Origin of the sequence: Streptomyces kurssanovii (assembly GCF_040677245.1) — a bacterium.
In the GTDB taxonomy this organism is placed as follows: domain Bacteria; phylum Actinomycetota; class Actinomycetes; order Streptomycetales; family Streptomycetaceae; genus Streptomyces; species Streptomyces kurssanovii.
Genome location: NZ_JBFAQK010000024.1, coordinates 1 through 54,279 on the forward strand (window position 1 = coordinate 1; position 54,279 = coordinate 54,279).

At 71.6% G+C, this 54,279-nt stretch carries 58 protein-coding genes and 1 pseudogene (1 of these 59 only partly in view); 26 read left to right on the plus strand and 33 right to left on the minus strand.

Annotated features, from left to right (window positions below):
* Positions 1-218 precede the first annotated feature (218 nt).
* Together AB0K36_RS18490 and AB0K36_RS18495 are read right to left on the minus strand one after the other, a co-directional pair.
* A complete protein-coding gene (locus tag AB0K36_RS18490) occupies positions 219-1,073 on the minus strand; it encodes an SDR family oxidoreductase (RefSeq protein ID WP_364595195.1) in 855 nt (284 codons plus the stop codon).
* 119 nt (positions 1,074-1,192) lie between these two features.
* On the minus strand, positions 1,193-1,693 hold the full coding sequence (locus AB0K36_RS18495) for a rhodanese-like domain-containing protein (RefSeq protein ID WP_364595443.1): 501 nt from the start codon (positions 1,691-1,693) through the stop codon (positions 1,193-1,195).
* A gap of 94 nt (positions 1,694-1,787) precedes the next feature.
* On the opposite strand from AB0K36_RS18495, the gene AB0K36_RS18500 reads away from it, so the two are divergent.
* Positions 1,788-2,234, plus strand: a complete 447-nt coding sequence (locus AB0K36_RS18500; RefSeq protein WP_189470039.1) for an Lrp/AsnC family transcriptional regulator — start codon at positions 1,788-1,790, stop codon at positions 2,232-2,234.
* Here AB0K36_RS18500 and AB0K36_RS18505 read toward each other — a convergent pair.
* From AB0K36_RS18505 to AB0K36_RS18515, 3 genes are read right to left on the minus strand one after another with little or no spacing between them, the layout of a single operon-like run.
* Positions 2,224-5,310: an AAA family ATPase gene (locus AB0K36_RS18505; protein ID WP_364595198.1), complete on the minus strand. Its 3,087-nt coding sequence runs from the start codon at positions 5,308-5,310 to the stop codon at positions 2,224-2,226. The two genes, AB0K36_RS18500 and AB0K36_RS18505, sit on opposite strands and share 11 nt — an antisense overlap.
* Positions 5,307-6,473: an exonuclease SbcCD subunit D gene (locus AB0K36_RS18510; RefSeq protein ID WP_364595201.1), complete on the minus strand. Its 1,167-nt coding sequence runs from the start codon at positions 6,471-6,473 to the stop codon at positions 5,307-5,309. Before AB0K36_RS18510 ends, AB0K36_RS18505 begins: the two co-directional genes overlap by 4 nt.
* A 42-nt stretch (positions 6,474-6,515) precedes the next feature.
* Complete coding sequence (locus AB0K36_RS18515; protein ID WP_364595204.1) at positions 6,516-7,142, minus strand: YigZ family protein; 627 nt, start codon at positions 7,140-7,142, stop codon at positions 6,516-6,518.
* Between the two features lie 76 nt (positions 7,143-7,218).
* Here AB0K36_RS18515 and AB0K36_RS18520 point away from each other — a divergent pair, with 76 nt between their 5' ends.
* Positions 7,219-7,626: a CoA-binding protein gene (locus AB0K36_RS18520; RefSeq protein WP_189470046.1), complete on the plus strand. Its 408-nt coding sequence runs from the start codon at positions 7,219-7,221 to the stop codon at positions 7,624-7,626.
* 46 nt (positions 7,627-7,672) lie between these two features.
* Here the strand turns inward: AB0K36_RS18520 and AB0K36_RS18525 are convergent, their stop codons facing one another.
* Positions 7,673-8,227: a YbaK/EbsC family protein gene (locus tag AB0K36_RS18525; protein ID WP_364595208.1), complete on the minus strand. Its 555-nt coding sequence runs from the start codon at positions 8,225-8,227 to the stop codon at positions 7,673-7,675.
* 44 nt (positions 8,228-8,271) lie between these two features.
* Positions 8,272-8,844, minus strand: coding sequence for a helix-turn-helix domain-containing protein (locus AB0K36_RS18530; protein WP_364595211.1), 573 nt, complete (start codon positions 8,842-8,844; stop codon positions 8,272-8,274).
* A 93-nt stretch (positions 8,845-8,937) separates the two neighbouring features.
* Between AB0K36_RS18530 and AB0K36_RS18535 the strand changes: the two genes are divergently transcribed.
* Positions 8,938-9,804 carry an EamA family transporter gene (locus tag AB0K36_RS18535; protein WP_364595214.1) on the plus strand — a complete coding sequence of 289 codons (867 nt, stop codon included), beginning with the start codon at positions 8,938-8,940 and terminating at the stop codon, positions 9,802-9,804.
* Here the strand turns inward: AB0K36_RS18535 and AB0K36_RS18540 are convergent, their stop codons facing one another.
* Positions 9,805-10,653 carry an acyltransferase gene (locus tag AB0K36_RS18540; protein WP_364595217.1) on the minus strand — a complete coding sequence of 283 codons (849 nt, stop codon included), beginning with the start codon at positions 10,651-10,653 and terminating at the stop codon, positions 9,805-9,807.
* 327 nt (positions 10,654-10,980) lie between these two features.
* Between AB0K36_RS18540 and AB0K36_RS18545 the strand changes: the two genes are divergently transcribed.
* From AB0K36_RS18545 to AB0K36_RS18565, 5 genes are all read left to right on the plus strand, one after another.
* Positions 10,981-13,308: an ATP-binding protein gene (locus AB0K36_RS18545; RefSeq protein WP_364595220.1), complete on the plus strand. Its 2,328-nt coding sequence runs from the start codon at positions 10,981-10,983 to the stop codon at positions 13,306-13,308.
* Positions 13,309-13,437: 129 nt separating this feature from the next.
* Positions 13,438-13,857 carry a roadblock/LC7 domain-containing protein gene (locus AB0K36_RS18550; protein ID WP_364595223.1) on the plus strand — a complete coding sequence of 140 codons (420 nt, stop codon included), beginning with the start codon at positions 13,438-13,440 and terminating at the stop codon, positions 13,855-13,857.
* A complete protein-coding gene (locus AB0K36_RS18555; RefSeq protein WP_364595226.1) occupies positions 13,854-14,213 on the plus strand; it encodes a DUF742 domain-containing protein in 360 nt (119 codons plus the stop codon). The genes AB0K36_RS18550 and AB0K36_RS18555 overlap by 4 nt, the downstream gene beginning before the upstream one ends.
* Positions 14,194-14,811, plus strand: coding sequence for a GTP-binding protein (locus AB0K36_RS18560; RefSeq protein WP_364595229.1), 618 nt, complete (start codon positions 14,194-14,196; stop codon positions 14,809-14,811). Before AB0K36_RS18555 ends, AB0K36_RS18560 begins: the two co-directional genes overlap by 20 nt.
* Positions 14,808-16,103, plus strand: coding sequence for a cytochrome P450 (locus tag AB0K36_RS18565; RefSeq protein ID WP_364595232.1), 1,296 nt, complete (start codon positions 14,808-14,810; stop codon positions 16,101-16,103). Before AB0K36_RS18560 ends, AB0K36_RS18565 begins: the two co-directional genes overlap by 4 nt.
* 80 nt (positions 16,104-16,183) lie before the next feature.
* Here AB0K36_RS18565 and AB0K36_RS18570 read toward each other — a convergent pair whose 3' ends face one another.
* The gene (locus tag AB0K36_RS18570) at positions 16,184-17,149 is read right to left on the minus strand and encodes an SMP-30/gluconolactonase/LRE family protein (RefSeq protein ID WP_364595236.1); all 966 of its coding nucleotides are present in this window, start codon (positions 17,147-17,149) and stop codon (positions 16,184-16,186) included.
* Positions 17,150-17,306: 157 nt separating this feature from the next.
* A complete protein-coding gene (locus AB0K36_RS18575; protein WP_364595239.1) occupies positions 17,307-18,533 on the minus strand; it encodes a cytochrome P450 in 1,227 nt (408 codons plus the stop codon).
* Positions 18,534-18,724: 191 nt separating this feature from the next.
* Here AB0K36_RS18575 and AB0K36_RS18580 point away from each other — a divergent pair, with 191 nt between their 5' ends.
* On the plus strand, positions 18,725-19,255 hold the full coding sequence (locus tag AB0K36_RS18580; protein WP_364595242.1) for a gamma carbonic anhydrase family protein: 531 nt from the start codon (positions 18,725-18,727) through the stop codon (positions 19,253-19,255).
* An 87-nt stretch (positions 19,256-19,342) separates the two neighbouring features.
* On the opposite strand, the gene AB0K36_RS18585 is transcribed toward AB0K36_RS18580, so the two are convergent.
* Together AB0K36_RS18585 and AB0K36_RS18590 are read right to left on the minus strand one after the other, a co-directional pair.
* Positions 19,343-20,002, minus strand: coding sequence for a DedA family protein (locus AB0K36_RS18585; RefSeq protein ID WP_364595245.1), 660 nt, complete (start codon positions 20,000-20,002; stop codon positions 19,343-19,345).
* Between the two features lie 157 nt (positions 20,003-20,159).
* Positions 20,160-20,612: a DUF4442 domain-containing protein gene (locus AB0K36_RS18590; RefSeq protein WP_189470077.1), complete on the minus strand. Its 453-nt coding sequence runs from the start codon at positions 20,610-20,612 to the stop codon at positions 20,160-20,162.
* Between the two features lie 93 nt (positions 20,613-20,705).
* Here AB0K36_RS18590 and AB0K36_RS18595 point away from each other — a divergent pair, with 93 nt between their 5' ends.
* Both AB0K36_RS18595 and AB0K36_RS18600 read left to right on the plus strand, forming a co-directional pair.
* Positions 20,706-21,734 (plus strand): DUF8017 domain-containing protein, encoded by a 1,029-nt coding sequence (locus tag AB0K36_RS18595; RefSeq protein ID WP_364595248.1) that lies wholly within the window; start codon positions 20,706-20,708, stop codon positions 21,732-21,734.
* A gap of 77 nt (positions 21,735-21,811) precedes the next feature.
* A complete protein-coding gene (locus tag AB0K36_RS18600) occupies positions 21,812-23,116 on the plus strand; it encodes an MFS transporter (protein ID WP_364595251.1) in 1,305 nt (434 codons plus the stop codon).
* Between the two features lie 254 nt (positions 23,117-23,370).
* Here AB0K36_RS18600 and AB0K36_RS18605 read toward each other — a convergent pair whose 3' ends face one another.
* The 3 genes from AB0K36_RS18605 to AB0K36_RS18615 all read right to left on the minus strand — a co-directional run bounded on the left by AB0K36_RS18605 (position 23,371) and on the right by AB0K36_RS18615 (position 26,461).
* Positions 23,371-24,216, minus strand: coding sequence for a spermidine synthase (locus tag AB0K36_RS18605; protein ID WP_364595254.1), 846 nt, complete (start codon positions 24,214-24,216; stop codon positions 23,371-23,373).
* 28 nt (positions 24,217-24,244) lie between these two features.
* Positions 24,245-25,414: an elongation factor Tu gene (gene tuf / locus AB0K36_RS18610; protein ID WP_364595257.1), complete on the minus strand. Its 1,170-nt coding sequence runs from the start codon at positions 25,412-25,414 to the stop codon at positions 24,245-24,247.
* Between the two features lie 348 nt (positions 25,415-25,762).
* Positions 25,763-26,461, minus strand: a complete 699-nt coding sequence (locus AB0K36_RS18615; protein ID WP_364595260.1) for a DNA alkylation repair protein — start codon at positions 26,459-26,461, stop codon at positions 25,763-25,765.
* 49 nt (positions 26,462-26,510) lie between these two features.
* Between AB0K36_RS18615 and AB0K36_RS18620 the strand changes: the two genes are divergently transcribed.
* The 4 genes from AB0K36_RS18620 (at position 26,511) to AB0K36_RS18635 (ending at position 29,957) form a co-directional block, all read left to right on the plus strand.
* Positions 26,511-27,338, plus strand: coding sequence for a TVP38/TMEM64 family protein (locus AB0K36_RS18620; protein WP_364595263.1), 828 nt, complete (start codon positions 26,511-26,513; stop codon positions 27,336-27,338).
* 246 nt (positions 27,339-27,584) lie between these two features.
* Entirely contained in the window at positions 27,585-28,460 is an 876-nt protein-coding gene (locus AB0K36_RS18625; RefSeq protein ID WP_364595266.1) for an undecaprenyl-diphosphate phosphatase, read from the plus strand.
* Between the two features lie 54 nt (positions 28,461-28,514).
* Positions 28,515-28,694, plus strand: a complete 180-nt coding sequence (locus AB0K36_RS18630) for a hypothetical protein (protein ID WP_005320253.1) — start codon at positions 28,515-28,517, stop codon at positions 28,692-28,694.
* A 99-nt stretch (positions 28,695-28,793) separates the two neighbouring features.
* The gene (locus AB0K36_RS18635) at positions 28,794-29,957 is read left to right on the plus strand and encodes a methyltransferase (protein ID WP_364595269.1); all 1,164 of its coding nucleotides are present in this window, start codon (positions 28,794-28,796) and stop codon (positions 29,955-29,957) included.
* Positions 29,958-29,960: 3 nt separating this feature from the next.
* Here the strand turns inward: AB0K36_RS18635 and AB0K36_RS18640 are convergent, their stop codons facing one another.
* Entirely contained in the window at positions 29,961-30,584 is a 624-nt protein-coding gene (locus tag AB0K36_RS18640) for a flavin reductase family protein (protein ID WP_364595272.1), read from the minus strand.
* A gap of 89 nt (positions 30,585-30,673) precedes the next feature.
* Between AB0K36_RS18640 and AB0K36_RS18645 the strand changes: the two genes are divergently transcribed.
* Complete coding sequence (locus AB0K36_RS18645) at positions 30,674-31,129, plus strand: nuclear transport factor 2 family protein (RefSeq protein ID WP_364595275.1); 456 nt, start codon at positions 30,674-30,676, stop codon at positions 31,127-31,129.
* Positions 31,130-31,348: 219 nt separating this feature from the next.
* On the plus strand, positions 31,349-32,983 hold the full coding sequence (gene lnt, locus AB0K36_RS18650; protein WP_364595278.1) for an apolipoprotein N-acyltransferase: 1,635 nt from the start codon (positions 31,349-31,351) through the stop codon (positions 32,981-32,983).
* Here the strand turns inward: lnt and AB0K36_RS18655 are convergent.
* Together AB0K36_RS18655 and AB0K36_RS18660 are read right to left on the minus strand one after the other, a co-directional pair.
* The gene (locus AB0K36_RS18655) at positions 32,907-33,812 is read right to left on the minus strand and encodes a Gfo/Idh/MocA family protein (protein WP_364595281.1); all 906 of its coding nucleotides are present in this window, start codon (positions 33,810-33,812) and stop codon (positions 32,907-32,909) included. The genes lnt and AB0K36_RS18655 overlap by 77 nt on opposite strands.
* 27 nt (positions 33,813-33,839) lie before the next feature.
* Positions 33,840-35,090: an FAD-dependent monooxygenase gene (locus tag AB0K36_RS18660; RefSeq protein WP_364595284.1), complete on the minus strand. Its 1,251-nt coding sequence runs from the start codon at positions 35,088-35,090 to the stop codon at positions 33,840-33,842.
* 83 nt (positions 35,091-35,173) lie between these two features.
* Here AB0K36_RS18660 and AB0K36_RS18665 point away from each other — a divergent pair, with 83 nt between their 5' ends.
* Positions 35,174-35,788 (plus strand): TetR/AcrR family transcriptional regulator, encoded by a 615-nt coding sequence (locus AB0K36_RS18665; RefSeq protein WP_364595286.1) that lies wholly within the window; start codon positions 35,174-35,176, stop codon positions 35,786-35,788.
* 40 nt (positions 35,789-35,828) lie between these two features.
* Entirely contained in the window at positions 35,829-36,341 is a 513-nt protein-coding gene (locus AB0K36_RS18670) for a DinB family protein (protein WP_364595289.1), read from the plus strand.
* 22 nt (positions 36,342-36,363) lie between these two features.
* On the opposite strand, the gene AB0K36_RS18675 is transcribed toward AB0K36_RS18670, so the two are convergent.
* The 8 genes from AB0K36_RS18675 to AB0K36_RS18710 all read right to left on the minus strand — a co-directional run bounded on the left by AB0K36_RS18675 (position 36,364) and on the right by AB0K36_RS18710 (position 42,974).
* Positions 36,364-36,834 carry a hypothetical protein gene (locus AB0K36_RS18675; RefSeq protein ID WP_364595292.1) on the minus strand — a complete coding sequence of 157 codons (471 nt, stop codon included), beginning with the start codon at positions 36,832-36,834 and terminating at the stop codon, positions 36,364-36,366.
* 118 nt (positions 36,835-36,952) lie between these two features.
* Positions 36,953-37,636, minus strand: a complete 684-nt coding sequence (locus AB0K36_RS18680) for a uracil-DNA glycosylase (RefSeq protein WP_189470115.1) — start codon at positions 37,634-37,636, stop codon at positions 36,953-36,955.
* A 79-nt stretch (positions 37,637-37,715) separates the two neighbouring features.
* Positions 37,716-39,290 carry an ABC transporter substrate-binding protein gene (locus tag AB0K36_RS18685; RefSeq protein ID WP_364595296.1) on the minus strand — a complete coding sequence of 525 codons (1,575 nt, stop codon included), beginning with the start codon at positions 39,288-39,290 and terminating at the stop codon, positions 37,716-37,718.
* 127 nt (positions 39,291-39,417) lie between these two features.
* Positions 39,418-40,197, minus strand: a complete 780-nt coding sequence (locus tag AB0K36_RS18690) for an SDR family oxidoreductase (protein WP_189470119.1) — start codon at positions 40,195-40,197, stop codon at positions 39,418-39,420.
* A gap of 17 nt (positions 40,198-40,214) precedes the next feature.
* Complete coding sequence (fabG, locus tag AB0K36_RS18695) at positions 40,215-40,976, minus strand: 3-oxoacyl-ACP reductase FabG (RefSeq protein WP_189470121.1); 762 nt, start codon at positions 40,974-40,976, stop codon at positions 40,215-40,217.
* A 168-nt stretch (positions 40,977-41,144) separates the two neighbouring features.
* Positions 41,145-41,528 carry a DUF3037 domain-containing protein gene (locus tag AB0K36_RS18700; RefSeq protein WP_364595300.1) on the minus strand — a complete coding sequence of 128 codons (384 nt, stop codon included), beginning with the start codon at positions 41,526-41,528 and terminating at the stop codon, positions 41,145-41,147.
* Positions 41,525-42,391 carry a HipA family kinase gene (locus AB0K36_RS18705; protein WP_364595303.1) on the minus strand — a complete coding sequence of 289 codons (867 nt, stop codon included), beginning with the start codon at positions 42,389-42,391 and terminating at the stop codon, positions 41,525-41,527. Before AB0K36_RS18705 ends, AB0K36_RS18700 begins: the two co-directional genes overlap by 4 nt.
* Before the next feature lie 91 nt (positions 42,392-42,482).
* Positions 42,483-42,974, minus strand: coding sequence for a hypothetical protein (locus AB0K36_RS18710; RefSeq protein ID WP_364595306.1), 492 nt, complete (start codon positions 42,972-42,974; stop codon positions 42,483-42,485).
* Positions 42,975-43,205: 231 nt separating this feature from the next.
* Between AB0K36_RS18710 and AB0K36_RS18715 the strand changes: the two genes are divergently transcribed.
* Both AB0K36_RS18715 and AB0K36_RS18720 read left to right on the plus strand, forming a co-directional pair.
* Complete coding sequence (locus AB0K36_RS18715) at positions 43,206-43,700, plus strand: lamin tail domain-containing protein (protein ID WP_364595308.1); 495 nt, start codon at positions 43,206-43,208, stop codon at positions 43,698-43,700.
* Between the two features lie 125 nt (positions 43,701-43,825).
* Entirely contained in the window at positions 43,826-44,011 is a 186-nt protein-coding gene (locus tag AB0K36_RS18720) for a hypothetical protein (RefSeq protein ID WP_364595311.1), read from the plus strand.
* A 210-nt stretch (positions 44,012-44,221) separates the two neighbouring features.
* On the opposite strand, the gene AB0K36_RS18725 is transcribed toward AB0K36_RS18720, so the two are convergent.
* On the minus strand, positions 44,222-44,425 hold the full coding sequence (locus AB0K36_RS18725) for a hypothetical protein (protein WP_364595314.1): 204 nt from the start codon (positions 44,423-44,425) through the stop codon (positions 44,222-44,224).
* Positions 44,426-44,850: 425 nt separating this feature from the next.
* Here AB0K36_RS18725 and AB0K36_RS18730 point away from each other — a divergent pair, with 425 nt between their 5' ends.
* A complete protein-coding gene (locus AB0K36_RS18730; RefSeq protein WP_364595317.1) occupies positions 44,851-46,530 on the plus strand; it encodes a tetratricopeptide repeat protein in 1,680 nt (559 codons plus the stop codon).
* A gap of 175 nt (positions 46,531-46,705) precedes the next feature.
* On the opposite strand, the gene AB0K36_RS18735 is transcribed toward AB0K36_RS18730, so the two are convergent.
* The 3 genes from AB0K36_RS18735 to AB0K36_RS18745 form a co-directional block, all read right to left on the minus strand.
* Positions 46,706-48,157: a TerD family protein gene (locus AB0K36_RS18735; RefSeq protein WP_364595320.1), complete on the minus strand. Its 1,452-nt coding sequence runs from the start codon at positions 48,155-48,157 to the stop codon at positions 46,706-46,708.
* Positions 48,158-48,321: 164 nt separating this feature from the next.
* Entirely contained in the window at positions 48,322-48,513 is a 192-nt protein-coding gene (locus AB0K36_RS18740; RefSeq protein ID WP_364595323.1) for a hypothetical protein, read from the minus strand.
* A 310-nt stretch (positions 48,514-48,823) separates the two neighbouring features.
* A complete protein-coding gene (locus tag AB0K36_RS18745) occupies positions 48,824-49,300 on the minus strand; it encodes a MarR family winged helix-turn-helix transcriptional regulator (RefSeq protein ID WP_364595326.1) in 477 nt (158 codons plus the stop codon).
* Positions 49,301-49,565: 265 nt separating this feature from the next.
* Between AB0K36_RS18745 and AB0K36_RS18750 the strand changes: the two genes are divergently transcribed.
* Positions 49,566-49,775 (plus strand): hypothetical protein, encoded by a 210-nt coding sequence (locus AB0K36_RS18750; protein WP_364595329.1) that lies wholly within the window; start codon positions 49,566-49,568, stop codon positions 49,773-49,775.
* Positions 49,772-50,248, plus strand: coding sequence for an SsgA family sporulation/cell division regulator (locus tag AB0K36_RS18755; protein ID WP_364595332.1), 477 nt, complete (start codon positions 49,772-49,774; stop codon positions 50,246-50,248). The genes AB0K36_RS18750 and AB0K36_RS18755 overlap by 4 nt, the downstream gene beginning before the upstream one ends.
* 296 nt (positions 50,249-50,544) lie before the next feature.
* Here the strand turns inward: AB0K36_RS18755 and AB0K36_RS18760 are convergent, their stop codons facing one another.
* Positions 50,545-51,009: an SRPBCC family protein gene (locus AB0K36_RS18760; protein ID WP_364595334.1), complete on the minus strand. Its 465-nt coding sequence runs from the start codon at positions 51,007-51,009 to the stop codon at positions 50,545-50,547.
* 46 nt (positions 51,010-51,055) lie between these two features.
* On the opposite strand from AB0K36_RS18760, the gene AB0K36_RS18765 reads away from it, so the two are divergent.
* Entirely contained in the window at positions 51,056-51,664 is a 609-nt protein-coding gene (locus AB0K36_RS18765; RefSeq protein ID WP_364595336.1) for a TetR/AcrR family transcriptional regulator, read from the plus strand.
* 69 nt (positions 51,665-51,733) lie between these two features.
* Here the strand turns inward: AB0K36_RS18765 and AB0K36_RS18770 are convergent.
* Positions 51,734-52,017, minus strand: a pseudogene (locus tag AB0K36_RS18770) (ABC transporter substrate-binding protein); the annotation flags it as partial.
* A 141-nt stretch (positions 52,018-52,158) separates the two neighbouring features.
* Positions 52,159-52,851 carry a cold-shock protein gene (locus tag AB0K36_RS18775; protein WP_364595338.1) on the minus strand — a complete coding sequence of 231 codons (693 nt, stop codon included), beginning with the start codon at positions 52,849-52,851 and terminating at the stop codon, positions 52,159-52,161.
* On the opposite strand from AB0K36_RS18775, the gene AB0K36_RS18780 reads away from it, so the two are divergent.
* Positions 52,850-54,279 carry the 5' portion of a SpoIIE family protein phosphatase gene (locus AB0K36_RS18780; RefSeq protein WP_364595341.1) on the plus strand. Its footprint extends 298 nt past the window's final position, so 1,430 of the gene's 1,728 nt are visible here — the first part of the coding sequence; its start codon is at positions 52,850-52,852; the stop codon falls past the right edge of the window. The genes AB0K36_RS18775 and AB0K36_RS18780 overlap by 2 nt on opposite strands.

The window sequence follows — 54,279 nt, forward strand, 5'->3', positions numbered from 1 at the left end:
CCGCGCCTCAGTCTCCCCCTACGGCCTGGCGGCCGTGGGAGGTGCCCCCAGCGGGGCTGATTTCGCGAAGCGAAATCCAGCCCGCCCGGAGTTTGAGGGCACCGCGCGGAGCGCGGTACGCCGCCCGCAGGGCGGTACGGGGTCCGGGGCCTGCCCCGGTTCGGGAAGGGGCGGGGTGGGGAACAGGTCCCGCGCAGCGGTCCCGTGCACGCGCAGCGTCAGCGGCGGAACCCGCCCTCCGAGTCGATGACCTGCCCCGTGATCCCCTCCGCCTCGTCCGTCGCCAGCCATGCGATCAGGCGGGCCGGATCGTCCGGCATGCCCCACCGGCCGGCCGGGAACATCGCCGCGATGGCCTCGTACGCGTCGCCGTCCAGGTAATCCGTGTCGACCGGCCCCGGGTTGACGCAGTTGACGGTCACGGCGAGGCCGGCGAGCGAGGTCGCCAAAGAGCGGGTCGCGGAGGCCAGCGCGCCCTTCGCGAGGGCGTAGGCGATCTCGCCGGGCATGCCGCCCGCGATGTCCTGGCCCGAGGTCATCATCAGGATCCGGCCGCCCGGCGTCCGCGTCGCCGGCAGCGTGGCGCGCAGCCGCGCGTACGCCTGGACCAGCAGGATCACGGAGCGCGCGTCGACCGCCCAGTGCGCGTCGAGCATGGCGGCGTCGATGCCGTCCAGTGCGCCGTCGAAGCCGCTCAGCGCGTGGTTGGCGACAAGGATGTCGAGACGACCGCCGAGCGCGTCGGCGGCCGTGGTCAGCAGCTCGGCCGGGGCGTCGGCGTCGGACAGGTCCGCGGGACCGTGGCACACGAGGGCATCGGGGTCACCGAGAGCTTCACGCACGCCCGCGGCGACCGCTTCCGCCCCGCCGGGCTCCGCGCCCCACGGCTGGACGGCGTCGTGCGGAACGTGGTGGTGGAGGTAGACGCTCGCGCCGTACGCGGCGAGGCGCCGGGCCACCGCGTAGCCGATCCCGCCCGTGCGGCTGGCCCCGGTGACCAGGGCGGTGCGGCCGCGCAGCGGGAGGGGGTCCCGGCGCAGCGAATCGGCGGAGGGAGAAGGCATCCTGGGCATGACCATGCATCATGATCGATACGCCGGGCGTTGTCATGCGGCTTCCGAGCCCGCCCCCGAGTCCGTCCGAGAGCCGAAGCGGCCTGTACGCGGCCACCGGCGCACGGCCCCCGGGTCGTTCAGCAGCCGCAGTCGTCCGCGCCGGCAGGCGCGGTCAGCGGGTCGGCGTCGCGGACGGTACGGCCCTGCCAGGTCTCGTACTCGAAGCCCTCCCTGGCCCAGTACTCGAAGCCGCCGAGCATCTCCTTGACCTGGAAGCCCAGTCGGGCGAGGGCGAGTGCCGCGCGGGTGGCTCCGTTGCAGCCGGGGCCCCAGCAGTAGGTGACGACCGGCACGGACCTGTCGAGGAGTTGCCCTGCCTGCTCGGGTACGAGAGCGGTCGGCAGGTGCACCGCGCCCGGAATGTGGCCCTGGTCCCAGGACTCGGTGGAGCGGGAGTCCAGAACGACGAATCCGGGGTCGCCGCCGGCCGAGAGCGCGGCCGCGACGTCGGAGACGTCGGCGTGGAAGGCCAGGCTCGCGCCGAAGTAGGCCGCGGCGCCGGCCGGGTCTGCGGGCGGCACCCGTAGGACGGGGTTGGCCTGCTGCGTCAACGGGGCGTTGCTCTGCGTTGTGGTCATGTCCAGAAATCTACGGTCGGTGATCGTCTCCAGGAAGTGGGATTCCCCGGCGCTCGTCTTGATCCGCCGGGCGATCCCCTGTTGTGTGTCGGCCATGACGGGATATTCACCGGACGCCACCGACTGGCGCATACTCGAGGCCCTCCAGACCCGGGGCAGGGCCAGCTTCGCGGACTTGGCGCGGGCCGTGTCCATGTCTCCGAGCGCCGTCACCGAGCGGGTGCGGAGGCTGGAGGAGGCGGGCGTCATCGAGGGGTACGCGGCGGTCGTGGACCAGGAGCGGATCGGGCTGCCGATCCTCGCCTTCGTGCGGCTGCGCTATCCGAACGGCAATTACAAGCCGTTCCACGACCTGCTGGACGCGACGCCCGAGATCCTCGAGGCCCACCATGTCACCGGCGACGACTGCTTCGTGCTGAAGGTCGCCGCCCGCTCGATGAGCCACCTCGAGCAGGTCTCCGGGAAGATCGGCGCACTGGGGTCCGTGACGACGAGCGTCGTCTACTCCTCGCCGCTGCGCCGCCGCCCGATCAGTCGCTGAGGGCGGCCTCCGTCCGCAGCCGCACGGCCGACCCGCCGCGGTCCTTGACGACCTCCAGTTGCGCGGGGATGCGCCGGCGCAGGTCGCCGACATGGCTGACGATGCCGACGCTGCGGTCCCGTTCGCGGAGCGAGTCGAGGACGTCGAGCACCTCGTCGAGGGTCTGGTCGTCGAGGCTGCCGAAGCCCTCGTCGATGAACAGGGTGTCGAGCCGCATGCCGCCGGCCTCGTCGGTGACGACGTCGGCGAGGCCGAGCGCGAGGGCGAGCGAGGCGAAGAACGTCTCGCCGCCGGACAGGGTCGCCGTGTCGCGTTCCCTGCCGGTCCAGGCGTCGACGACGCGCAGTCCGAGGCCGGCGCGCTTCCCGCCGGTGCGGGCGTCGGAGTGGATGAGGGTGTACCGGCCGGAGGACATCCGCTGGAGCCGTACGGTGGCGGCTGCCGCGACCTGTTCCAGGCGGGCGGCGAGCACATACGACTCGAGGCGCATCTTGCGTTCGTTGTCGGCGGAGGTTCCCGCGGTGAGGGAGGCGAGGCCGGCCACCAGGTCGTACTCCTCGCGCAGCGGGCGCAGCGCGAGGGTCTCCGAGGTTGCCTGCCGGGACAGCCGGTCGAGTTCGGCACACCTGTCACGGGCGGCGTCGAGCGCCGACGCGGCGTCGCGCAGTGCGTGTTCAGCCGCCTCGTGGACGGCGTGGGCCGTCTCCGGCGCCGCGGGCGGCCGGGCCGCCGCGGCACGGGCGTCGTCCTCCGCGAGCCGGTCGGCGACGGCGGCCGCCTCCGCCTGCCAGGCGTCGATACGGTGCTGGATGTCGCGCTGTTCGGCGTCGGTCAGCAGGCGCGCCGCCGCGTCCGCGGGGGTGTCGAAGCCGGCGCGGAAGGCGGCGTCGGCGAGCCGGTCGTCGGCCTCCTTCAGCCGCAGGGCGGTGCTGTCGACGGCGCGGACGGCGTCCGCCGCGGCGGTCAGCAGACCGGCCCGGCTCTCCAGCTGCGCCGCTCGTTCGGCGACGCTGCGGGCGCCGTCCCGCGCTCTGGCCAGGTCGTCCTCGAGCAGGGCCAGTTCCTGGTCGAGGGTCTCCCGCCGGGAGGTGCGGGCGGCGCTGCGCCGCTCCGCCTCCTGCCGGGCGGTGACCCGCTTCTCGTACTCCCGCTCCGCGCGTTCAAGTGCCTCGCGGGCGCCGTGTGTTCCGGCCGCGAGATCACGCGCGCCGGCGTACTCCCGCTCCAGTTCCTCGACCGCGCCGCGCAGGTCCGCCACCGCCGGGTCCTCGCCGGAGCGGGGCAGGGGCAGGGGCACGGTCGTCCCCAACCGGGAGTGCCCGGCGGACGCCTGCTCCGGGCCGCGGGCCCTGGCCGCCGCCGAGGCTCGGGACTCGCCGAGCACGGCCAGCTCCCGCTCCGTGTCCTCCTTGGCCTTCCGGGCGTGTACGTACCGGTCGTAGGCCGCGTCCTCCGCGGCACGGTCCACGTGTCCGGCGCCCGCGCGGGCCGGCGCCGGGTGCTCCACGGAGCCGCAGACGGCACAGGCCTCGCCCGGGACGAGCGCGGACGCCAGTTCCGTGGCGATGCCCTGGAGCCGGCGCTCCTTGAGGTCGAGCCAGGCCGCCTTGGCCTCGTTGGCGCGCTCGTGCAGGGTGCGCAGCCGTTCGGCGGCCTTGTCCGCGCGGGCGGCGAGGTCGTCGCGTTCCTGTGCGGCGCGCAGTCGTTCGCGGGCCGGCTCGAGCCGGCCCGCGAGGTGTTCGGCCCGGGTGGCGGCCTCCTGCGCGGCCGTGATCCGTTCCTGGTGGCCACGGCGGACGCCGTCCCATTCGGCGAGCCAGTCCGCCGCCTCGGCGAGGATGTCGTCGTCGGCCCGTGCCTGCCGGTCGAGGTCCGCGAGTTCCCGGGTGATGTCCGAGGCGCGGGTCTCGGCCCTGCGGGCGGCGTCCAGGCCGCCGAGTTCCTGGCGCAGCGCGCGTTCGGCGCCGGTGAGCAGGTCCACGCCCGCGTCGGTGAGTTCGGCGGGCAGTGCGGTCCTGGTCCGTTCGCGTTCGGCCTCCGCCGTGCGGTGTTCGCGCTCGGCGGCGTCACGCATCCGCAGCGCCGGCTCGACGAGCGCGGCCTTGCGGGCCCGTTCCAGGCGGGCGCAGCGGCTCTCGTGCTCCGCGCGCCGCGTCTCGAGGGCCTCGGAGCGCTCCAGCGCCTCCGCGTACCGGCGTTGGAGCCGGTCCAGGTCCTGTTCGGTCTCGAGGGCCCGGCGGGCGGCTGCGTGCCGGCTCTCGGCGGCGGCGAGGGCGTACTCGGCGATGTCGAGCCGCTCACGGGCGCCGGTGCGGGCCACGGCCGCCCATTGCAGGACGGCGTCCGCGAGGCCGGGGTCGCCGGGCTGCTGCTCGGGGCGGGTCCACTCCGCGGCCGCCGGGCCGGCGGCCTGCTCGATCCGGTGGGCGACGGCGAGCAGCCGTTCGTCGCCGGCCTTCACCTGGTGCTCGGCGGCGCGCCGCAGTTCGGCGAGGTGGTCCTCGACGGCTGCGAACCGGCGCGTGTCGAAGAGCCGTCCGAGGAGCTTGCCGCGGGCCTCCGCGTCGGCTCGGAGGAATCGGGCGAAATCTCCCTGCGGCAACAGGACGACCTGGCAGAACTGCTCGCGGCTCATCCCGAGGAGCTGGGTGATCTCCTCACCGATCTCCTGGTGGGACTTGCTGAGAGGCAGCCATTCGCCGTTCGCCGTGTCCCACTCGCGCAGGGTGCTGTGCGCCCGCTCGGTGACGAAACCCTTGCCGCGTGTCTTGGGGCGGGGCTGGGCCGGGCGGCGGGTGATCTCCAGCCGCCGTCCGGCGACGGTCAGTTCGAGGCTGATCTCGGTCGGCGTGCCGGCCGGGGCGTGGTCGCTGCGCAGCGACGTCCCGGGGCTCTGGCGCGCACCGGGGACCGCGCCGTACAGCGCGAAGCAGACGGCGTCGAGGACGGAGGTCTTGCCCGCTCCCGTCGGCCCGTGCAGCAGGAAGATCCCGGAGCTGGCGAGGGCGTCGAAATCGACCTCTTGGGTGGCACCGAAGGGCCCGAACGCGGTGACGGCGAGTCTGTGCAGTCTCACCCGGCCACCTCACGCACGCCGGCGTCGACCCGTACGTCCTCGAAGGCGGCGCGCAGCACGGTGCGCTCGCCGTCGTCGGGGCCGTTGCCGCCGCGCACATGGGCCACGAAGTCCTCCGCGATCTGCTGGTCGCTGCGCCCGCGCAGGCGCTGGGCGTAGGAGGCGGACGTGTCCTGCGGAGCGCGGTCCGGCTCGAAGACCAGGCTGAGGATGTGCGGGAAGCGCCGGGTCAGCCGCGCCATCGGATCCGCCGGGCGCACGGCGTCGGTGAGGGTCGCTTCCACGAACGACTCCTCGTACCGGTCCAGCTCCGGGTTCTCCAGGAGGTCCTCGATGGTGCCGCGCAGCCGGGCGAGAGGGCGTGGCACGGGGCAGTCGATCCGCTCGGCGGTGACGGCTCCCGAGGCGTCGAGGTCGACGAGCCACATCGTCTTGCGGTGGTCGGTCTCGGAGAAGGAGTAGGCGAGCGGGGAGCCCGAGTAGCGGATCCGCTCGGTGATGGTCTGGCAGCCGTGCAGGTGTCCGAGGGCCACGTAGTCCACACCGCGGAAGACGCCGGAGGGGACGGCGCAGACACCGCCGACGGTGATGTCCCGCTCGCTGTCGCTCTCCTCGCCGCCCATGACGAAGGCGTGCGCGAGGACGACGGACCGGGTGCCTTCCTCGCGGGCGGCGAGGTCGGCCCGTATCCGCTCCATCGCCGCGGCGAGCACCGTCTCGTGGGCGGCCTTCTCCGTCCCGAACTCGTTCCTGACCAGGGACGGTTCCAGATAGGGCAGCCCGTAGCAGGCCACCGGGCCGTGTTCGTCGGCGAGCAGGACGGGGGTGCCGCAGCCCGCCGGATCCGTGCGCAGATGTATGCCGGCCCGGTCGATCAGTCCCGCCCCGACGCCGAGGCGGCGCGCCGAGTCGTGGTTCCCGGAGATCATCACCGTCGGCACGCCGGCGTCCGCGAGCCGGTGCAGCGCCTGGTCGAACAGCGCCACGGCGGCGAGCGGCGGGACGGCCCGGTCGTACACGTCTCCCGCCACCAGCACCGCGTCGACCTCACGCTCGCGCACCGTCGCCACCAGGTGGTCCAGGAAGGCGGCTTGGGCGTCGAGCATGCTCACCCGGTGGAACGACCGGCCCAGGTGCCAGTCCGACGTGTGCAGGAGTCTCATGATCCGTGAGCGTATCTGTGGGGTCGGACAATGCGGGCGGCTTCACGCATCTCCGTACGCCTCGCCCCCGAGTTCCAGCCCGGCCGTGCCCGCCGTGACGTCCGCCAGCCACGCGCGGAAGGCGTCGACGTCGGCGTCGGGCAGCCCGATCCCGATGCTGACGGTGTCCGTGTATGTGACGTCGCGCACCTGACGGCCGGTCGCCCGGAGGTCGTTCTCCAGCTTTCCGGCACGCTGGTGGTCGACGGTGACGGTGGCGAGCCGGAACCGCTTGCGGGTGACGGTGCCGAGCGCGTCCAGGGCCTCGCCGACGACGCCGCCGTACGCCCTGATCAACCCGCCCGCGCCGAGCTTGACGCCTCCGTAGTACCGGGTGACGACGGCGGCGACGTAGCGGATCTCCCGGCGCATCAGCATCTGCAGCATGGGCACCCCGGCCGTGCCGCCGGGCTCGCCGTCGTCGCTCGCCTTCTGCACGGCCGCGTCGGCGCCGACGACATAGGCGAAGCAGTTGTGCGTGGCGGTCGGGTGCTCCCTGCGGATGCGCGCGACGAAGGCCTGGGCCTCCTCCTCCGTGGCGGCCGGGGCGAGCGCGCAGATGAAGCGCGATCGGTTGATCTCGGTCTCGTGGACACCCTCGCGGGCGACCGTCCGGTACTGCTCCTGCATCCGGCCACCCTATGCGCCGTTCGGGGCGGGTTCGGCCACCGGGGAATCGCGGGGACCTCCCGCCCGTTCTCGTGGCATGTACGCAGACGCAGAGACGATCCGCAGAATCCTGACGGCCACCGGTGACACCTGGGCGGTGGTCGGCCTGTCCAGCAACGAGGAGCGGGCGGCATACGGCGTGGCCGATGTGCTCCAGCGCTACGGCAAGCGCGTCGTGCCGGTGCACCCGAAGGCCGAGACGGTCCACGGCGAGAAGGGGTACGCGAGCCTTTCCGAGATCCCGTTCCCGGTCGACGTCGTCGACGTGTTCGTGAACTCGGGTCTGGCCGGCGCGGTGGCCGACGAGGCCGTCGGTATCGGTGCGAAGGCCGTGTGGTTCCAGCTCGGCGTGATCGACGAGGAGGCGTACGCGCGCACCAGGGCGGCCGGCGTGGACATGGTCATGGACCGGTGCCCCGCGATCGAGATCCCGCGTCTGGGCTGAGCCGCCGTGCGCTCCCGGCGGGGCGGGTCTTCCCGGCCGGCCCGCCTCAGATGCCGAGGCCGTCGACGACCACGGCGCCGGGCAGGTCGGCGAACGCCTTGCCCGGCAGGATCAGCTTGCCGCGTCGGCGGCCGCTGCCGACGAGGACCCATTCGGTGTCGACGACGGCCGGGTCCACGAGCAGCGGCCAGTCGGCGGGCAGCCCGACCGGGGTGATCCCGCCGTACTCCATGCCGCTCTCGCCGGTCGCGGTGTCCATCGGCGCGAACGAGGCCTTGCGGGCGCCCAGTTGTCTGCGCACGGCACCGTTGACGTCCACACGGGTGTGGGACAGGACCAGGCAGCCGGCGAGCGAGGTGGCGCCGCCCCGCTTCCCGGCCACGACGACGCAGTTGGCCGACTGCCCGAGCAGTTCGCGGCCGTAGTGCTCGACGAAGACGGCGGTGTCGGCGATCTCCGGATCCGTGTCGACGTAGACGATCTGCTCGGCCGGCACGTCGCCGCGCCAGGCTCGCACGGCCGCCGCTACGGGTGCGACGAGGAGGTCGAGGCAGTCGGGTGCGGGGGTGGCATCGTCGAAGTTCCCGATGGGTGCGCGCATGTGCCGCACGTTAACACCACGCCGCACGGCGGCGATCGGGTGTGTCAGCGGACGGGCGGGACGGAGACGGCCATGATCACTTCGACGACGGCGTCGCCCGCGTTGCGGTAGGCGTGCGGGACGTTCGCCTCGAAGGTGGCCGAGGTGCCGGCGGGGACGGCGTGGGCCTGTCCGTCGACGACGAGGGTCAGTTCACCGGCGGTGACGTGCAGCAGTTCCGTCGTCCCGTCGGGGTGCGGGTCCGAGGCGCTCTCGTCACCGGGCATCAAGCGCCACGACCACAGTTCCAGCGGCCCGCCGCGCTCGTTGCCGACGAGGAGCGTGGTGGAGCTGCCGGTGGAGGTGGACCACATACGGACGGCCTGCTCCGGGGGGACGATGCGGACCTGGGCGCCCTGTTCGTAGTCGAGGAGCGTGGTGATGCTGACGCCGAGGGCGTCGGCGAGTTTCACCGTGGTGCCGACGCTGGGGTTGGTGCGCGCCTGCTCGATCTGGATGATCATCCCCCGGCTGACGCCGGAACGGGCGGCGAGAGCGTCCAGGGTGAAGCCCCGTTCGCCACGCCAGTGCTTCAGGTTGCGGGCGAGCGACTGGGTGAGCTGATCGAGGTCCGACACATTCCGTCCAATATCCTGGATGACAGAGTTCAATAGACTGCACTAGCGTGTGATGCACCGAATCGTTCACCGCACTGTACTGCGAGGCATCGCATGACCGCACTCTTCGCCCTGGCCACCAGTCTCCTGTGGGGACTGGCCGACTTCGGCGGCGGCCTGCTCACGCGACGCACGCCCGCGCTCACCGTGGTCGTCGCCTCCCAGTCCGTCGCGGTGGTGGTCCTCGGCGCGATCGTCGTCGCGACCGGCGGCTTCACGGAGGCCGGGCCGCGACTCTGGTACGCCGTGGCGGCCGGCGCGGTGGGACCGGTGGCGATGCTCTGCTTCTACAAGGCCCTCGCGCTCGGCCCGATGGGCGTGGTCTCACCACTGGGTTCACTCGGCGTCGCCGTCCCGGTCGGCATCGGGCTCCTGCTGGGCGAGCGGCCCGGAGTGCTCCAGTTCGCGGGGATCGCGGTGGCGGTGGCCGGCATCGTCCTCGCGGGCGGCCCCGAGCTGCGGGGTGCGCCGGTGCAGCGCCAGGCGGTCCTGATGACGCTCGTCGCGGCCTTCGGGTTCGGCGCCGTACTGGCCCTGATCGCGGAGGCGTCGACCACGCTCACCGGACTGTTCCTGGCGCTGTTCGTCCAGCGCGTCACCAACGTCGCCGTCGGCGGGGCCGCCCTGTGGGTGTCGGTCAGGCGCGGCGGCCGGGCACTGCCGGAGGACGGCGGCCTGCGGACCGTCGTGCGCTCGCTGCCGGCGCTCGCCTTCGTCGGCCTCGCGGACGTGGCGGCCAACGGCACGTACTCGATCGCCGCGCAGACCGGGCCGGTCACGGTGGCCGCGGTCCTCGCCAATCTGTATCCGGTGGTGACGGTCTTCGCGGCGCTGCTGATCCTCAAGGAACGGCTGCGCGCGGTGCAGGCCGCCGGCGCCGGGCTGGCCCTGGTGGGCACGGTCCTGCTGGCGAGCGGCTGATCAGCGCCCTTCGAGCCCGGACACCGCCCGGCCGGGAGCCGCCGTCCCCGGCACCGTCCCGTCCTCGGCACCCGCCTGCGGCAGGGTCACCTCGTCGACGCCCGTCCGCGGCAGTTGCTTCTCGAGCTCGGCCAGCGCCCGCAGTTGCTCCGGGGTGACACCCTCCGGGATGGGTACCGGCGCGGGCGTGCGCAACGGCGGCTGCCAGCCGTCGGCCTCGTCCCATCGGCGTACGACGCGGGCGGGGGCTCCCGCCACCACGGAGTGGTCGGGCACCTCACCCCGTACGACCGCGCCGGCCGCCACCACCACGTTGCGGCCAAGCCGGGCGCCGGGAAGGATCACCGCGCCCGTCCCCAGCCAGCAGCCGGGGCCGATCGAGACGGGATCGGTGCGGGGCCACTGCTTGCCGACGGGCTCGTGCGGGTCGTCGTAGCTGTGGTTCGTCGAGGTGATGTAGACGTACGGACCGCAGTACGTGTCGGAGCCGATGGTCACACGGGTGTCGGCGATGACATGGCTGCCGCGCCCCAGGACCACCCCGTCCCCCAGGGTCAGGATGGGATCGGGGCCGAGATCGAGGCCCGGCATCATCCCGGCGGTCAGGGTCACCTGCTCGGCGATGATGCAGTGCGCGCCCAGTTCGATCCAGGGTTCACCGAAGACGGTCCCCTGCGGGAAGGCGAGCCGGGTGCCGGTCCCGATCCGCCGGAAGTCGAGCCGCCCGGGACGGTCGGCCGTGACGGCGCCCGCCTCCTGCACCCACTGCCAGCCGCGGTGGACGGCGCGTGCGAGTCCGCGGCGCCACCAGGCGGCAGGCGATGAGAACGTGTTTCTGTTCTTCGGCACCCGCCCACGGTAGTCGGCCCGGCCCCGTACGACGGGCGTGACGTGCTGTGATGTTCGCCCCAAGGGCCACCCGGCGCCCGCCGTTTACCACGCGAAGCGGCGCGCGGAGGCCGCTTCGCGCACAACTCCACCGTTCTGTGGACAGTGCGCGCACTCCGGAGTCCACGACCGCACCGCTGGCTAGCATGAGCACCGCACGCTCTCGGAGGATCACGGTCAGTGATCGGCGTCAACATGTCGCCCGTGGCAGGCGATCCGGGGCCGAGGCGCCGGCCGGCCGCCTGTCCCCACAGCTCTTCCCGCACTCGAGCAGCGAGGGATCGCGGAATGTCAGTGGCTCCCACACCACACCGGACGCGTACGTCACGGCGTTCCCCCGTCCCCCTGCCGCTGACCGCGCTGCTGGCGGCCGCCCTGGCCGGCGGAGCGGTGGTCGTGGCCGCTCCCGCATCCGCCCGCGCGTGGGTGGCCGTGACGGTCTGCGTCGCCTGGCTGGGCGTCGCGTCCACCGCCGGCGCCGCGTCGGCGACGCTGCGGCGACGCCGAGGCGCGAGCGACGCCGCGAGCGGCGAACTGCGCACGCTCCGCGCCCGGTCGGCGCAGCTCGCCGCCGAGTCGGCACACCTGCTCAACGTCACCGTCCCCGCCGTCGTCAAACGACTGCGCGACGGTGCCACCGTCGAGGACGCCCTGACCGGCACGCCGGGTCCGAAGGACGCCCAACTGCGGCGCATGCTGGAGGCCTTCGCCACGGAGGTGGGCGCGGCGGAGCACCGCGCGCGGGCGTCCGCGGCGAACTGCGCCGCCGCCGTACGGCAGTTGGCGCTGGCCGCGGACGGCGTCGACCGGATGACGACGGTCGCCCTTCCGGCCGCGGTGGCGCATCTGCGCACCGGCGCGTCGGCCGAGACGGTGATGGCGGGCCTGGACCGGCCCGCCGACTCCCGGCTGCGCGTGCTGCTCGAGACGACCGTGCGGGAGCTGGCACTCAGCGAGCGACGGGCCGCTGCCGCCCAGGGCGCGAGCGCGAAGGCCCTCAGCCGGGTGCAGGCGAAGGCCGTGACCATGCTGGCCGATCTCCGCGAGATGCAGGACCGGCACGGCGAGGAGGTCTTCGGCGACCTGCTGAAGCTCGACCACAACGCCTCCCAGCTCGGTCTCATGACCGACCGGCTGGCGCTCCTCATGGGCGGCCGGGCCAGCCGCGCCTGGAACAAGCCGATCCCCATGGAATCCGTCCTGCGCGGCGCGGTCGGGCGCATCGCCGCGTACCAGCGGGTGCGGCTGCATTCCTCCAGCACGGCCGCCGTCGTCGGTTTCGCCGCCGAGGGTGTGATGCACCTGCTCGCCGAACTGATGGACAACGGGGCGAACTTCTCCCCGCCGGTCGACGAGGTCCACGTCTACGTCGAGGAGCGGACGGCCGGCCTGGTCGTCACCATCGAGGACAGCGGTCTGCGCATGTCCGACGCGGCGATGCGCCGGGCCGAGGAAGCGGTGTCCGGCAGGGTCACCGACCTCGCCACCCTTCAGGGCACCCGGCTCGGGCTGGCCGTCGTCGGCAGGCTGGCCGTGAAGTACCGCATGAGCGTCAGCTTCCGGCCCTCGTCGCGCGGCGGTACGGGTGTGGTGGTGCTGCTGCCGCCGCAGCTGCTCGCTCAGCCGCGCAACGGCGGGCCGGAGCAGCAGGCGACCGGGCACGTGACCCCGGCCCACGGCCTCACGGTCCCGCTGCCCGACGCCCCGACGACATCGGGGGCGGGCACGGCGGGCACGCCCTCGTGGGACAGCACGGCAGCAGCCACCACCACGTCCGGGCCGGGCACGGCCGGCACGTGGCAGGCCACGGCAACGACACCCACAGAGCCCGACACCACCGGAAGCACCGGAACGACCTCCTGGGACAGCACGGCAACCACCCCAACAGCCGGGCCGGACACGGTCGGAACGAGTTCGTGGGACAGCACGGCAACAAGCCCCGCAGGCGGGCCGGACGAGGGCGGAACGCCCCCCTGGAACAGCACCGCCGCAGCCACGACGTCCGGACCCGGCAGGGTCGATACGTGGCAGGCCACGGCACCGCACGCCGCAGCCGAGCCCGGGACCACCCGGACAACCTCCTGGGAGGCCCCGGCAGCCACCCCCGCAGGCGGGCCGGACGCGGTCGGTGCGACCTCGGGGGACAGCACGGCGGCAACCACAGCGACCGAGCCCGACACCACGCGAGCACGCTCCTGGGACAGCACCGCGGCAGCCACGACAGCCGGGACCGGCACGGCCGGAGCAGCCCCGTGGGAAGGCACGGCCGGGATCATGTCGGCAGCGGGCACGGCCGGCGGCAGTGTGCCCGTCCCGCCGCAGGGTGTGCGCCGGGTGGCGACGCCCGGCGGCCTGCCGGTGCGGCCGGCGGGCCGCACGATGGCGGCGGCGGACCGCGGCCGCGACGCCGGGGCCGGCCCGTCGGAGGGCTACGCCGGGGGCGGCCGGGACGCGGGCACGCAGTTCGGCGCGTTCCACCGCTCCCGCCGTCCCCCGGCGAGCTCCGGGTCCCCCGCCGCGGACACGGGCGGCCCGTCCTTCCCGCCCGAATCACCGGCGCCCACGGACCCGCACGGCGATCCCTCGGAAGAGGCGTCCGGGACCGCCGCGCCTTAGCCGGGCCGGCGCGCCGCCGCACCGGCACCGTCCGTCCCCATCCCGTACACCGGACCACCGGAACACCGGAACCGACAGGAGGCACAGGCCGACACCCGGTCCTCACCGGACGCGCGGCCCACCCCGATCATGCAGACCACCGACAACAGCCTCACCTGGCTCCTGGAAGGCCTGCTGGAGCGCACCCCCGGCACCCAGCACGCCCTCGTACTCTCGCGCGACGGGCTGAAGCTGTGCTGGACCAGGCATCTCACCCGTGACCAGGCCGATCAGCTGGCCGCGATCTGCTCCGGCATCCAGGCCCTCGCCCAGGGCGCGTCCATCGAGTTCGGCAGCGGCACCGGCGGCGTTCGACACTCGATGACCGAGTTCCACGGCGGGCTGCTGTTCATCGTCGAGGCAGGTGCCGGCGCGCATCTCGCGGTCGTCGCGGCGGACGGCGCCGACCCGGGCATGGTCGGCCACCGGATGACCGAGCTGGTCGAGCAGATCGGCGACCGCATGCGGGCAGCACCACGGCTCCCCGCCCAGGACAGTCCGCGCTCATGACCCGGCGTCCCGTCGACACCGGTGACCCGGAACGGCTCTACACCGTCACCGGCGGACGCAGCCGTGCCGACGACGACTCGTTCGACCTGGTCACGCTGATCGTCAGCGAATGCGAACCGTCGCCCGGCCTGCAGTCGGAGCACGTCCGGATCCTCGAACTGTGCCGCGCCCCCACGGCGGTCGTGGAGATCTCGGCCGCGCTGCGGCTGCCCGTGACGGTCGTCCGGATCCTCCTGTGCGACCTGCTGGCCACGGGCCGCGTCACCGCCCGCCATCCGCCGGTCGCCCGCTTCCGGGGCTCGCTGCCCGACTCCGACCTCTTGAAGGAGGTGCTCGATGGACTCCGCAACCTCTGAGCTTCCCGGCTTCACGCCGTTGGGCAGGGATTCGGCGAACGGCCTCAAGATCGTGATCGTGGGCGGCTTCGGTGTCGGCAAGACGACGCTCGTCCGGTCCGTGAGCGAGATCCGCCCCCTGAACACGGAGGAGGTGATGACGCAGGCCGGCGTCGGCATCGACGAGACCGCGGGAGTGGCGACGACGAAGACGACCACCACCGTGGCCTTCGACTTCGGCCGGATCAGTCTCAACGACCGCATGGTCCTCTATCTGTTCGGCGCACCCGGGCAGGAACGCTTCTGGTTCCTGTGGGACAGGCTGTTCGCCGGCACGCTCGGCGCGGTCGTTCTCGTCGACACCCGGCGCATGAGCGACTCCTGGTACGCCATCGACCGGCTCGAGCATCGCGGGACCCCGTTCGTCGTCGCCGTCAACCGGTTCGACGACGACCCGTCCCTCTACTCCCTGACCGAGATCCGTCAGGCCCTGGCGCTCGACCCGCACGTCCCGCTGGTCGAGTGCGACGCGCGGATCCGCTCCTCCGGCAAGCACGTGCTGCTCAGCCTCGCCGATCACCTCCACGCACTGGCAACGGCCCGGGAGACGACACCATGAACGACCCCATCGGCACGGCGGCCCACGCGCCGCACCCGCCCGGCTGTCCCGCCCACGAGGAGGCGGTCCGGCTCAGCGGCCCGGCGTTCCAGCAGGGCCCGTCGGAGCTGTACCGCTCCCTGCGCGGCCGGTACGGCTCCGTCGCGCCGGTCCTGCTGGAAGGGGACGTTCCGGTGTGGCTGGTCCTCGGCTACACCGAGGTCACGTACGTCACCGCCCACGACGAACTCTTCGCCCGCGACTCGCGCCGCTGGAACCAGTGGGGGGCCGTGCCGGCCGACTGGCCGCTGCTGCCGTTCGTCGGGCATCAACCATCCGTGCTCTTCACCGAGGGAACGGAGCACCAGCGACGGGCCGGGGTCGTCACGGAGGCGCTGGAGGCCGTGGACCAGTTCGAACTCGCCCATCGGTGCCGCGAGATCGCCGAATCGCTGATCAACGCGTTCGCCGGCAGCGGCCAGGCGGAGCTGACGACGGCCTACGCGCACGCCCTTCCGATGCGCGCCGCCGTGCGGATGTGCGGGATGCCGGCCCACGGGGCGGACACCGAGGGCCTTGTGCGGGACCTGCGGATCTCGCTGGGCGCAGCGGAGAACGACGACCCGGTCGCCGCGTACGTCCGCGTCCAGGAGCGCATCCAACGGCTGGTGGAGGGCAAGCGCCGTGCACCCGGGCCCGACGTCACCTCCCGGATGCTGGCGCACCCGGCCGCTTTGACCGACGAGGAGGCCGTGCAGGACCTGATCGTGGTCATGGCCGCGGCCCAGCAGCCGACGGCCAACTGGATCTGCAACACGCTGCGGCTGCTGCTGACCGACGACCGCTTCGCGCTGAACGTCTCGGGTGGCCGGCTCAGTGTGGGCCAGGCGCTCAACGAGGTGCTGTGGCTGGACACCCCGACCCAGAACGTCATCGGCCGCTGGGCGGTGCGCGACACCACGCTCGGCGGCCGCCGGATCCGTGCCGGGGACTGTCTCGTTCTGGGGCTGGCGGCCGCCAACACCGATCCACGGATCTGGCCGGAGGGGCGCGTGGGCGCCGAGAACTCGGCGCACCTGTCCTTCGGCAACGGCGAGCACCGGTGCCCGTATCCGGCACCGATGCTCGCCGATGTGATCGCCCGTACCGCGGTGGAGACGCTGCTGGAGCGGCTGCCGGACGTGGTCCTCGCCGTGGAGCCGGACGAACTGACCTGGCGGCCGTCGGTCTGGATGCGGGGACTGTCCTCCCTGCCGGTGAGTTTCACACCGGTCGTGGCCCTCGGTGAGTACCGGAACGGGAATCAGCGGTAGAGCCGGCGGTCCCCGCCGGGCGGCCGCGGTGGCCGCCTCTTTCATGGCCCGCCCACCGGGCGCTTGGAGGAGCGGCGTGCTCAGTCGGCGCGGGAGGCCGGAGCCGGCCACCGTCTGCGCCCCGGTCCGGTCGGGTGCGTGCCCGTGACGCCCATGACCACCGAGTAGAGGCTGGTCTCCGCGGCGATGAAGAGACGGTTGCGCTTGACTCCGCCCCAGGCGATGTTGGCGACCGCCTCGGGGACGTCGAGCCGCCCGATCAGCGTGCCGTCGGGGTCGTAGCAATGCACTCCGTCGTCCATCGCCGCGGCCCAGAGCCGGCCGGCGTCGTCGAAGCGGAGGTTGTCGAAGCGCGCCTGCCGCCGCGCCCCGGCCTCGGCGAAGGTGTCGCCGTCCGACAGCGTGCCGTCGTCGCGTACGTCGAAGACCCGGATGCGGCCTGCCCGGGTGTCGGAGACGAAGAGCCGGCGCTCGTCGGCGGAGAAGACGAGACCGTTCGGGGCGCCGAAGCAGTCGGCCACCAGGCGCACTTCGCCGGAATCGGGATCGATGCGGTAGACGTTGTTGGAGCCGATCTCGCTCTCGGCGCGGTAGCCCTCGTAGTCGCTGGTGATACCGAAGTCCGGGTCGGAGAACCAGATCGAGCCGTCTGACTTCACCGCCGCGTCGTTCGGGCTGTTCAGGCGCTTTCCCTGCCAGCGGTCGGCCAGCACGGTGACCGTGCCGTCGTGCTCGGTCCGTGTCACCCGGCGGTTGCCCTGCTCACAGGTGACCAGCCGGCCCTCCCGGTCGAGGGTGTTGCCGTTGGTGTGCCCGGCGGTGCGGCGGAAGACGCTGACGGCGCCCGTCTCCTCGTCCCAGCGCAGCATCCGGTCGTTGGGGATGTCGCTCCAGACCACCTGCCGCCAGGCGGGCAGATAGATCGGCCCCTCGGCCCAGCGGCAGCCGGTGTACAGGACCTCCAGGGCGTTGTCGCCGTTCATGCAACGACCGGTTCGGAACCGGTCGTCGAACATCTCGTACAGCGCGGGGCGCTCACTGGTCATGCACACACTCCCCTTCAGGTGCTGAATATCATTCAGTCTGCAAGGAAGATTGCATGATGAAATACGGGCACCACAAGGTTCACCCGAATGAAGAGTTGTGGATCACACCTCGTCCGCAGGCACGGGGCCGGGCGGTGCCCTTCGGCGAGCCGGCGCCTCAGCCGTCCACCGGGGTGAAACGCACGGGCAGAGACCTCGGTCCGCGGGTGAACACGCCCTGCTCGCGGGGGACGAAGCCGTCGGCGAGGCGCAAGTCCGGCATGGCGTCCAGCAGTTGGCCGACCCCGGTCCTGACCTCGGCCCTGGCGAGCAGCGCGCCCACGCAGAAGTGCCGGCCGAGCGCGAAGGCCAGATGGTCGGCGGCCGCGGAGAACGCGGTCGTCGCGGTGAGGTCGTCGCGGAAGATGTCGAAGCGGTCGGGGTCGCGGTACCGCTCGCCGTCCCGGTTGGCCGCGCCGATCAGACAGGTCACCGTGGCACCCGCCGGGACGGTGCCGCCGCTGAGGGTGACCTCGGCGGCGGTCTGTCGCATGATCATATGGACGGGGGGTGTGAAGCGCAGTGTCTCGGCGAGGGCGCGGTCGATGAGACTCCGGTCCTCCCGCACGGCGGCCAACTGCTCCGGGTGGACGAGCAGGTTGGCGAACATGCCGGCGATGGCCTTGTCGGTGGTCTCGCCGCCTGCCGCGAGCAGCAGGCTGCAGAACGCCTTGATGTCCTCGTCGCTCATCCGCACGCCGTCGACCTCCGCCGCGCAGAGCGTGGAGAGCAGGTCCTCACCCAGGTTCTCGCGGCGCTCCTGGATGATCGGGATCATGTACTCGGCGAACTCGACGCGGGTCCGCTCGCCGGCCGCGGCAACGGCGGGATCCCTGGCGAGATTCCCGAAGTAGGCGACGACGGCGGTGTACCACCCGTGGAAGCGGTCGTGGTCCGCCTTGTCCAGGCCCAGCATGTCGGCGATGACATTGACGGGGAACCGGGTGGCGAAGGAGTCGACGAGATCCGCCTCGCCCTTGTGCCGGAAGGCGTCGATCAGTTCACGGGCGTTGCTCTCGATCACCGGCTGGAACTTGTCCCTGAGGTCGCTGCCCCGGAAGGCGGGAGCGACGAGCGCCCTGCGTACGGCGTGTTCCCGTCCGCCGAGCTGCACGATCGTCTTTCCGTGGACGGGCTCGAGCTGCCAGTCGTAGTTCTCGGTGGTGAACACCGACTCCTTGTCCTTGAAGACGCGCTCCACGTCCTCGTAGCGGGAGACCAGATAGCTCTCGGTGGGTCGGTGCCGGATCAGCGGGGCGTGCTCACGCATCGAGCGGTAGGCGGGGTACGGGTCGGCGGCGAACTCCGGCGACAGGATGTCCGGGATGTGCTGTGCGGTGGCCATGGGGCTCCCTCGTCAGCAACGGGCAATGCCGGCAAGGCTATTGAGCCGCCGACGCGGAGGACAGACGGCAAGGCGGCGCGCAGGGGTGCGCCGCCGGGCGCGAACCCGCGCCCCCTGCCGCATGTCACGGAAGCGGGGGGCTTACGGTGCAGGTAGGCGCGGGACGACCGGTGAAGCACGAGGGAGCAGGCATGACGGAGCGGGCATTGGTTGCGGGCGTGGGCGGCAAGGAGCCCGTCGTCGACCCGGAGGCGTTCGCAGCGCCGACGTCGGTCGTGATGGGTGACGTGACCGTCGCCGCGGGGGCGAGTGTCTGGTACCAGACGGTGCTGCGCGGCGACTGCGGGCCGATCCTGATCGGCGCGGGGAGCAACATCCAGGACAACTGCACCGTCCACAGCGACCCCGGCTTCCCCGTCACCGTGGGCGAACGCGTCTCGGTCGGCCACAACGCGATCCTGCACGGCTGCACGGTGGAGGACGACGTCCTCGTCGGCATGGGGGCCACGGTCCTCAACGGGGCGCACATCGGCTCAGGTTCGCTGATCGCGGCACAGGCCCTCGTACCGCAGGGCATGGTGGTGCCGCCCGGCTCCCTGGTGGCCGGGGTACCCGCGAAGGTGCGGCGTGAGCTGACCCAGGAGGAGCGGGAGGGCATCAAGCTCAACGCGGCGGTCTATCTGGACCTGGCGGCCCAGCACCGGGACGCGCACAAGGACTGAGGTCCGGGAGCCCGGCGCGCCGGGGCGAGGGCCGGGCACCGGTCGGGCCGGCACGGCCTCGGCCCGCATGCTCGCCCGGGTGGCGGGTCAGTCGGCGACGGGAACGGGCTCGGGCTGGGGCGACGCGGCCGTCGGCTGCTCCGCCGCCGCCTTCTTCGCCCGGCTCTTGAGCACCAGCATCGAGGTGACGCCGATCGCCACCGCGAGGACGAGCCCGACCCAGGAGAAACGCTTGAGCCAGGCCTCGGCCACGACACCGACCGAGTAGACGACGGCCGTCGTGCCGCCCGCCCACAGGATGCCGCCGAAGACGTTGGCGATGAGGAACTTCCAGTACGGCATCCGCAGCACACCGGCGAGCGGCCCGGCGAAGATCCTCAGCAGGGCGACGAAGCGGCCGAAGAAGACGGCCCACATGCCCCACTTCTCGAACGACCGCTCGGCCATGGCGATCTGGGCCTCACCGAAGTGTTTGGGGAACTTCCCGCCGAGCCAGGCCAGCAGTGGCCGGCCGCCCTTGCGGCCGATGGCGTACCCGATCGAGTCGCCGATGATGGCGCCGGCGGTCGCGCAGGCGCCGAGGATGTAGGGGTCGATGTCTCCGTGCTGGGAGGCGAGGAGCGCCGAGCTGACGAGGACGATCTCCCCGGGGAGCGGGATGCCGAGGCTCTCGAGCCCGATCACCACCCCCACCAGGAGATAGATGCTGACCGCCGGGACAGTCTCGAGCCATTCCTGGACGTGCAACGCCGTTCCTCCCGGTACCGCCGGGCCGCTCGCCCGGCGCGCGCCCCGCCGGCGCACGCCGGGAAGCCTACCTGGTCGCACGGGTGCGTCACGGCGCGCGAAAGACCGCCCGGTCCCTCAGGGACGCCGGGCGGCCCGGTGCGGTGCGGGACCGCGCTCAGCTGTTGGGGCGCAGGGTCCAGACGATGTGCATCTCGCCGGTCACGGCGCCGTCGGCGCGCTGGATGGCGACCGTGACGGGGAACTCGGGGCGCTCCCCCGCGTCCAGCTCCTTGACGACGTCGGCGACGGGGCGGCCGAGCGTCGCGGTCGCCGTGAGGACGCCCTTGGCGAGCTTCTTGTAGCTGGTCTCCGCCTTCACCGGGAGCGGCACCGAGCGGCTCAGCTGATCGCCGAACGCGGCCAGGACGACGGCGCCGCTCGCCGACTCGGCGAGGGTGAACATGGCGCCGGCATGCGGTCCGCCGACGTGGTTGTGGTACTCGGGCTGATCGGGCAGCCGGAGCACGGCTCGCTCCGCGGTCGTCTCCAGGTACTCGAGGTTGAGGGTCTTGACCATGGGGACGGTGGCGGCGAGCAACTCGCCGATGGACATCTGATCTGCGCTCATGCCGAGATGTTACCCACGAGTAGGCAGGCTTGACCATCCCCGGCGGGGCCCGGACGTAGAAGAGCCACGGCCGCACCTCTATGGTTACTGGCCATGTGGCCAGGACAGCAGCCGCCCGGGGGCGAGCAGAACCCGCAGGACCAGAACCCGTACCAGCAGCCGGGGTACCAGCAGCCGAATCCGTATCAGCAGCCGGGATACCAGCAACCGGGGTACCAGCAGCCCAACCCGTACCAGCAGCCGACCGTGCCGCAGTACGCCGTGCCCGGCCAGACGCCGGGAGCGCCGCAGCCGGCCGGTGACGAGAAGAAGAAGACGACGATCATCGCGATCGTGGCGGCCACGGCAGTCGTCGCGACCGCCGTCGTGACCGGCATCGTCGTCCTGCCGGACGACGAGAAGTCGTCGGGCAAGAGCGGCGACGTCGCCGCCTCGAAGCCGGCCGACCCGAACGCCTCGGACAAGCCGAAGGGCTCCGAAGAGCCCCCGGCGCCGACGGGCAACCCGCGCGGCGGCGAGGCCAAGCCCACCATCGCCGGCTGGAAGGTCGTCACCAACCCCAAGCACGGCACCCAGTTCGACGTGCCGGCGGAGTGGGAGGTGGCGAGCTCGGGCATGGCCACCGGCTTCGAGGACGAGAAGAAGGGCGACGGCTCGCCCGCCGTCATGATGTCCGCGCCCGCCCACTACAAGAGCAAGTGGTGCCTCTTCGACTCCGACAAGAACGGCAGCGAAGAGGACTACGGGCTGGCCAGCACCGGCACCAAGGGCGGCAAGGGCGCCAAGAGCACCGCGGAGGCCGCCTACAACGAGGCCGGCAACTGGGCCTGGGCCGCCTACGCCCAGACCGACCCCAAGGGAACCGTCAAGGTGACCAAGGCCGTGGACTACACGACGAAGTCGGGCCTCAAGGGCAGCGTCTCCACCGCCACGGCCAACGGCGTGAAGAAGGACAACAAGTGCGAGACCGACGGTAAGTCGATCGCGTTCAGCTTCAAGAACACCAAGGGCGACTTCGCCAGCTGGGTGCTGTACTCCAACACCGGGGTGCCGGACGAGGTGCCCGACGCCACGATCCAGCAGATCCTCAGCACCGTGCGGCTGGCCGACAGCTCGGGCTGAACCGCTGACCGCCTTCCACCGGCAGAGGCGCGACAAGTCGTTTGGCAAGTCCGGGCGGCACCAGGGATAGTCCTCCGGTGACATCTCCCGCTGCCCCGCCACGCCGCACATCGCGCCGCCCCGAGTGGGCGGGCCGCAACTACACACTGCTGACCGCCGCCGCGATCATCACCAACCTGGGAAGCCATGGTGCGCTGATCGCGGCGGCGTTCGCGGTGCTGCAGGCGGGCGGCGACGGCGGGGACGTCGGTCTGGTGGCCGCCGCCCGCACCCTCCCGCTGGTGCTGTTCCTGCTCATCGGCGGCGCGATCGCCGACCGGCTGCCGAGGCACCGGGTGATGGTCGCCGCCAACGCCCTCAACTGCGTCTCGCAGGCGCTGTTCGCCTTCGTCGTACTGTCCGGCGAACCGCAGCTGTGGCAGATGATGCTGCTGACCGCGCTGTGCGGCACCGGCCAGGCGTTCTTCAACCCCGCCGCTGAGGGCATGCTGATGTCCAGCGTCAGCGGCGAGCAGGCAAGCCGGGCCTTCGCCCTGTTCCGGATGGCCATGCATGGCGCGGCCATCGGCGGGGCCGCACTCGGCGGCGCGATGATCGCCGCGATCGGACCGGGCTGGGTCCTCGCCGTGGACGCGGCGGCCTTCGCCGTCGCGGGCGCGCTGCGGGCCTTCCTGGACGTGAGCCACATCAGGCCCCGGGAAGCGGGCGGCGGGCTGCTCGCCGACCTGCGCGACGGCTGGAAGGAGTTCGTCGCCAGGCCGTGGCTGTGGGCGATCGTGGCCCAGTTCTCGGTGGTCGTCGCCGTCGTGGGCGCGGCCGAGTCCGTCTACGGGCCCCTGGTCGCCAGGGACGAACTCGGCGGCGCGGCGCCCTGGGGTGTGGCGCTCGCGGCGTTCGGCGTGGGCACGCTCGGCGGGGCACTGCTGATGATGCGGTGGAAACCGCGGCGGCTGCTGCTCGCCGGAACACTGTGCGTCTTCCCGCTCGCGGCGCCGTCCGCGGCCCTCGCCGTGCCCCTCCAGGTCGAGGGCCTCGCGGTGGTCATGTTCATCAGCGGCGTGGCGATCGAGGTGTTCGGTGTGGCCTGGATGACGGCGCTGCACCAGGAGATCCCCGAGGACATGCTCTCCCGGGTCTCCGCGTACGACTGGTTCGGCTCGGTCGCGATGCTGCCGCTCGCCACGGCGCTCGCCGGCCCGGCGGAGTCCTTGTTCGGGCGGCGGGCGTCCCTGCTGGGGTGCGCGGCGCTGGTGGTGGTCGTGACGGCGGCTGTGCTGTTCGTGCCGGACGTGCGGAACCTGAGGCGGCGCGGGGCGACGGTGGCGGGGGGCGGGCCGGCGCCGGCGGTGTCAGTGCCGAAGGAAGCGGCGCCGCAGGCGTAGGGGGCGGGCGCGTGTCGCCTGCGGCGGGCCTGTTCCCCACCCCGCCCCTTCCCGCTGTACCGATGTGCGGCTCCGCCGCGTGGCGGGCTCCGCCCGGACCCGTACCGCGCTTCGCGCGGTGCCCTCAAACGCCGGGCGGGCTGAAGTTGCCCGGCAACTTCAGCCTCGCCGGCGATTGAGGCGCGGGGGTCCGGGGGCAGAGCCCCCGGTTCGGGAAGGGGCGGGTAGGGGAAAACGCCCCGCGCAGCGGACCGTCACCCCACCGTGAACGCTCCGTCCGGCGGCTCCGGCGACCGTACCGCCGTCGCGTCCGCCACCGGCCCCGCCTCACCCCGCAGCCGCACAAGCGCCGCCCCCCGCTCGACCCGCGCCGGGAACGCGTCGGACGCCGACCGCCGCGCCAGCGGCCCCGTCTCGATCGGCGACTGCGAGGCGAGCAGCACAGCGTTACCGAAGCGGCGCCCGCGCAGGACGGACGGTTCCGCGATCAGGGCGAGTTCCGCGAATACCTCCGCGAAGGTGGCCAGTTGGGAGCGGAGGAAGGTGAAGGGCGCGCCGTCGGCGAGGTTGGCGGCGTAGACGCCGCCCGGCCGGAGCACCCGCTCCGCGGCTCTCGCGTACTCGACCGTGGTCAGGTGCGCCGGGACCCGCGAGCCGCCGAAGACGTCAGCGACCACCATGTCCACGGAGTCCGCCGCCGCGTGCTCGACCCACTTCCGCGCGTCGTCCCGGTGGACGGTGACACCGCACCCGTCGGGCAGCGGCAGATGCTCGGCGACCAGGGCGACGAGCCCTGCGTCGTACTCGACCACGTCCTGACGGGAGCCGGGCCGTGTCGCGGCAATGTAGCGCGGCAGGGTGAGGGCGCCGCCCCCGAGGTGCAGCACGGAGAGCGGTGTGCCCTCGTCGGCCACGCAGTCGACGACGTGGGCGAGCCGGCGCAGGTACTCGAACTCGAGGTGCGTGGGATCGTCCAGGTCGACGTACGACTGCGGGGCGCCGTCGACGGTCAGCAGCCAGGCCCGCTCATGGTCCACGTCGGGCATGAGCTTGGCGGTGCCGCCGTCGACGGCGCGCAGGACGGGGATCGGCTCGTTCACCGGGCCATTGTCCCCGTCCCGCCCCGTCTCAGAGCACGGTGGTCACCGTGCCCGCGCCGACCGTGCGGCCGCCCTCGCGGATCGCGAACCCGAGCCCCGGCTCGAGCGGGACGTCCCGGCCGAGCTCGACAGTCAGGGCGACCGTTTCGCCGGGCCGTGCCACGACCGCCCCGCCGAGGTCGATGTCGCCGACGACGTCCGCGGTGCGGATGTAGAACTGCGGCCGGTAGCCGGTGGAGACCGGTGTGGTCCGGCCACCCTCACGGGCGGACAGCACGTACACCTGCGCGGTGAAGCGCCGGCTCGGCACGACGCTGCCGGGCGCGGCGACGACGTGACCGCGCCGGACCCGGTCGCGCTGGAGGCCGCGCAGCAGCAGTGCCACGTTGTCCCCCGCCTCCGCGGACTCCATCGGCTTGCCGAAGGTCTCCAGTCCCGTCACCACGCTCTCGGTGTCCGCGCCGAGCACCTGCACGCGGTCGCCGACCCGTACGGTGCCCCGCTCGACGGCCCCGGTGACGACGGTCCCGCGCCCGGTGATGGTGAGCACGTTCTCCACCGGCAGCAGGAACGGGGCGTCGGTGTACCTGACGGGCATCGGCACATAGGTGTCGACGGCGTCGAGCAGTGCCTCGACGGCGGCCGTCCAGCGCGGGTCGCCCTCGAGCGCCCGCAGGCCGGAGACGCGCACGACCGGAGCCGCGTCGCCGCCGTACCCGTGTGCAGTCAGCAGCTCCCGGACCTCCAGCTCGACGAGGTCGATGAGCTCGTCGTCGCCCGCGTCGGCCTTGTTGATGGCGACGACGATGTGGTCGACGCCCACTTGGCGGGCGAGCAGGACGTGCTCCGCGGTCTGCGGCATGACGCCGTCGAGGGCGGAGACGACGAGGATCGCCCCGTCCAGCTGGGCCGCTCCGGTGACCATGTTCTTGACGTAGTCGGCGTGGCCCGGCATGTCCACGTGGGCGTAGTGGCGGGTGTCGGTCTCGTACTCGACGTGCGCGATGTTGATGGTGATGCCGCGCGCGGCCTCCTCGGGCGCCCGGTCGATCCTGTCGAAGGGCACGAACGTGCCGCTCCCCCGCTCGCTGAGGACCTTGGTGATGGCGGCGGTCAGGGTGGTCTTGCCGTGGTCGACGTGGCCCATGGTGCCGATGTTGAGGTGCGGCTTGGTCCGCACGTATGCCGTCTTGGGCATGGCGCGTTGGTTCCTTCCCGGAACTCGAAGTGTGGGACCCCTGGGCCTGGCCGACCCTCCCCCTGCGGGGTCCGCCGGACGATCCGGGAAGGGTCAGCTTCGGGCGCCGTCGAGGGGCGCTGCGGCAGCATCGGCTGCGGGGAGATCGGCAGCCTTCGGCGCGTCCGCGACTGCGGACGGCGCTGCGAGGAAGGCGTACCGGAACATGGGTGAATGATCGCCCGGTGCGGGTGCGGCCGTCGAACGGTTTTCCCGGCACGTCGGTTCACGCGGGAGCGGCCCGGCGTCAGGACCCGGCCAGGACGCCCGCCACCGGCGCCCGTCAGGAGCACCCGGCACCGGCGCCCGTCACAGGTGCTTGAGCGCCTCGCGGACGGACAGCGGCGACAGGCGGTCCCGGGCGTCGTCGACGAACTGCCGTACGGCGTCGGGGTCGGTCTTTGCGTACTCGCGCAGTGCCCAGCCGATCGCCTTGCGGACGAAGAAGTCCGGGTGGCCGGCCCGGCGGAGGCAGTGGCCGAACAGCCTGCCGCTGTCCGTCGCGGCCCGGAAGCGCAGTTGGTGCAGGAGCGCCGTGCGCACCACCCACATGTCCTCGTCGTCGATCCACTCGTCCATCACGGCCCCGAGCGCCGGGTCGGCGGCCACCAGGGGGCCGACGACATGGACGGCGAGCACGTCGACGGTGTCCCACCAGGGCACGGTGGTGACGAGCCGGCGTGCCACGGGCAGGAAGCCGGAGGAGCAGCGGCCGGCGTGGCGGCGCAGGTAGTCGGCGGCGAAGTAGTGGTACTCCCGCTCGGGCAGTTCCCAGCAGCGCAGGGCCACGGCCGTGCAGTCGCCCTCGTCGGGGCGGGGCGTGCCGGCGAGGACCGTGCGGGAGAGCTTTCTCCGTTCGGGCGTGGGGATGCCGAGGAACGGGGCGACGCCCTTCATGTACGCGGCGGCCTTGGCGGCGCGCTCTGCGTCCCCCGCGGCCGGGTACACGACGACGAGCCGGGCCATGACGGTGTCGGCGAGATCGCTGCGCGGTGCGACGTGCGTCATACGGCACACAATAAGGCGATCACAGGCGGGTGTCGGTTAGTCTCCCCGGATGTTCGACCCCGTCCCCAGGCCGGCGTCCGGTCTCGCCTTCCGCTGTTCCAGGGCCCTGTTCTCGCCCTGGTCGCGGCTGTCCCTTCTCGCGGTGGTGCTGGCCTCCGCGGCGGTGACGGTCGTGCTCTACGAGCCGCAGCGGCTGCTCTCGGCGGGCTGGCCGCCGCAGTTGGGCGGGCCGGCGGCCGTGGTGCTGTTCGGCGTCGGGTACGGGGTGTGCACGGCGGCGTTCGTGCCGCGGCCGATCCTCAATCTGGCGGCAGGGGCGCTGTTCGGCTCGCAGGCCGGGCTCGCGGCGGCGCTCGCCGGCACGGTGCTGGGCGCGGGAATCGCCTTCACGCTGGGCAGGTTGCTCGGTCAGGAGGCGCTTCGGCCGCTGCTGCGTGGCCGCTGGCTGAAGGCCGCCGACGGGCAGCTCAGCCGACACGGTTTCCGGTCGATGCTGGCGATCCGGTTGTTCCCGGGGGTGCCGTTCGCCGCCGCCAACTACTGCGCGGCCGTGTCCCGCATGGGCTATCTGCCCTTTCTCCTCGCGACCGGTCTGGGCTCGATCCCCAATACGGCGGCGTACGTCGTCGCCGGCAGCCGGGCGGGCTCGCCGACGTCTCCCGCCTTCCTGATCGCGATGGGCTTCATCGTGGTGACGGGCCTGGCCGCGGCCGCGGTCGCCTGGACCAAGCGCCACCGCCTGCGCGGAACCGAGGGCGCCGAAGTCCGGGGTACCGAAGTCCCGGCCGACGGCGACACCGGAGGACAGGTCGCCGACAGCCGGGTCGACGGCGACGCCGAAAGCCGCGGCTCCGACAGCAAAGTCGCCGGCCGCTGAGGCGCGCGCCGCGACACCGTGGGCCGGGACACCGCCGCCGCGCCGCGTCCTCGTACCCGCGTGTGACGCGCGCGGGCGGGTACGTCTCCGGCCTCTGCGGCGGGGGCTGCGGCAAGCGCTTCATTTTGGGGCGCTACGCTGCCACCCGGCGCCGGCCCGATGACGTACGTGAGTCGTATCTCACGGGTCATGTGCCTTCGCGCGCGCCTGACAGACCGTGATCAGCTCTTGGGTGGCGTAGCTTTCATGTCTTGGTTCGAATCATTCATCCTGGGGCTCGTCCAGGGGCTGACGGAGTTTCTTCCCATCTCCTCCAGCGCGCATCTCCGGCTCACCGCCGCGTTCGCCGGCTGGCACGACCCGGGGGCCGCGTTCACCGCGATCACCCAGATCGGCACGGAGACGGCCGTCCTCATCTACTTCCGCAAGGACATCGCGAGGATCGTGTCCGCGTGGTTCCGCTCACTCACCGACAAGGCGATGCGCGGCGACCACGACGCGCAGATGGGCTGGCTCGTGATCGTCGGCTCCGTCCCGATCGGTGTGCTCGGCGTCACGCTGAAGGACCAGATCGAGGGCCCGTTCCGTGATCTGCGCCTCATCGCCACCACCCTGATCGTGATGGGCGTCGTCCTCGGCTTCGCGGACCGCCTCGCCGCCCGCGACGAGGCGGGTGGCCGGCACCGGGTGGTCAAGGAGCGCAAGACGCTGAAGGACCTGAGCGTCCGCGACGGTCTGATCTACGGCCTCTGCCAGGCGATGGCGCTGATCCCGGGCGTCTCCCGCTCCGGCGCCACCATCAGCGGCGGTCTGCTGATGGGCTACACCCGTGAGGCGGCGGCCCGTTACTCGTTCCTGCTGGCGATCCCCGCCGTTCTCGCCTCAGGGCTGTTCGAACTGAAGGACGCGGGCGAGGGCGGCCATGTGTCATGGGGGCCGACCATCTTCGCGACGGTCATCGCCTTCGGTGTGGGCTACGCGGTGATCGCCTGGTTCATGAAATTCATCACTACGAAGAGCTTCATGCCGTTCGTGATCTACCGGATTCTGCTCGGAATCCTGCTGTACATCCTGGTGGGGACGGATGTGCTGAGCCCGCACGCGGGTGAGTCGGGCGGCTGAGCGGGCAGTTCGCGGGGAAGACGGGCGCGGGGCCGAGGCCGTAACCTGGCAAACATGTCCGCCTTTCCCCGCGAGTCCGAATCCGAAACCTTGTTGTCCGCATCCGAGCTGAACGCACGGATCCGAGAGCTGTGGGCCGACGGCGCACTCCCCGAGGACCGGCGTCCGGAGTACGAGGCACTGGTGGTGGAGTGGGCCGCTGCGGCACGCGAGGACGTACAGCGCGCCGCGTAGCGAACAGCAAGCGGCAGCGGCGCCCCGTTGCGGCCGCGCCGGCCACGCCGCCCGAGGGCGGGCGGCGCCCCTCCCCCGCTCGGCTAGCCTGAGTGCACGATGAACCGTCTGACCACGCCATGGGGCGCGTACGAGCTCGCCCGCTTCCCCGAGGACCCGCGCGACACGCTCCGCGCCTGGGACGCCGCCGACGAGTACCTGCTGCGCCATCTGCACGGCATCGACGACGCCGCCCCGACGGACCTGTCCGGCACGGTGGCCGTCGTCGGCGACCGGTGGGGCGCCCTGGTCACCTCCCTCGCGGCCCACGGGACCGGGGAGATCGTCCAGATCACCGATTCGTTCCTGGGTCAGGAGGCGACCCGCGGCAATCTGCGCCGAGGCGGCGTCGAGCCGGGCAGGGTGAGGCTCCTCACCGCGCGTGACGAACCGCCGGAGCACATCGATGTGCTCCTGATCCGCGTGCCGAAGAGCCTCGCGCTGCTCGAGGACCAGCTGCACCGGCTGGCGCCGTCCGTGGACGCGGACACCGTCGTCGTCGGCACCGGCATGGTCACGGAGATCCACACGTCCACGCTGAAGCTGTTCGAGCGCATCCTCGGGCCGACCAGGACGTCACTCGCGGCGAAGAAGGCCAGGCTGATCTTCTGCAGCCCCGATCCCGCCCTCCCCCGGCTGCCGAGCCCATGGCCGCTGCGGTACGCCCTGCCGTCCGACACCGGCGTCCTCGCCGGCCGCACCGTCACCAACCACGCGGGCATCTTCTGCGCGGAGCGCCTCGACATCGGCACCCGCTTCTTCCTGCGCCACCTGCCGCAGGGCCACGGCCTGGGTCGGGTCGTGGACCTGGGCTGCGGCAACGGCGTGGTCGGCACGGCGGCCGCGCTGGCCGATCCTGGCGCGGAGGTGACGTTCGTCGACGAGTCGTACTCCGCGGTGGCCTCCGCGGAGGCCACCTTCCACGACAACGTGCCGTCCGGCAAAGCCGAGTTCCTCGTCGGTGACGGGCTGTCCGCCCTCGCGGACGCGTCGGTGGACCTCGTCCTGAACAACCCGCCGTTCCACTCGCACCGGGCGACGACCGACACGGCGGCCCGGCGGATGTTCGCCGACGCGCGCCGTGCGCTGCGTCCCGGCGGTGAGCTCTGGGTCGTCGGCAACCGGCATCTCGGCTACCACGTGCGACTGCGGCGGCTGTTCGGCAACTGCGAAGTGGTCGCCGGCGACCCCAAGTTCGTCGTGCTCAGGGCCGTACGGCGCTGATCCTCAGCGGGCCGCCTCGGTCTCCGTCTCCGGCCAACGGCTGTACGGGACACGGGAGATCTCGCGCACGCCGCCGAGCGTGCCCCACTCGTCCTTGCCGAGCCGGGTCAGCGGCGCGAGCCTGGTCACCTCCGGGTGTCCCTCCGTCATGACCTCCTCGCTGACCGCGGCATGCACCACCCTGCCGAAGACGACGGTCGAGTCGCCGAGCCGCAGCGTGCTGTGGAGTTCGCACTCGAGAGCCACCGGTGACGCCGCGACCCGCGGCGGCTTCACCCGCAGCCCCGGCTCCCTGGCGACGCCGACGGCGTCGAACTCGCTGATCCCGCGGGGGAAGTCCGTAGCCGTGGCGTTGATCTGCTCGAACATGGCCTCCGGCGCGAAGTTCACCACGAACTCCCCGGTCTCCTCGATGTTGCGCAGCGAGTCCTTGCGCCCGACCGAGGTGAACTGGACGACCGGCGGTGCCACGCACGAGATCGTGAAGAACGAGTGCGGGGCGAGATTGTCCGTGCCGTCCGCGGAGGTCGTGGACACCCAGGCGATGGGGCGTGGCACGACGGTTGCCGTCATCAGCCGGTAGAAGGCCTCACGGTCGCAGCGGGCTGGATCGAAGTCGATGCGCATGGGTGGAGTATGGCCGGTTGCCGACGCCGTGCGGGTGACGGGTGTGCACGGCTCTTGGCCTGACAGGCCGCCTGGCCGACACTGACCCGATGACACAGCGCGTGGATCTCGCGACCGTGATGGACAGGCTTGCCGTCGACGATGTCGTCACCGACTACGCGGTGGCCGTCGACGACGGCGACTGGGACGCCTACCGTGCGCTGTTCACCGGCGACGGCCGGGCCGACTACCGCGGTTCCGGCGGTATCGAGGGGCCGGCGGCCGAGGTGGCCGAGTGGCTGGCTCGTGCGATGCGGCTCTTTCCCGTCCGCCAGCACCTCATCGTGAACCGGCGGGTGACTGTCCAGGACCTGGGCGGGTATCCGGGTGACCGGGCCGAGGTGCGTGCCGACTACCTCAATCCGATGCGGACGGAATCCGGTGACGAGTTCGTGTCGGGCGGTCGCTACGGGTTCGTTCTGACCCGCGAGGAGGCCGGCTGGCGGCTGCGGTCCGTGGTGATCGAGGAGAAGTGGCGACGCGGCGAAAAGCCCGGCGACGCCTGACACGGCACAGGGCGCGGCGCCCGGTGGCACCGGGCGGCAGAGGGCGGGGACCTCGCGACGCCTGACGCGACGGAGACGTGGTGCCGGCCTGAACCGCGCCACGGCATGTCCGCGGTGGCGCCTGGGTCGGGTGAGGCGCACTGTTCGCCGGTGCCGATCTTCGCGCACACTGGTGGTGAACGGCTCGTGGCCCCTCGAGGCCGGACGAGGAGGCGCTGCATGCGGATTCCGGTCGGCAGGCGGGACAGGACCCGGCACGACGGGTGGCACGAGCAGCTTCTTCGTTCGCGGGGATCGCGGGGAGCCGTCGCGTTCGTGACCGGTGCCCTGCCCGCCCTCGCCTTTCCGGAACCGTCGCTGTGGTGGTTCGCCTATCTCGCCCTGGTCCCGTGGATGCTGGTGCTGCGCACGGCGCCCACCCCCCGCCGGGCGGCGGTCGAGGGCTGGCTGGGCGGTGCCGGTTTCATGATCGCCATGCATCACTGGCTGCTGCCGAGCCTGCATGTCTTCCTTGTGGTGCTGGCCGCGCTGCTGGGGCTGTTGTGGGCGCTGTGGGGGGTGCTCGTGCGGGTGATGCTCGGGGGGACGCCCTCGACGGCCCGGGCGGCGGTCGCCGTCGGCGCCGTCCCCGCGGGCTGGCTCATGATCGAACTGGTCCGTTCCTGGGAGGGGCTCGGCGGCCCGTGGGGCCTGCTGGGCGCGAGCCAGTGGGAGGTGGCGCCCGCACTGCGGCTGGCCTCGGTCGGCGGTGTCTGGCTGGTGAGCCTGCTGGTGCTGGCCGTCAACACGGTGGTCGTGCTGCTCGTGGCGGTCAGGAGCGCCCGTAGAGCCGCTGTGGCGGCGGTCGTCCTCTGTGCGACCGGCGCGACCCTGGTGTGGGCGTGGGCGCCCCAGCCGCGTGAATCGGGCCGGGTGCGGATCGCGGTGGTCCAGCCGGGCGTCGTCGGCGGCATGCTCAGCGCGGAGCGGCGTTTCGACCGGGGCGAGGAGCTGACCCGCGAGCTGAAGGGCCGCGATCCCGATCTGGTGGTCTGGGGCGAGAGCAGCGTCGGCGCGGACCTGCGGACGCGGCCCGACCTGGCGGAGCGCCTGGCCGCCCTGTCCGGCGAGATCGGCGCGCCGGTCCTGGTCAATGTGGACGCGCGGAGTGAGGACGCCTCGGGTGCGCCGGGGATCTACAAGAGTTCGGTGCTCGTCGGCCCGGACGGCCCGACCGGGGACCGGTACGACAAGATGCGGCTCGTCCCGTTCGGTGAGTACATCCCGGCCAGGTCGGTGCTCGGCTGGGCCACGTCGGTGGGCCGGGCCGCGGGTGAGGACCGGCTGCGCGGGCGCGCCCCGGTGGTGATGACGCTGCCGGGTGACGGCACGCGGGCACCGGGTCTGCGGCTCGGGCCGCTGGTCTGTTTCGAGTCGGCGTTCCCTGACATGAGCCGGCGGCTGACACGGGACGGCGCACAGGTGCTGGTGGCCCAGTCGGCGACGTCGTCGTTCCAGGAGAGCTGGGCCCCCGAGCAGCACGCGTCGCTGGCGGCGCTGCGCGCGGCGGAGAGCGGCCGGCCGATGGTGCACGCCACGCTCACCGGCGTGAGCGCGGTGTACGCGGCGGGCGGCGACCGCGTAGGAGCACCGCTCTCGACGGAGAGCACCACCGCGGCGGTCTACGAGGTGCCCCTGGTGTCGGGGAGCACGTTGTACGTCAGGTTCGGCGACTGGCCGGTGTACGCGTCGGTGGCGCTGCTCGCCGTGCTGGGCGCCGTGGGCGGTGTGCGTGCCCTCAGGCGGCCTGCTCCAGGGCCAGGCGGACCACACGCTCGCACAGCTCATGAGTCCTCAGCGCGTCCTGTGCGCTGAGGACCTTCCCCGTGCGTACGGAGTCGAGGAAGGCGTGCACGACCTGCTCGATGCCACGCTGGCGGGCCACCGGCACCCAGTCGCCCCGCCGCCGGACGCTGGGCTGGCCCTTGTGGTCGACGATCTCGGCGAGGTTGCGGACCTCGCGCTTGGAGTCCTGCCCCGAGACCTCGAGGATCTCCTCCGTCGAGCCGCTCATCCGGTTCATGACGCCGATGGCGGTGAATCCGTCGCCCGACAGCTGGAGCACGACGTGGTGCATCAGGCCGTCGACGATCCGTGCGCGTACGTCGGTGTGCTCGACGGTTCCCGGAAGGAGGAAGCGCAGGGTGTCGACGACATGGATGAAGTCGTCGAGGACGAGGGTGCGCGGGTCCTCGGGGAGGCCTACGCGGTTCTTCTGCATCAGGATCAGTTCGCGCGGGTGCTCGAGGCACTGCGCGTAGCCGGGGGCGAACCTGCGGTTGAAGCCGACGGCGAGGCTGGTGCCGCGTTCCTCCGCCAGCGCCACCAGCCGCTCGGAGTCGGCCAGTTCGTAGGCGAGCGGCTTGTCGACGTAGGTCGCCACGCCCGCTTCGAGCAGCCGGGTGACGATCTCGGCGTGGGCGGAGGTCGACGCGTGGACGAAGGCGGCGTCCGGTCCCTGTGCGAGGAGGGAGTCCAGGTCGGTGTGGCACCGCTCGGCGGGGATGTGGTGGGTCTCCGCGGTCCGCGTCAGGGTGGCCGGCGTGCGCGTCTGCAGGTGCAGTTCGACGCCGGGCAGGGTGGTGAGCACCGGCAGGTACGCCTTCCGCGCGATGTCGCCGAGCCCGATGCAGCCGACCTTCACGGGGTCCCCCTCACATGCCCGGCCGGCTCACCGCCGTGCCGGTCGTTCTTCGTGCGCGCCCGGCTCCGCGTGCGCGTCCTGTGCTCCGGCAGCATACGTGCGCCGTGGTGGCTGCCAGTCGGCGATGCCGTCGAAGGTCCGCAGCACCAGGCCGGGGCCGAGGCGGGAGACGGTGGACATGAGGGCGTCGCGGACGGCGACCGCGGGTGCGCCGCTGAGTGACATCAGCCGGGCGATCTGTGCCGACTTCCGGACGATCGCCGCGGTGCGCGGCTGCCGCTCCGCGCTGTAGGCGGCGAGCCCGGCGCCGAGGTCGAGGCCGGTGGCCGTGTGGTGGGCGAGGACGATGGCGTCCTCGATGGCCTGGTTGCCGCCCTGGCCGAGCGTCGGGGCCATGGCGTGCGCGGCGTCGCCGAGGAGCGCGGTGCGGCCGCGGTGGTAGGCGGGCAGCGGGCGGATCATGTGGTGGACGTCGTTGCGGAGCACGCTCTCCGGTGCGGCGGCGGCGATGATGCCGGGGACGGGGTCGTGCCAGTCGCCGAACCTGCGCAGCAGTTCGGCCTTCTCGCCGTCGGCCGCCTTGCCTCCCTGCGGGGCGGTGGCGGCAGCGTAGGCGTAGATCCGGCCGTCCTTGAGGGGCTGGGTGCCCCACAGGGAGCCGGGGCCCCAGGTCTCGTGCGGCTCGAAGGGCTGCTCCGGCGCGGGTACGACCACGCGCCAGGTGGTCATCCCGGAGTAGGCGGGCCCCGGATGGGCCGGGAAGAGGGCGCGGCGCACGGCGGAGTGGATGCCGTCGGCGCCGATGACGAGATCCGCCTCGATGTCGCCGTCGGGTGTCGTCACCCGGGCCGGTCGGCCGCCGGCGGTCCCCGCGTCGGCCAGTTCGCCGGGGCAGCCGGTGCGGACGGTGCCCTCGGGGAGTCTGCGGGCGATCCGGTCGATCAGGGTGGCGCGGTGGACGAGGACGAGGGGTCCGCCGAACCGTTCCGCGGCGGCGGCGCTGTCGGTGCGGGACAGCCAGCGGCCGGCCGGGTTCCGCATGCCGCCGGGGCCCTGCCAGGCGGCCAGGCCGCGGATCTCGTCGCCGAGTCCGATGACGTCCAGTGCGCGCTGGGAGTTGGGGGCGAGTCCGATGCCCGCGCCGACGGGCTCGAGGGACGCGGCCCGTTCCAGGACGGTGACCCGCCAGCCGTGCTGCCGCAGGGCGACGGCTGCGGTGAGGCCGCCGATCCCGCTGCCGACGACGACTGCGTGAGCGGCTTTACGCGGTACGGGCATGGCTGCTCCTCCACTCGGTTACTACACCTGTAGTGACACGACCAACGCTACTACACCTGTAGTCCCGGCGGTAGATTGACCGCATGGCCGCACGCACCGCCCCGCCCGGCGCCCCTCGGGCAGAACTCATCGCCGACACCGCGCTCGCGCTCCTCGCCGAGCGCGGGATGCGCGGGCTCACCCACCGCGCCGTGGACGAGGCGGCCGGGCTGCCGCAGGGCTCGACCTCCAACCACGCCCGCACCCGCCAGGCCCTGCTCGAGGCGGCGGTACGCAGGCTGGCGGACCGCGAGGCGGCCGTCCTCACCGTGGCGGAGATGCCGTCCGCACCGGGCGGCAGGGGCGACCTGCTGGACGCCATGGCGCTCGCCCTGCACCGCTATCTGACCGGCCATCCCGAACTGCTCGTCGCCCGCTACGAACTGGCCCTGGAGGCCACCCGGCGCCCGGAGCTGCGCGAGTTCTACGACCGGACCGGCAGCCGTTTCCGCGGCCCGCTCAACGCGCTGATGGCCGAGGCCGGTTCGCCCGAGCCGGAACGGCACGCGCTGTCCCTTGTCGCATGGTGCGAGGGACTGATGTTCGCCTGCGCCGTCGGTTCCTACCACGCGGCGGTGCCGAGCCTGGAAGAACTGCGCAAGGGTTTCCAGGAGCTGTTGCGCGGCATGCTCGGCACACAAGCCGGGCACGGCGAATAACTCCTGGCAGCACCGCGGGAGGTGACGCAGGATGATCGCCATGACCACAGATACACGTACCGAGCCGTCCACCACCGCCGGCGAACGCGCCATGCTGGAAGGCTTCCTGGACTACCACCGCGAGACGCTGATCATGAAGTGCGCCGGCCTGGACGACGCACAGCTGCGGACGGCCTCGCTGGCGCCCTCCGAGCTCACCCTGCTCGGGCTCGTCCGCCACCTCGCCGAGGTCGAGCGCTACTGGTTCCGCGAGATCATGGACGACGAGGACCTGCCCGACCTGTACTCCACGGAGGAGGACCGGGACGCGGACTTCCATGTCACCGAACAGGACACCTGGGCCGAGGCGCACACGACCTGGCTCAACCAGGTCGCCGACGCCCGCAAGGTCACCGCGGCGCACGAACTCGACGATCTGTCGGTGTCCCGCAGCCGCGGCGGCGAGACGTTCAGCCTGCGCTGGATCCTCACCCACATGATCGAGGAGTACGCGCGCCACAACGGCCACGCCGACCTGCTGCGCGAGCACATCGACGGCGCCACGGGCGAGTGACCGGGCGGGGGCGGCGGGCGGCTCAGCCGGCCCCCAGGGTGCCCTCCAGGCGCGCGATGGCGGCGCGCACCCCGCGGCCGTAACCGTCGTCCCCCAGGGCGTCCGTGGACGCGCGTGCCCGGTCCAGATGGGCACGCGCCTCCTCGGGGCGGTGCAGCTTGACGTAGTCCGCCGCCAGATTCAGATGGAGCGAGGGGTACAGGGCCCGCACCGCGAGGGTCTGGTGCCGGGCGAGCCGTTCGTCGCTCAGCCCGTCGGCCGCCGACAGGGCACGCAGATCCCAGGCCAGCTCGTCCGCCGGGTCGTCCTGGACGTCCGCCATGCAGTGGGCGAGGGTGCAGCGGTGCAGGGCGTCCCCTTCCTCGCCGATCTCCGACCACAGCAGGGCGAAGCGATTACGCGCCTCCTCACGGTCGCCCCCGTGCAGCAGCATCATCGCCTGCCCGATCCGGGTCATGACGATGTCCTGCGACGCCTCCTGCTGCTCCATCACTGTGGCCTCCTCGTCCGCGGCGAAGTGCTGCTTGAGGACACCGACGCTAGCCGCCGCGGGGGCCGATCCCGCACAGGCTCGGGCATGCGGCCCGAGCCTGTCAGCCGGGTGCGCCGATTCAGCCGATGTCGGGGATGCGCCAGTCGATGGGCTCGTGGCCCTGCGCCGCGACGGCCTCGTTGATCTGGGTGAACGGCCTGGAACCGAAGAACTTCTTCGCGGACAGCGGTGAGGGGTGTGCCCCCTTCACCACGGCATGCCGCTCCTCGTCGATGAGCGGCAGCTTCTTCTGCGCGTAGTTGCCCCACAGCACGAAGACGGCCGGGTCCGGCCGGGAGGCCACCGCGCGGATCACCGCGTCGGTCACCTTCTCCCAGCCCTTGCCCTTGTGGGAATTGGCCTCGCCGGCCCGGACGGTCAGCACCGCGTTGAGCAGCAGCACGCCCTGGCGCGCCCACGGCATCAGATAGCCGTTGTCCGGGACCGGGTGGCCGAGCTCGCTCTGCATCTCCTTGTAGATGTTGCGCAGGGACGGCGGGGTCTTGACGCCCGGCCGCACGGAGAAGCAGAGACCGTGCCCCTGGCCCTCGCCGTGGTACGGGTCCTGGCCGAGGATGAGCACCTTCACCTGCTCGTACGGCGTGGCCTCCAGCGCGGCGAACACCTCCGCGCTCGGCGGGTACACCGGCCCGTTCGCCCGCTCCTTCTCGACGAACTCGGTGAGCTCCCTGAAGTACGGCTTCTGCAGCTCTTCGCCGAGGACGCCGCGCCAGGACTCGGGCAGCATGTCGGTGTCGGTCACGTCAACAACCTCCGTCGGTGGGCCGGTTCCGAGATCCCGGAACCGGGATCTCGGAACCTACCGGGGGGCACTGACAGCGCTACCAGCTGGCCTTGCGGTACAGCTCCCACACCTGCATGACGGTCTGCGGGTCGAGGGCACGCTCGCCGCCGCCGATCTCCTCGCTGGCCGCCACGTACAGTTTGCCCTGCCACAGCGGCAGCAGGCGAACGTCGTCGACGAGGATCTCCTGCGCCTTCTCGAACTGCTTGGTGACCGCCCCGCGGTCGCTCTCACGCCGGGACTGCACGAGCTGCTCGGAGATCTCGGGTGCGTCGTACGGGGTGCCGAGGACGTTGTTCGCGCCGACGAACGGTGCGATGAAGTTGTCCGGGTCCGGGAAGTCGGGGAACCAGCCACGTCCGAAGACGGGGTACTGGCCCGCCTGGTAGCCCTTCTGGAACTCGTCCCACGGCTTGCCCTGGATCGTGATCTTGAACAGGCCGGTGGCTTCGAGCTGCCGCTTGAGCTCGGCGAACTCGGGGGCCGTGGCTGAGCCGTACCGGTCGGTGGTGTACCAGAAGCTCAGCGGCACCGGCTCGTTGATGCCCGCGTCCTCGAGGATCTCCTCCGCCTTCTTGACGTCCGGCTCGCCGTACCGGTCGAAGAACTCCGTGGTGTGCCCGGCGATGCCCTTGGGGACCATCGAGTACAGCGGCTCCGCGGTGCCCTTGTAGACCTTCTCCACGAGCGCGCCACGGTCGACGACCTGCGCGATCGCGCGGCGCACGGCCAGCTTGCCGCCGTTGGGGTCGGACGGGTTGAAGACGAGGTAGCGGATGTCGGCGCCGACCGTCTCGACGAGCTGGAGGTGGTCGTTCTCCGGCTTCTTCTCCTGGAGTTCGACGACCTGCTCCGCGGTCAGACCACGGTTGATCGCGTCGATCTCCTGCTTCTTCAGGGCCGTCATCATGAGGGCGGAGTCCTGGAAGTAGCGGATCGTCACCGCGTCGTTCTTGATCTTCGCGAAGCCCTTGTACTTGGCGAAGCGGGTCAGCTCCGCCCGGTCGCCTTTCTCGTACGAGGCCAGGGCGTACGGACCGGAGCCGGTGAGCTTGCCGTCCTCACGGAGCTTGTCGGCCGGGTACTCGGAGGGCGGCACGATCGACATGGCCGGGGTCGCGAGGATGAACGGGAACGTGGCGTCGGCCGTCGTGAGCCGGAAGGTCACGATGCGGTCACCGGTCGTCTCCACCTTGTCGAGCGACCCCAGCAGACCCTTCGGACCACCCTGCACGGCGATGGTCCGGATACGGTCGATGGAGTGCTTGACCGCGGCGGCGTCGAGCTTGTCGCCGTTGGTGAAGGTGAGGCCTTCCTTGAGCTCGCACTCGAAGACCTTGTTGCTGCTGTCGGCGAAGCGGCACTCGGCCGCGTCGGACTGCGGCACGGTGCTCCCCGTCGGGAAGCTCACCAGGGTCTGGAAGACGTTCCGGTACAACTCCCACGAGCCGTCCCAGGCGGCAGCCGGGTCGAGAGTGCTCGGCTCGCTGGTCGTACCGACGGAGATCTTCTGTTCACGGTCGGCGTCCTCGTCCGAGAACAGGCCGCACCCCGCCAGCAGAGATATGGACGCTAGGGCTGCAGCGGCCTGCAGACAGGTCCGGTAGAACACGTGCACGCTCCTCGTTCAGCCATGGGTCGGCGAACCATACCGCAGCGCCCCGCCGGGTCAACCTGACGGCCCGGCGGGGCACTTGGATCATTCAGGAACAAACCGCCTCAGGGCGGTCCGCTCGGCGTCAGTGGACGCCCGCGTTGAGGAAGATACCGCCGTCCACGACGAGCGTCTGCCCCGTGATCCAGTCCGACTGCTCGGAGGTCAGGAACGCGGCCGCGCCGCCGATGTCCGCCGGCACCCCGAGCCGCCCCAGGGGGTAGGCGGCGGCCGCCTCGGCCTCCCGGCCCTCGTAGAGCGCTTCCGCGAACTTGGTCTTGATCACCGCGGGCGCGATGGCGTTGACGCGGACGGACGGCGCGAGCTCGTGCGCCAGCTGGAGCGTCAGGTTGACCATCGCGGCCTTGCTCATGCCGTACGCGCCGATGAAGGGCGACGCGGAGACACCGGCGACCGAGGCGATGTTCACGATCGCACCGCCGTTCTCCTTCTGCCACGCCTTCCACGTCTGCTGCGCGAAGCCGAGAGCGGAGATCACGTTGGTCTCGTAGACCTTGCGCGCCACGCCCAGGTCGAGCTCGGCGATCGGGCCGAAGACCGGGTTCGTGCCGGCGTTGTTGACCAGGAAGTCGACGCGGCCGAAGGCCTCCATGGTGCGCTCGACCGCCGCCGCCTGGTGGGCCTCGTCGTGGGCCTTGCCCGCCACCGCGATGACCCGGTCGGCGCCGAGCCGCTCCACGGCCTCCTTCAGGGCCTCCTCGCCGCGGCCGGTGATGCACACCCGGTCGCCACGGGCGACGAGCGCCTCGGCGATGCCGTACCCGATGCCCCGGCTCGCGCCGGTGACGAGCGCGACCTTGCCGCTGTCCGCGACCTGTCCCGCCCCTGCTGTCTGTGCTGCCATGTCGTTCGAACCCCGATTCAGTTGAGCGGGCCGCCGGCCACGTACATGACCTGGCCGGAGACGAATCCGGCGTCCTCGCCGGCGAAGAAGGCGATCGCATTCGCGACGTCCTCGGGCCGGCCGACGCGCTGGACGGGGATCTGGGTCGCGGCGGCGGCCTGGAACTCCTCGAAGCCCATACCCACGCGGGCCGCCGTCTGCGCCGTCATCTCGGTGACGATGAAGCCCGGGGCGACGGCGTTGGCCGTGATGCCGAACTTGCCGAGCTCCTTGGCGAGGGTCTTGGTGAAGCCCTGGAGGCCGGCCTTGACCGCCGCGTAGTTCGCCTGGCCGCGGTTGCCGAGCGCCGAGGACGAGGACAGGGAGACGATCCGGCCGAAGCCGGCGTCGACCATGTGCTTCTGGCAGGCCTTGGCCATCAGGAACGCGCCCTTGAGGTGCACGTTGACGACGGTGTCCCAGTCGGACTCGCTCATTTTGAAGAGCAGGTTGTCGCGGAGCACACCGGCGTTGTTCACGAGGATCGTCGGCGCGCCGAGCTCGGCCGCGACGCGGGCCACGGCGGCCTCCACCTGTGCGGCGTCCGAGACGTCGCAGCCCACCGCGAGCGCCTTGCCGCCGGCTGCGGTGATCTTCTCGACCGTGTCCTTGCAGGCCGCCTCGTCGAGGTCGAGCACGGCTACGGCCCGGCCGTCGGCCGCGAGCCGGACGGCGGTGGCGGCGCCGATACCGCGCGCGCCTCCGGTAACGACAGCCACACGCTGCTCGGTGGTGGACATTCTGGTTCTCCTCGCCCTTGAAGCCCGTCAATCCCTGTGCCGACGTTCACGGCCCTTCACTGAGCAACCGCTTAGTACCTTCGGCAGACAGGACGCTAGAAGCCCTGGCACGCGGTGTCAACGGCACCAGGGGTCCACGGCGCATGTCACATCGATCAGCCGCGTCCGTCAGCGCACCAGCAGGTCGAGCAGCCGCTCCACCTCCGCCTCCGGATCGGCGGTGAGGCCGGTGTGCACCGGCCCCGGCTGGACGACGGTGGACCGGGGCGCGATCAGCCACCGGAAGCGCCGGCCCGCGTCGTCACGGGAGGCCTGTCCCGCGGCGTCGCCGCCCCGGCAGACACCCTCAACGGCGTGGAGCGCCGCCCGTACCCCGGTCACGTCGGCCTCCGGGTCGAGCGCCCGCAGCTTCCCCTCGTCCAGGTGGGTACGGGCGGCCACGAAGGTCCTGGCACGGCAGTAGACCACCACGCCCGCGTTGAAGCACTCCCCGCGCTCGACCCGCGGCACCACGCGCAGCAGCGCGTACTCGAAAACATCGCGGTCGTTCACCGGCGTGCGTCCTTCTCGTCCGTCCGCGCGTGCTTCTTCGCGGTGTGCGGCCACGGCGTCGCATGGTCGGTCAGCCAGCCGGGCGCCTGGGACGGCCGGGACTTCGTCGGGGCGTTCAGCGTGATCCGCTCGTGGATCGTCGCGGCACGCGACAGCAGGGCCTCCACGTAGGAACGGCGCAGCGCGTCGGTGGAGTCGAAGCCCGGCTCGTCGACCAGCCACTCGTCGGGCACGTCCGCGGCGACCTCGGTGAGCAGTTCCTCCGTGACCAGCGGCGCGAGCTCGGCGGCGGCCGCGTCGACGTCCGGGCCGAAGGGGGCGAGGGCGTGGTCGGACGCGTCGTACGGCTTCGCGGCGGAGGCGGCGGCGCCGGGCCAGTTGTGGTGCCAGATCATGGTGGCGCCGTGGTCGATGAGCCAGAGGTCCCCGTGCCACACCAGCATGTTGGGGTTGCGCCACGACCGGTCCACGTTGTTGATCAGCGCGTCGAACCAGACGACCTTGCCGGCCTCGGCCGCGCCGACCTCGTAGGCGAGCGGATCGAACCCGAGCGACCCCGGCAGGAAGTCCATCCCGAGGTTGAGCCCGCCACTGGCCTTGAGCAGCTCCTGCACCTCCTGGTCCGGCTCCGAAAGGCCGATGACCGGATCGAGCTGGATCGTGACGAGATCGGGCACCCGCAGCCCGAGCCGCCGCCCGAGCTCGCCGCAGATGACCTCGGCGACGAGCGTCTTGCGTCCCTGCCCGGCGCCGGTGAACTTCATGACGTAGGTGCCGAGATCGTCGGCCTCGACGATCCCGGGGAGCGAACCGCCCTCACGCAGTGGCGTGACGTAACGGGTCGCGGTGACCTCTGTAAGCATTTCGCCAGGCTATACGGCCCGCCCCCCTGCAAATCCAGGGACCAGGCCGCCTGAACAGTTCCCGACGAACTTCGACGAAGCCGGGTGCCTTTCAGTGCGAGGCAGCGGTCCTGGCGACGGGTGCGACGCGGTCGAGGTACTCATCGTGCTCGCAGCCGACGTCGGGATCGCCACTGGTCGGGCACATCACGGGATCATCCACCTCGCCGAAGAGGAAGACGGGGACCACGCAGTCGGTGCCGGAGAACGTGAGACTCAGGTAGGCACCGTGATTCACAGGCTCGCCGTCCCCCGAACCGAAGGCCCACCTGCCGGAGGACAAGCGTGAAGCGTCCCCGCAGGTCTCTGCCGCCGACATCCGAGCAACCTGATCGCCGGTGAAACTCCCGTTCTCACCGAAGGTCAAGGTCGTACCCTCCCGGCTGCGCCACTCCCCTGCCAACTGCTCGGCGGAGAGCTCCGCGGCGTGGTAGGCCGCGGCATTGCAGGCAACCGTGACCGCGCCCGCAGCCACCATCAAGGTGGCACGTCGCCAACCTGCGCGTCCCACATCAGCCCTCCCCACGCCCCGGAACGTATCCACAGGCACAACATATTTGAACGGGATCAAATATGGGGTCGCGCACGCGTGGCGACGCCGGCAGTTCGGTCCCGGAGGCCGGAGAGCAGCACAGCCGATCCGACGTGGCCGTCGTCCGGTCGCATACACCATGCGGTGACCTATCCGGATCAAAGTACTTGAAACTATAAACAGTAAGTCGTCTTCTCTATAGGCTTTGCCCGCTCATCAGCACTATTGAGGGGGGACCTCACCATGCGCACCCATGCCCATGCGTTTGCCGTCGCGCTCGCGGCCGGCTCGCTCGCCGTCCTGACCGCGGCCCCGGCCCAGGCGGCCGAATACTCGTCCGCCCTGAAGGTCTGGGGCGTCCAGTACGACGCCCCCGGAAGGGACTCCAACAGCTGCACGACGGGCAACACCCGCCACGAGTACCTGACGATCAAGAACTACTCCCGTACCGCGACGGTCAACCTGCGCGGCTACGTGGTCAAGGACGCGGTCGGCAACCGGCACACGTTCCCGACGAACCACTACCTGCAGCCCGGGGACTACGTGAGGCTCCGCGGCGGGCACGGCACCGACTCCGACGGCGACAACGTCGCCTGGCGCGACAACTGCAACTTCATCTGGAACAACGACCGCGACACCATCTACCTCTACAAGCCCTCCGGCGACCGCGCGGACGTCCACTCCTACACCAAGGCCGCCAACGACCGCGACGGCAACGGCTTCATCACCTTCCACTGATCCGACACGGCGGAGCCCCCTGGTGACAGGGGGCTCCGCCGGCGTCGGCACGCCCGGGTGCGGGCGGCGTGTGCCTGTGTGAACCTGGCCGCGGAACCACGTCGTCAATGACCAGGGAGCAGGTCGTGAACCAGCTCGGAGACAAGCCGGAAGAGGTCCGCAAGCAGCTCGAGGAGGAGAAGCGCCGGAGCGGGAAGGGCAGGCCCGGCGGTGAGAAGACGGGCGACGCCGCGGAGACGACGGACAAGTCCCGCAAGGCGTCCGCCTCCGAGGAAGAACCAGCGGGGAACGAGGACCGGACCCCGGAGTGACGTGGGGGGTCGGAATCAACACCCGGCCCGAACACGCCTGACCCGACTTGCGCCGTTCCGCGCCGAGTTCGGGCCGATCCGGCCGAGCGTAAACGTCCCGTTCAGCGGCTGCTCGCCCACCGCCACGAACGGCACCAGCTCCTCGGACGGACCGGCGGCACTCGTCGGTGGGTGAGGTGGGTGATCAGGAGGCGGCCGGCCATACCTGCCTCACGACGTGCTCCCTCCGCCCCCGTCACCCATGGAGAACGTCTGACCCGATGCGCCACCGGCGTGGTCGGCCGGGTCGACGGGAGTCCTCCAGTGGCTGTTACTGCCATGGTCACGCTCGCGCCGCACGTCGATGGCCCACTGGACCGTTCCATAGAGCACGACGACCGCCGCAAGACCGCCGATCACCATCCACATCTCCACTGGTGCCACCTCGCCTCGACCCCCAGGGGTCCGCGGACAACCGCAGACGCACGTCCTGGTTCATGGGGTCAGCGTCCCCTGCGGGTCACCGTGTTACCGCCTATTTGAGCAAGTTCAGAGGTACCCCCGCACGGGGCCGCCGTGTCACATCGTGAGTGACGGGCGCCGTGTTTCCTGCATCAATGGGTTCGCCCGAAGCTCTCCGCTTCCTGGGGTGACAGCACGGTCCGAGTGGCCGGCCGGCGCCCGGCGCGTGCGACTCCCGGCCGGGCGGGATCTGTTCTCGCTCGGCCACAGGTGTCCCCGGAGGCCGCCACCACGTTGGGACAGTGCGCGCCGGTCGCGGCGCGTCCACATGTCCGGCCGGGCCGAACGGCTCCCTACGCGCCACCTGGCCGACCGGGCCGTACCTTCAGGAGAGACGGATGGACTACTACGACCTCGGCACCCACACCCGCCCCGTCACGACGTCCTCCCCGTCCGCCCAGATGTGGTTCGACCGGGGGCTTGTCTGGTCGTACGGCTTCCACCACGAGGAGGCCGTCTCCTGTTTCGAAGCCGCCGCCGCGGCGGATCCGGACTGCGCGATGGCCTATTGGGGCATCGCCTACGCCCTCGGTCCGAACTACAACAAGCCCTGGGAGTTCTTCGACGGCGAGGACCTGGCCCGAACCGTTGCCCGCACCCACGCGGCCGTCGAACGCGCGCACGAGAAGGCGGCCGGCGCGACTCCCGTCGAGCAGGCCCTGATCCGGGCATTGCGGTACCGGTATCCGCAGGCGGAAGCGGTCGAGGACTGTTCGGTGTGGAACGAGCCCTACGCCGACAGCATGCGCGCCGTGTACGAACTGGCTCCCGACGACCTCGATGTCGCCGCCCTCCATGCCGACGCGCAGATGAACCTCACGCCGTGGCAGCTGTGGGACCTGGGGACCGGGCTGCCGGCGGCAGGCTCACGCACGCTGGAGGCGAAGGCGGTCCTCGAGCGGGCGATCGGCACCGGGCGGGGGAAGGCGCACCCCGGCCTTCTGCACATGTACGTCCACCTCATGGAGATGTCCCCGACCCCCGAGGCCGCCCTGCCCGTCGCGGACCGGCTCCGTGGCCTCGTGCCCGACGCCGGGCACCTGCAGCACATGCCCACGCACCTGGAGGTGCTCTGCGGGGACTACCGGCGTGTGGTGTCGGACAACACCGCCGCGATCGCCGCCGACGAGAAGTACTACGCGCGGGCCGGCGCGATGAACTTCTACACGCTGTACCGCTCGCACAACTACCACTTCAAGATCTACGGTGCGATGTTCCTCGGCCGGTCGGGGACCGCCCTGGAGACCGCCGCACAGCTCGAGGCCTCCATCCCCGAGGAACTGCTGAGGGTGCAGAGTCCGCCCATGGCCGACTGGCTGGAGGGTTTCCTCGCCATGCGGGTGCACGTGCTCATCCGCTTCGGCCGCTGGTCGGACATCCTGGAACTGCCGCTGCCCGCCGACCCGGAGCTGTACTGCGTGACGACGGCGATGGTCCACTACGCCCGCGGCGTCGCCTTCTCGGCGACCGGCCGGATCCCGGAGGCGGAGAGGGAGCGCGAACTGTTCCGTGAGGCCGTCTCCCGCGTACCCGGGTCACGCACGCTGTTCAACAACACCTGCGTCGACATCCTCGCGATCGCGTCGGAGATGCTCGACGGCGAACTGGAGTACCGCAAGGGGAACCACGACGCCGCCTTCGCCGCGCTGGAGCGGTCGATCGCACTCGACGACCACCTTCCCTACGACGAGCCGTGGGGATGGATGCAGCCCACTCGGCACGCGTACGGCGCCCTGCTTCTCGAACAGGGACGCGTGGCAGAGGCGGAGGCCGTCTACCGGGCCGATCTGGGCCTCGACGACACGCTGCCGCGTCCTTCACAACACCCGGGCAACGTATGGGCGCTGCACGGATTCCACGAGTGTCTCCTGCGTCTGGGCAGGACCGGGGAAGCGCAGATCGTGGCCCAGCAGCTGAAGCTGGCGTCCGCCCTGGCGGACGTGCCGATCAACGCGTCCTGCTTCTGCCGTCTCGAAGCGGTCGCGGGGGCGGGCGAGGCAAGCGGCGGCTGCTGCTGACAACCCGCCCTCGGCCGCGCACGTGGGGAGCATCCTTCGCCGCGCGTGGGCCTCGGAGGGCCGGTCGCGGCCGTACAGCATCGCGTGACGCCGCGCCCGTGCTTGCAAATGCCTGCAAGCCGAACGCGGCGCCAGGTGGCTCTTTCCGCGTCTGGAGCGTCCGGCGGCGGGACGGTCAGTGCGTGCCTCGCCGTAGCCGGCCCTTGGCCTTGCCGATATCGGTCACTTGCGACAGGGCGCCGTCCGACTGTCGGCTGTGCGGCTCCAGGTGCTTGAGCCGCGCCCGCCACGGGCCGTCCGCCCGCTCCAGGTGCACGATGACCGGACCCTCGGGCAGCGGAACGGTTTCCCTCCGCTTGCCGATCTCGTTGACGACGTTCTCGTCCCTGGGCAGGGTGGCGGGGTCGTCGTGCCCCTCCAGTTCGTAGAGGTTGATGATGAGGTTGTCGTCGCCTCGGTAGCGGAGGGCGAGATCGGCCGTTCCTCCTGTGTGGAGCAGGACGTCGGGGCCCCGGAACTCCAGCTCTTCCTCCGTCAGGCGCGTCGCCGCGGCAAGCGGCAGCACCTGGAGCTGCCAGGGGCCTTCCGCCTTCAGCTGTAGCCGCAGGCGCCCGTTGCCCGGGACCAGGGCGAGGAGGCGGCCCCGGAAGTTCTCCTCCGTACTGTTGACGAGGGTGTCCCCCTCCTTGTTGAAGCGGGTGAGGGGCCACATGCCCGTGTATCCGTCTCCCCGGATGCTGAGGTCGACCACGACCGGTCCCGGCGGGAGCCCGTTCAGCGTGATCACGTCGTTGTCCCGGCCTGTCTTCGTGTACGGCTCGAAGACGGCACCGAACGCCCAGTCGGGCCCGCTCGGCTGCGGCGGGAACGGTGGAGCCACCGCCGCGGGCGCCGGAGCGGAAGGCACCCCGAAGACCGGCACCGGAGCCGGAGCCGAGGGCTGGATCGGGGCCGCGGCAGGGGCCGGGGCATGGAACGGGACCGCGCCCGGTGCCGCAGGCGGCGCAGACGGCGCAGACGGCGCAGGCGGCGCGTGGAACGGAACCGGGCCCGAAGCCGCAGCCGGCGCCGGTGGCTGGAACGGAACCGGAACCGGAGCCTCGGCCTGAGCCTGCGCCTGGACGTGGGCCTGGGCCTGGGCGTCTTCCGCCACGTCCACGCCGTGGTCCCTCGCCAGACCGGCGAGGCCGTTCACATAGCCCTGGCCCACCGCTCGGAACTTCCAGCCCCCCGCCCGCCGGTACAGCTCCGCGAGCACCATCGCCGTCTCGCCGCCCGCATCCGTCACGTCGTACCGCGCTACCGACGTGCCGTCCGGCGCGAACGCCTCCACGGACAGCTCGTCCACGTCCCGCAGCGCGCCGACCTCCGCCGACCCGACCACCAGCACGCGGACGATCTCGTCCTCGATCGCGGTGAGGCCGGCCTCCAGCCACACCGTGCCGCTCTCCTCCCCCAACAGCCTTACGGCACCCGAGGGATGGATCGGCGCACCGTGGAACACGATGTCCCCGTCCCCCCGTACCCGGCCCGTCTCCGTCAGGAACAGGACCGCGACATCCAGCCCGTTCCGCACCGCGAGCCGCAGCGGCACCGTCGGAACGAAGCCGTTGCCTCCCTTGATCATTTCCCCTCCCCAAAATGGATCACTCCCGAATCCTGCGGTCGCGCAGTCCTTCGGGACAAGCCCTGGATCGCTGGAGGGGGGCGGGGATCCGGGGGGGGCGGCAGCGTGCTTCTGCGCCGTGTGCTCCTGGGCTCCCGGGACAGGGCCGGCCTCGGCCGGGCGGCTCAGTCGCCGCCGCCCCCGCCGCCGCCGCACGAGGATCCGCCGCCGCAGGAGAAGCCGCCCCCGCAGCCGTAGCCACCGCCGTCTCCACCGCCGCGGCGCCCGCCCCGGCCCCTTGTCTTCTTCTTCCCACCCGCCCCGACGAGCAGGATCACGATCACGGCGAAGCCCGCGATCATCAGGAAGTCGGCCATGTCGTCCCCCGTGGGTCTCTGTCACGCGTGCCTGTCGCGTCGCGTGTGCGAGGACGATGCCCCCGACGACCGGCGACCCAACCGGACTTGAGCAACTCCAGAGCTTGGGCCGTCCGACCGCCGGCTGTCAGGCCGGGCGCCCGCGCGGGGGGAGGGGCGGTCGCCCGGAAAAGGCCCCGGCACCGGTCGTGGGTGGGTCACGAGGACGATCACGCCGGGGTACCGGGCCAGCGCCTCCTTGAACTCTTCGTAGAGCGCCGGCCCGGAGGTGGTGGGACGGAACGAATACCCCACCCGTATTCGGAAGCGCTCACCGGCTGGACGGTTCGGCCTCTTCCAGGCGTGCGAGTACCTTGTCGAGCACCGTGCCCAGAGCGGCCAGATCGTCGGCTCCGACGGCGTCGAAGATGAGGTTGCGCACGGTCCGCACATGGGCAGGGGCGGCCTGTTCGATCGTGGCCCGGCCTTCGGCCGTGAGGACCACATAGGCGCCTCGGCCGTCGTCGGGAACCTCCTCGCGCCGTACCAGGCCCCGGTTCTCCATGCGCTTGATGTGGTGGGAGAGGCGGCTGCGTTCCCAGCGCAGGGCGCGCGCGAGGTCCTGCACCCGCACCCGGGCCTCGGGCGTGTCCGTGAGCTGGACCAGAACGTCGTAATCCGGCAACGACAGTTCGGAGTCCGCCTGCAATTGGCGGTGCAGGGCCGTGGGCAGCTCGGTGTTCACCCGCAGCCAGCTGCGCCAGACGTGCTGCTGCTGCTCGGTCAGCCAGGGGGAGTCGGTGTCCATGCGGCCAGCGTATCCAGAATTCGGTGACGCGTCACCTGAAGTAGTTGACGTGTCACCTAGCGTCTGGTGAAATATGCGTGACGCGTCACGTATTTCCCGGTTCGGGGAGCGCCTGCCACCGGCCGGCGCTCTCAAGCACAAGAGGAGAAGCGACATGAGGATCCGTCACAGAGGTGCCGGACCGTGCTGTGCGTTACCAGAGCCGCGTCCGGCAGGGGCCGCCACCTCCGGGGCCGCCCGCTGCGCCGCGAGCCGCTGGAGGCGCATGAGCGCTGAACGCGGAACCCGAAGTGAGCGCTACTTCGGCGCCGTCCGGTTCGAGCCGGACTCGTCAGCGTCGTTCGAGCGCATGCCGGCCACACTGATCAGCGACGCGGGCGAGAACCGGCAGGCGTGGTACATGGACGTCACGGACCTGGCTCCGAGGGGCAGCCTCAAGGACACACCCTCCGGCCCGGGAGGGGAACAGGGATGACCCACAACGAGCCCACCGCCGTCCCGCCACAGCACTCGACCGCATGGCTGTGCACCACACACCTCATGCTGCACGCGATCACCGCCGGCCGGAACATTCCCGTCCCCGCCTGCCTGGCGTACTCGGCCGAAGACCCGTACACCGTGTACCTGGACAGCCACACCGACACGGCCGTTCCGGTCACCTGGGCCCTGTCCCGGGAACTGCTCACCGCCGGCACCAGGCGCCGCTCCGGCGCGGGCGCCGTGTCGATCTACCCCGGCCACGGCGACGATGCGGACAGCCTCTACCTCCTCCTCGCCGGCCACGACGGGACGGGTGAGACGGACACGCTGTTGCTGCGTGCCCAGGCGGCGGATGTCGAGGCCTTCCTGCGCTGGAGCGAGCACATCGTGCCGCCCGGCCAGGAGAGCGACCACCTCGACCTCGACGAACTCGTCCGGCAACTCCTCGAACACGGCCCCGATGCCTGACCCCCAGGCCAGATATCACCCCGCGCGCGGCCGCGTGACGGCGCCCGGGGACGGAGATCCCTCCTCCCCCGGCGACACTCAGGCCGGAGGGAGCGTGCCCGGCGCCGTCACACGCGTCATCTCTCCAACTGCACGCGTCCGTGCCCGCTCGCCGGCGTCACGTGTTCTGCTGCCCCAAGGGCCGGACGCGGGGACCCGGTTGTGGACCGAGCGGCGGCTCCGGGAGCCCGCGCCCGGCTGCGTGGGGCGAGCCGTCGCGGGACCCGGTTCCGCGGCGGGCAGAGGAGGCGCCGCCGTCAGGAGCCGGCAGCGGAGACGTTCCGGGCCAACTCGGTGGCCAGGCGTCGCATGACCGTGTGGTTGGCGCGTCGCATCGTGGTCCGTACGACAGGGGCCAGCAGTCGGTCGGCGAGAGGGGCGCGCACCCAGGTATACGTGAACGAGATGTGGGTCCCACCGGTCGGCAGCGGCTCGATGGCGTAGGTGCCGTGGGCCAGGCGCCGGCCGGCCGCGCTGACGTTGCGTTCGACGATGCGCCGCGGCGCTTCGGCCTCGACGACCTCGATGGCGACGTCGGTCTTCGTGCCGGCCAGCGCGGCGGTGACCGTGGCGCACGATCCGATGCCGCGGGCGGGGCCGCTGTAGCGCCAGTCGGTCAGGTAGTGGTCGGTGAACCGCTCGTGGTGAGCCATGACATCGAGGAAGTCGTAGACCTGCTCGGGCGTCTGAGGTACGTCGATCGACACGGTGACAGACTTCATGTACCACACGGTACATGCGCCATGTACCAAACGGTACACTCGGGATGTGGTGACAACGTACGACCCGCATCCCGAGCGCGAGGCCGGGCAAGGCAAGCATGGGGACCGGCGCGCCCAACTGGTGGACGCTGCCGTCGAGCACGTCGCGGCACACGGCATCGCGGACCTGAGCCTGCGCGGCCTGGGCGCCGCGATCGGCGTCAGTCATCGCATGCTGATCCACTACTTCGGCTCCAGGGAACAACTGTTCGTCGAGATCGTCCGGGCGTCGGAGCGACGCCAGCGCGAGCTGCTGTCCCGGCTCCGCCTCGAGCCCGACCTCCCGCCCGCCGATGCCGCACGGCTGCTGTGGCGGCAACTCACCGACCCTCGGCTGGCCGGTCAGGAGCGGCTCTTCTTCGAGATCTGCGGGCAAGCGCTACGGGGCCGCCCCGAGGCCGTCCCGGTCCTCGAAGGGCTTGTGACGGACTGGCTGGAGCCGCTCGTGGCCGCGGAGACGGCCGCAGGAGCGGACGCCGCCACCGCCCGGAACCGGGCCAGGCTGGGACTGGCCACCGTCCGCGGTCTGTTGCTCGACCTGCTCGCCACCGGTGACCACGCCGGCGTCGACGCGGCGATGGAGGAGTTCCTCCGGATGTACTACGGCTCAAAGTGATGGAGTCTCCGATCAGCCGGTCGGCAGGGCGGCAGGGCAGCAGGGCGGCTGTGGAACCTCGGTGCTCTCTCAACCGGGGTGAAGGCCCCGGAAGCGATCGGGTTCCGCCGGATCTCGATCGACGACCTGGATCGGCGTCCGATCCCATTGCCACATGCTGATGCCTGGCGTGCGGGAGAAGCGGATCCGACCGCGGGTGCCTTCGACCCCAACATGCGGCCAGGACGCGGCGATGCGCGCCGGTCCGGGCCATGAGAGCGCAGCACATCAGCGAGGACGGCGACCGTGTCGTAGCCCGCGAAGGCGACGAAGGAGGGCGCTGCGCCCAGCCGCTCGCGGAGGGCCGTCCCGACTGCCATTGCATCCATTACCATCACCGGCAGGCAACCGATGATCCGTTCGCTGAACTGCTGAGCCGTGAGCGGCACGTTGCCAGGCACAGCGTCCGTGAGGCGCTCGCTCGAATCGCCGCGGCCGGCTGTTGACGGTGCCCTTCAAGCTTCAACAGCGCGATGATCACGACCGGCGCCGAGTCCTACCGCCTCGTCCACAGCAGGGCACAGGCCGAGCGGTCCGGAGCCATCTGAACTCCGCGTGTCCGGCGGGGCTTCGGCGGACACGGGACAGATGTTGTCGGCCCGGATGCCTGCGGAGTCCCGCGTGAGGTCGAAGAAGACCCTCTCACCCACGAGCAACGAGTGGCCCCCGTGGCCGTGGATCGCTGAACGGTACGCGACGGCATCGGGCCGCCCGTCATCGGGCACGACGAGGCCGACACCCCGTTCAGGGTCGAACCACTTCACTGTTCCCAAAGGCACAGGGCATCCCCGCCGTGATCCTCGACTCGGTGGGGGGGGCTCGCACAGCGTCCGCCCGCTCACCACCGGCCACAAGAGGCGTGCTTTCAGCGCGAGAAGCACGCCCCGGCGCACACGCCCCCGCCACGCCCCCGCCGGCCGGGCCACCTGCTCTCGTGGGCCATCACACCGGAAAACCTCGTGCCCAACACCCGACGATCCGCCGCCCCCAGTGATCACCGGAGCCGGGCGGGAGCCGACACCCCCCGCAAAGTCATAAGCGGCCGGCGGCACCACTCGCCGCGGAGCATCTCGCGTGTTTCCACTGATGCACTGAGAGAAAGTGGAAGAGTCCCTTATCCGCGCCGGCCACGACGAGGGCAGAGACATGCAGGATCAAGACGCCTCGGCACCGGGAGGACACGCTCCTGCGGACGGGCCGGGACTGCTGTCGGCCAGGCTGAGCTCGATCGCCGCCGCTGCCTACCTGGCGGACGAGCACGGCATCATCATGGCCGTCAATGCGACAGCCGAACAGCTCCTCGACCGGCCCGCCGGCGAACTTCTCGGGCAGGACGGGCACGAGCTGCTGCACCGAAACGCCCATGGCCAGCCGGTACCGAGAAGCGCGTGCCCGATCCGGCAGGCCGTCCTGGCGGGCCGCCCCGCGCAGGGCGCAGAACTCTGGTTCGAGCAGGGCGACGGCTCCCTGAGGCCCGTGGCCTGGCTGGTCACCGGATACGACGACGGCAGCCGGCGGGGCATGCTGGTGCTCTTCCATACGCTCGACGACAAGGAGCCGGGTTCGGTTCAAGAGCCCCTCTCCGAACTGGAGCGGCTGGCGCTGTTCGCGGAGCTGACCACCCGGCTGACCTCGACGATGGACGTCGACGAGGCCCTGAACCGGCTGGTGCGTCTGGTGGTGCCGCGGCTGGCGGACTGGGCTGTCGTCGACCTGATCACCGAGTCGGGCGAGGTGCGGCGCTGTGCCGTCGTCCATTTCGAGGACGGCGCTCTGGCATCCCAGGAGAACCTCGTCGGGCCCATGCCGGCAGTTCCTCAGGAGTCCCAGCTCCCTCTGTCCCGTGCGCTGCGGGGCGCGGCATCGGCGCTGGCGGGTCCGGAGACCTACCAGGGAGAGCCGGACTCGGGGATCGCCGTCGAACAAGGACGGCTCTTCGCCGCCACAGGGATCCAGTCCGCCGTCATCGGCCCGATCCGCGGCCTGCGGGACGTGCTGGGTGCTCTGACCCTGGGCCGTTCCGAGTGCCTGAACCCTTTCACCACCGCCGATCTGCCGCTGCTGGAGGAGATCACGCGGCGAGCCGGGCTGGCGCTGGACAACGCCCGTCTCTACGAACGGCAGCGGAAGGTGTCGGAGACGATGCAGCGGCACCTGCTGCCGCAGCTGCCGAGCGTGCCGGAGCTGGAGATGACAGCCCGTTACGTGCCGGCACCGGACGCCTCCCACGTCGGCGGCGACTGGTACGACGCTTTCGTCCTGCCGGACGGTGCGACCGCGCTGGTCATCGGGGACGTCATCGGACACGACCTGGACGCGGCGGCCGACATGGCGCAGCTGCGCAACATGCTGCGCGCCTACGCCTTCTCCAGGCAGGAACCACCCAGCAAGATCGTCGAATGGCTCGACGAGGCCGCCATGCATCTGTCCGGGGCCGACATGGCCACCCTCGTCCTCGCCCGGCTCACGGACATCGGATCGCCCGGCTGGGAACTGACCTGGACCAACGCGGGCCACCCACCACCGCTGCTCATCACCCAAGACGGAGTGACGCGGTACCTCACCGACGGCCACAG

What these genes read in the sequence shown, in the direction of transcription:
- AB0K36_RS18490 (WP_364595195.1), bottom strand. Translation starts at nt 1,073, where the DNA reads ATGCCCAGGATGCCTTCTCCCTCCGCCGATTCGCTGCGCCGGGACCCC.
- AB0K36_RS18495 (WP_364595443.1), bottom strand. Translation starts at nt 1,693, where the DNA reads ATGACCACAACGCAGAGCAACGCCCCGTTGACGCAGCAGGCCAACCCC.
- AB0K36_RS18500 (WP_189470039.1), top strand. Translation starts at nt 1,788, where the DNA reads ATGACGGGATATTCACCGGACGCCACCGACTGGCGCATACTCGAGGCC.
- AB0K36_RS18510 (WP_364595201.1), bottom strand. Translation starts at nt 6,473, where the DNA reads ATGAGACTCCTGCACACGTCGGACTGGCACCTGGGCCGGTCGTTCCAC.
- AB0K36_RS18515 (WP_364595204.1), bottom strand. Translation starts at nt 7,142, where the DNA reads ATGCAGGAGCAGTACCGGACGGTCGCCCGCGAGGGTGTCCACGAGACC.
- AB0K36_RS18520 (WP_189470046.1), top strand. Translation starts at nt 7,219, where the DNA reads ATGTACGCAGACGCAGAGACGATCCGCAGAATCCTGACGGCCACCGGT.
- AB0K36_RS18525 (WP_364595208.1), bottom strand. Translation starts at nt 8,227, where the DNA reads ATGCGCGCACCCATCGGGAACTTCGACGATGCCACCCCCGCACCCGAC.
- AB0K36_RS18535 (WP_364595214.1), top strand. Translation starts at nt 8,938, where the DNA reads ATGACCGCACTCTTCGCCCTGGCCACCAGTCTCCTGTGGGGACTGGCC.
- AB0K36_RS18545 (WP_364595220.1), top strand. Translation starts at nt 10,981, where the DNA reads ATGTCAGTGGCTCCCACACCACACCGGACGCGTACGTCACGGCGTTCC.
- AB0K36_RS18550 (WP_364595223.1), top strand. Translation starts at nt 13,438, where the DNA reads ATGCAGACCACCGACAACAGCCTCACCTGGCTCCTGGAAGGCCTGCTG.
- AB0K36_RS18555 (WP_364595226.1), top strand. Translation starts at nt 13,854, where the DNA reads ATGACCCGGCGTCCCGTCGACACCGGTGACCCGGAACGGCTCTACACC.
- AB0K36_RS18560 (WP_364595229.1), top strand. Translation starts at nt 14,194, where the DNA reads ATGGACTCCGCAACCTCTGAGCTTCCCGGCTTCACGCCGTTGGGCAGG.
- AB0K36_RS18565 (WP_364595232.1), top strand. Translation starts at nt 14,808, where the DNA reads ATGAACGACCCCATCGGCACGGCGGCCCACGCGCCGCACCCGCCCGGC.
- AB0K36_RS18570 (WP_364595236.1), bottom strand. Translation starts at nt 17,149, where the DNA reads ATGACCAGTGAGCGCCCCGCGCTGTACGAGATGTTCGACGACCGGTTC.
- AB0K36_RS18575 (WP_364595239.1), bottom strand. Translation starts at nt 18,533, where the DNA reads ATGGCCACCGCACAGCACATCCCGGACATCCTGTCGCCGGAGTTCGCC.
- AB0K36_RS18580 (WP_364595242.1), top strand. Translation starts at nt 18,725, where the DNA reads ATGACGGAGCGGGCATTGGTTGCGGGCGTGGGCGGCAAGGAGCCCGTC.
- AB0K36_RS18590 (WP_189470077.1), bottom strand. Translation starts at nt 20,612, where the DNA reads ATGAGCGCAGATCAGATGTCCATCGGCGAGTTGCTCGCCGCCACCGTC.
- AB0K36_RS18595 (WP_364595248.1), top strand. Translation starts at nt 20,706, where the DNA reads ATGTGGCCAGGACAGCAGCCGCCCGGGGGCGAGCAGAACCCGCAGGAC.
- tuf (WP_364595257.1), bottom strand. Translation starts at nt 25,414, where the DNA reads ATGCCCAAGACGGCATACGTGCGGACCAAGCCGCACCTCAACATCGGC.
- AB0K36_RS18615 (WP_364595260.1), bottom strand. Translation starts at nt 26,461, where the DNA reads ATGACGCACGTCGCACCGCGCAGCGATCTCGCCGACACCGTCATGGCC.
- AB0K36_RS18620 (WP_364595263.1), top strand. Translation starts at nt 26,511, where the DNA reads ATGTTCGACCCCGTCCCCAGGCCGGCGTCCGGTCTCGCCTTCCGCTGT.
- AB0K36_RS18625 (WP_364595266.1), top strand. Translation starts at nt 27,585, where the DNA reads ATGTCTTGGTTCGAATCATTCATCCTGGGGCTCGTCCAGGGGCTGACG.
- AB0K36_RS18630 (WP_005320253.1), top strand. Translation starts at nt 28,515, where the DNA reads ATGTCCGCCTTTCCCCGCGAGTCCGAATCCGAAACCTTGTTGTCCGCA.
- AB0K36_RS18635 (WP_364595269.1), top strand. Translation starts at nt 28,794, where the DNA reads ATGAACCGTCTGACCACGCCATGGGGCGCGTACGAGCTCGCCCGCTTC.
- AB0K36_RS18640 (WP_364595272.1), bottom strand. Translation starts at nt 30,584, where the DNA reads ATGCGCATCGACTTCGATCCAGCCCGCTGCGACCGTGAGGCCTTCTAC.
- AB0K36_RS18645 (WP_364595275.1), top strand. Translation starts at nt 30,674, where the DNA reads ATGACACAGCGCGTGGATCTCGCGACCGTGATGGACAGGCTTGCCGTC.
- lnt (WP_364595278.1), top strand. Translation starts at nt 31,349, where the DNA reads ATGCGGATTCCGGTCGGCAGGCGGGACAGGACCCGGCACGACGGGTGG.
- AB0K36_RS18660 (WP_364595284.1), bottom strand. Translation starts at nt 35,090, where the DNA reads ATGCCCGTACCGCGTAAAGCCGCTCACGCAGTCGTCGTCGGCAGCGGG.
- AB0K36_RS18665 (WP_364595286.1), top strand. Translation starts at nt 35,174, where the DNA reads ATGGCCGCACGCACCGCCCCGCCCGGCGCCCCTCGGGCAGAACTCATC.
- AB0K36_RS18670 (WP_364595289.1), top strand. Translation starts at nt 35,829, where the DNA reads ATGACCACAGATACACGTACCGAGCCGTCCACCACCGCCGGCGAACGC.
- AB0K36_RS18690 (WP_189470119.1), bottom strand. Translation starts at nt 40,197, where the DNA reads ATGGCAGCACAGACAGCAGGGGCGGGACAGGTCGCGGACAGCGGCAAG.
- fabG (WP_189470121.1), bottom strand. Translation starts at nt 40,976, where the DNA reads ATGTCCACCACCGAGCAGCGTGTGGCTGTCGTTACCGGAGGCGCGCGC.
- AB0K36_RS18705 (WP_364595303.1), bottom strand. Translation starts at nt 42,391, where the DNA reads ATGCTTACAGAGGTCACCGCGACCCGTTACGTCACGCCACTGCGTGAG.
- AB0K36_RS18715 (WP_364595308.1), top strand. Translation starts at nt 43,206, where the DNA reads ATGCGCACCCATGCCCATGCGTTTGCCGTCGCGCTCGCGGCCGGCTCG.
- AB0K36_RS18730 (WP_364595317.1), top strand. Translation starts at nt 44,851, where the DNA reads ATGGACTACTACGACCTCGGCACCCACACCCGCCCCGTCACGACGTCC.
- AB0K36_RS18735 (WP_364595320.1), bottom strand. Translation starts at nt 48,157, where the DNA reads ATGATCAAGGGAGGCAACGGCTTCGTTCCGACGGTGCCGCTGCGGCTC.
- AB0K36_RS18740 (WP_364595323.1), bottom strand. Translation starts at nt 48,513, where the DNA reads ATGGCCGACTTCCTGATGATCGCGGGCTTCGCCGTGATCGTGATCCTG.
- AB0K36_RS18745 (WP_364595326.1), bottom strand. Translation starts at nt 49,300, where the DNA reads ATGGACACCGACTCCCCCTGGCTGACCGAGCAGCAGCAGCACGTCTGG.
- AB0K36_RS18750 (WP_364595329.1), top strand. Translation starts at nt 49,566, where the DNA reads ATGAGCGCTGAACGCGGAACCCGAAGTGAGCGCTACTTCGGCGCCGTC.
- AB0K36_RS18755 (WP_364595332.1), top strand. Translation starts at nt 49,772, where the DNA reads ATGACCCACAACGAGCCCACCGCCGTCCCGCCACAGCACTCGACCGCA.
- AB0K36_RS18760 (WP_364595334.1), bottom strand. Translation starts at nt 51,009, where the DNA reads ATGAAGTCTGTCACCGTGTCGATCGACGTACCTCAGACGCCCGAGCAG.
- AB0K36_RS18775 (WP_364595338.1), bottom strand. Translation starts at nt 52,851, where the DNA reads ATGTCTCTGCCCTCGTCGTGGCCGGCGCGGATAAGGGACTCTTCCACT.